Source organism: Paenibacillus nuruki (genome assembly GCF_001721045.1).
In the GTDB taxonomy this organism is placed as follows: Bacteria; Bacillota; Bacilli; order Paenibacillales; family Paenibacillaceae; genus Saccharibacillus; species Saccharibacillus nuruki.
Map to the genome: position 1 here is coordinate 1 of NZ_MDER01000066.1, position 56,652 is coordinate 56,652.

Annotated in this window: 53 protein-coding genes and 1 pseudogene; 43 read left to right on the forward strand and 11 right to left on the reverse strand. The window is 37.3% G+C overall.

All coding sequences use genetic code 11. The annotated features are described in order from the left end of the window. The 13 genes from PTI45_RS17110 to PTI45_RS17170 all read left to right on the forward strand — a co-directional run. Positions 1-331 (forward strand): hypothetical protein (locus PTI45_RS17110; protein WP_217492699.1); only part of this gene is annotated, 331 nt, incomplete at its 5' end. Positions 332-441: 110 nt separating this feature from the next. After that, positions 442-1,026 (forward strand): hypothetical protein, encoded by a 585-nt coding sequence (locus tag PTI45_RS17115; RefSeq protein ID WP_069328826.1) that lies wholly within the window; start codon positions 442-444, stop codon positions 1,024-1,026. A gap of 193 nt (positions 1,027-1,219) precedes the next feature. After that, positions 1,220-1,636 (forward strand): hypothetical protein, encoded by a 417-nt coding sequence (locus PTI45_RS17120; RefSeq protein WP_069328827.1) that lies wholly within the window; start codon positions 1,220-1,222, stop codon positions 1,634-1,636. Between the two features lie 197 nt (positions 1,637-1,833). Beyond that, a complete protein-coding gene (locus PTI45_RS17125; RefSeq protein WP_245703501.1) occupies positions 1,834-2,088 on the forward strand; it encodes a hypothetical protein in 255 nt (84 codons plus the stop codon). A gap of 321 nt (positions 2,089-2,409) precedes the next feature. Then, positions 2,410-3,057, forward strand: a complete 648-nt coding sequence (locus PTI45_RS17130; protein ID WP_069328829.1) for a hypothetical protein — start codon at positions 2,410-2,412, stop codon at positions 3,055-3,057. A 251-nt stretch (positions 3,058-3,308) separates the two neighbouring features. Continuing rightward, positions 3,309-3,674 carry a hypothetical protein gene (locus tag PTI45_RS17135; protein ID WP_069328830.1) on the forward strand — a complete coding sequence of 122 codons (366 nt, stop codon included), beginning with the start codon at positions 3,309-3,311 and terminating at the stop codon, positions 3,672-3,674. 331 nt (positions 3,675-4,005) lie between these two features. Beyond that, positions 4,006-4,920, forward strand: a complete 915-nt coding sequence (locus PTI45_RS17140; RefSeq protein ID WP_069328831.1) for a phosphotransferase — start codon at positions 4,006-4,008, stop codon at positions 4,918-4,920. A gap of 22 nt (positions 4,921-4,942) precedes the next feature. Further along, positions 4,943-5,275 (forward strand): aminoglycoside phosphotransferase/kinase family protein, encoded by a 333-nt coding sequence (locus PTI45_RS17145; protein ID WP_175425213.1) that lies wholly within the window; start codon positions 4,943-4,945, stop codon positions 5,273-5,275. 79 nt (positions 5,276-5,354) lie between these two features. Then, positions 5,355-6,293 carry a serine hydrolase domain-containing protein gene (locus PTI45_RS17150; protein WP_069328833.1) on the forward strand — a complete coding sequence of 313 codons (939 nt, stop codon included), beginning with the start codon at positions 5,355-5,357 and terminating at the stop codon, positions 6,291-6,293. 212 nt (positions 6,294-6,505) lie between these two features. Then, a complete protein-coding gene (locus PTI45_RS17155) occupies positions 6,506-7,273 on the forward strand; it encodes a nucleotidyltransferase domain-containing protein (RefSeq protein WP_069328834.1) in 768 nt (255 codons plus the stop codon). Positions 7,274-7,486: 213 nt separating this feature from the next. Further along, positions 7,487-7,846 (forward strand): hypothetical protein, encoded by a 360-nt coding sequence (locus tag PTI45_RS17160; protein WP_139129275.1) that lies wholly within the window; start codon positions 7,487-7,489, stop codon positions 7,844-7,846. A 75-nt stretch (positions 7,847-7,921) separates the two neighbouring features. Next, positions 7,922-8,329, forward strand: a complete 408-nt coding sequence (locus PTI45_RS17165; RefSeq protein ID WP_069328836.1) for a hypothetical protein — start codon at positions 7,922-7,924, stop codon at positions 8,327-8,329. 347 nt (positions 8,330-8,676) lie between these two features. Beyond that, the gene (locus PTI45_RS17170; RefSeq protein ID WP_069328837.1) at positions 8,677-10,569 is read left to right on the forward strand and encodes an RICIN domain-containing protein; all 1,893 of its coding nucleotides are present in this window, start codon (positions 8,677-8,679) and stop codon (positions 10,567-10,569) included. A 115-nt stretch (positions 10,570-10,684) separates the two neighbouring features. Here PTI45_RS17170 and PTI45_RS17175 read toward each other — a convergent pair whose 3' ends face one another. From PTI45_RS17175 to PTI45_RS17185, 3 genes are all read right to left on the reverse strand, one after another. After that, entirely contained in the window at positions 10,685-11,725 is a 1,041-nt protein-coding gene (locus PTI45_RS17175) for an NAD(P)-dependent alcohol dehydrogenase (protein ID WP_069328838.1), read from the reverse strand. Between the two features lie 250 nt (positions 11,726-11,975). Then, the gene (locus tag PTI45_RS17180; RefSeq protein WP_069328839.1) at positions 11,976-12,521 is read right to left on the reverse strand and encodes a TetR/AcrR family transcriptional regulator; all 546 of its coding nucleotides are present in this window, start codon (positions 12,519-12,521) and stop codon (positions 11,976-11,978) included. 40 nt (positions 12,522-12,561) lie between these two features. Next, a complete protein-coding gene (locus PTI45_RS17185; protein WP_069328840.1) occupies positions 12,562-13,479 on the reverse strand; it encodes an AraC family transcriptional regulator in 918 nt (305 codons plus the stop codon). A gap of 281 nt (positions 13,480-13,760) precedes the next feature. On the opposite strand from PTI45_RS17185, the gene PTI45_RS17190 reads away from it, so the two are divergent. The 5 genes from PTI45_RS17190 (at position 13,761) to PTI45_RS17210 (ending at position 18,311) form a co-directional block, all read left to right on the forward strand. Then, on the forward strand, positions 13,761-14,756 hold the full coding sequence (locus PTI45_RS17190; RefSeq protein WP_069328841.1) for an aldo/keto reductase: 996 nt from the start codon (positions 13,761-13,763) through the stop codon (positions 14,754-14,756). A gap of 153 nt (positions 14,757-14,909) precedes the next feature. Next, positions 14,910-16,034: an NAD(P)/FAD-dependent oxidoreductase gene (locus PTI45_RS17195; protein WP_069328842.1), complete on the forward strand. Its 1,125-nt coding sequence runs from the start codon at positions 14,910-14,912 to the stop codon at positions 16,032-16,034. Positions 16,035-16,269: 235 nt separating this feature from the next. Further along, on the forward strand, positions 16,270-16,461 hold the full coding sequence (locus PTI45_RS17200; protein ID WP_069328843.1) for a spore coat protein: 192 nt from the start codon (positions 16,270-16,272) through the stop codon (positions 16,459-16,461). 12 nt (positions 16,462-16,473) lie between these two features. Further along, the gene (locus PTI45_RS17205) at positions 16,474-16,785 is read left to right on the forward strand and encodes a spore coat protein (RefSeq protein ID WP_083243593.1); all 312 of its coding nucleotides are present in this window, start codon (positions 16,474-16,476) and stop codon (positions 16,783-16,785) included. 188 nt (positions 16,786-16,973) lie between these two features. Beyond that, complete coding sequence (locus PTI45_RS17210) at positions 16,974-18,311, forward strand: dihydrolipoyl dehydrogenase family protein (RefSeq protein WP_069328844.1); 1,338 nt, start codon at positions 16,974-16,976, stop codon at positions 18,309-18,311. A 101-nt stretch (positions 18,312-18,412) separates the two neighbouring features. On the opposite strand, the gene PTI45_RS17215 is transcribed toward PTI45_RS17210, so the two are convergent. Further along, complete coding sequence (locus PTI45_RS17215; RefSeq protein WP_069328845.1) at positions 18,413-19,279, reverse strand: MurR/RpiR family transcriptional regulator; 867 nt, start codon at positions 19,277-19,279, stop codon at positions 18,413-18,415. A 313-nt stretch (positions 19,280-19,592) separates the two neighbouring features. Between PTI45_RS17215 and PTI45_RS17220 the strand changes: the two genes are divergently transcribed. Then, on the forward strand, positions 19,593-20,579 hold the full coding sequence (locus tag PTI45_RS17220) for a Gfo/Idh/MocA family protein (protein WP_069328846.1): 987 nt from the start codon (positions 19,593-19,595) through the stop codon (positions 20,577-20,579). A 138-nt stretch (positions 20,580-20,717) separates the two neighbouring features. On the opposite strand, the gene PTI45_RS17225 is transcribed toward PTI45_RS17220, so the two are convergent. Next, a complete protein-coding gene (locus PTI45_RS17225; RefSeq protein WP_069328847.1) occupies positions 20,718-22,214 on the reverse strand; it encodes a glycoside hydrolase family 43 protein in 1,497 nt (498 codons plus the stop codon). A 124-nt stretch (positions 22,215-22,338) separates the two neighbouring features. After that, positions 22,339-23,166 carry an AraC family transcriptional regulator gene (locus PTI45_RS17230; RefSeq protein ID WP_069328848.1) on the reverse strand — a complete coding sequence of 276 codons (828 nt, stop codon included), beginning with the start codon at positions 23,164-23,166 and terminating at the stop codon, positions 22,339-22,341. A gap of 147 nt (positions 23,167-23,313) precedes the next feature. Between PTI45_RS17230 and PTI45_RS17235 the strand changes: the two genes are divergently transcribed. The 8 genes from PTI45_RS17235 (at position 23,314) to PTI45_RS17270 (ending at position 29,594) form a co-directional block, all read left to right on the forward strand. Beyond that, positions 23,314-24,084 carry a sugar phosphate isomerase/epimerase family protein gene (locus tag PTI45_RS17235; protein WP_069328849.1) on the forward strand — a complete coding sequence of 257 codons (771 nt, stop codon included), beginning with the start codon at positions 23,314-23,316 and terminating at the stop codon, positions 24,082-24,084. 60 nt (positions 24,085-24,144) lie between these two features. After that, on the forward strand, positions 24,145-25,164 hold the full coding sequence (locus PTI45_RS17240) for a Gfo/Idh/MocA family protein (protein ID WP_069328850.1): 1,020 nt from the start codon (positions 24,145-24,147) through the stop codon (positions 25,162-25,164). Between the two features lie 335 nt (positions 25,165-25,499). Then, positions 25,500-26,201 carry an SDR family oxidoreductase gene (locus PTI45_RS17245; RefSeq protein ID WP_069328851.1) on the forward strand — a complete coding sequence of 234 codons (702 nt, stop codon included), beginning with the start codon at positions 25,500-25,502 and terminating at the stop codon, positions 26,199-26,201. 32 nt (positions 26,202-26,233) lie between these two features. Beyond that, positions 26,234-26,491 (forward strand): muconolactone Delta-isomerase family protein, encoded by a 258-nt coding sequence (locus tag PTI45_RS17250; protein ID WP_069328852.1) that lies wholly within the window; start codon positions 26,234-26,236, stop codon positions 26,489-26,491. 104 nt (positions 26,492-26,595) lie between these two features. After that, a complete protein-coding gene (locus tag PTI45_RS17255; protein WP_069328853.1) occupies positions 26,596-27,174 on the forward strand; it encodes a TetR/AcrR family transcriptional regulator in 579 nt (192 codons plus the stop codon). Between the two features lie 326 nt (positions 27,175-27,500). Further along, positions 27,501-27,896: a cupin domain-containing protein gene (locus tag PTI45_RS17260; RefSeq protein WP_069328854.1), complete on the forward strand. Its 396-nt coding sequence runs from the start codon at positions 27,501-27,503 to the stop codon at positions 27,894-27,896. Positions 27,897-27,963: 67 nt separating this feature from the next. Then, positions 27,964-28,821, forward strand: a complete 858-nt coding sequence (locus tag PTI45_RS17265; RefSeq protein WP_069328855.1) for an aldo/keto reductase — start codon at positions 27,964-27,966, stop codon at positions 28,819-28,821. Positions 28,822-29,042: 221 nt separating this feature from the next. Continuing rightward, complete coding sequence (locus PTI45_RS17270) at positions 29,043-29,594, forward strand: TetR/AcrR family transcriptional regulator (protein WP_069328856.1); 552 nt, start codon at positions 29,043-29,045, stop codon at positions 29,592-29,594. Between the two features lie 104 nt (positions 29,595-29,698). On the opposite strand, the gene PTI45_RS17275 is transcribed toward PTI45_RS17270, so the two are convergent. Beyond that, positions 29,699-30,268: a TetR/AcrR family transcriptional regulator gene (locus PTI45_RS17275; protein WP_069328857.1), complete on the reverse strand. Its 570-nt coding sequence runs from the start codon at positions 30,266-30,268 to the stop codon at positions 29,699-29,701. Between the two features lie 162 nt (positions 30,269-30,430). Between PTI45_RS17275 and PTI45_RS17280 the strand changes: the two genes are divergently transcribed. The 6 genes from PTI45_RS17280 (at position 30,431) to PTI45_RS17305 (ending at position 38,688) form a co-directional block, all read left to right on the forward strand. Continuing rightward, the gene (locus PTI45_RS17280) at positions 30,431-30,871 is read left to right on the forward strand and encodes a nuclear transport factor 2 family protein (RefSeq protein ID WP_069328858.1); all 441 of its coding nucleotides are present in this window, start codon (positions 30,431-30,433) and stop codon (positions 30,869-30,871) included. A gap of 360 nt (positions 30,872-31,231) precedes the next feature. Continuing rightward, positions 31,232-32,761: a glycoside hydrolase family 43 protein gene (locus PTI45_RS17285; protein ID WP_069328859.1), complete on the forward strand. Its 1,530-nt coding sequence runs from the start codon at positions 31,232-31,234 to the stop codon at positions 32,759-32,761. A gap of 108 nt (positions 32,762-32,869) precedes the next feature. Next, positions 32,870-33,583, forward strand: a complete 714-nt coding sequence (bglS, locus tag PTI45_RS17290; protein WP_069328860.1) for a beta-glucanase — start codon at positions 32,870-32,872, stop codon at positions 33,581-33,583. 277 nt (positions 33,584-33,860) lie between these two features. Further along, the gene (gene gdhA / locus PTI45_RS17295; protein ID WP_069328861.1) at positions 33,861-35,234 is read left to right on the forward strand and encodes an NADP-specific glutamate dehydrogenase; all 1,374 of its coding nucleotides are present in this window, start codon (positions 33,861-33,863) and stop codon (positions 35,232-35,234) included. 509 nt (positions 35,235-35,743) lie between these two features. Continuing rightward, on the forward strand, positions 35,744-37,045 hold the full coding sequence (locus tag PTI45_RS17300; protein WP_069328862.1) for an NCS2 family permease: 1,302 nt from the start codon (positions 35,744-35,746) through the stop codon (positions 37,043-37,045). Positions 37,046-37,332: 287 nt separating this feature from the next. Then, positions 37,333-38,688, forward strand: coding sequence for a glucoamylase family protein (locus tag PTI45_RS17305; RefSeq protein ID WP_069328863.1), 1,356 nt, complete (start codon positions 37,333-37,335; stop codon positions 38,686-38,688). A gap of 70 nt (positions 38,689-38,758) precedes the next feature. On the opposite strand, the gene PTI45_RS17310 is transcribed toward PTI45_RS17305, so the two are convergent. Continuing rightward, positions 38,759-39,289, reverse strand: coding sequence for a TetR/AcrR family transcriptional regulator (locus PTI45_RS17310; protein WP_069328864.1), 531 nt, complete (start codon positions 39,287-39,289; stop codon positions 38,759-38,761). 196 nt (positions 39,290-39,485) lie between these two features. Here PTI45_RS17310 and PTI45_RS17315 point away from each other — a divergent pair, with 196 nt between their 5' ends. From PTI45_RS17315 to PTI45_RS17335, 4 genes are all read left to right on the forward strand, one after another. Then, a complete protein-coding gene (locus tag PTI45_RS17315) occupies positions 39,486-40,451 on the forward strand; it encodes a poly(ethylene terephthalate) hydrolase family protein (RefSeq protein ID WP_069328865.1) in 966 nt (321 codons plus the stop codon). A 250-nt stretch (positions 40,452-40,701) separates the two neighbouring features. Then, entirely contained in the window at positions 40,702-41,175 is a 474-nt protein-coding gene (locus tag PTI45_RS17320; RefSeq protein ID WP_069328866.1) for a hypothetical protein, read from the forward strand. Between the two features lie 191 nt (positions 41,176-41,366). Then, positions 41,367-46,139 (forward strand): S-layer homology domain-containing protein, encoded by a 4,773-nt coding sequence (locus PTI45_RS17325; protein WP_175425214.1) that lies wholly within the window; start codon positions 41,367-41,369, stop codon positions 46,137-46,139. A 678-nt stretch (positions 46,140-46,817) separates the two neighbouring features. Further along, the gene (locus PTI45_RS17335) at positions 46,818-47,429 is read left to right on the forward strand and encodes a CPBP family glutamic-type intramembrane protease (protein WP_069328878.1); all 612 of its coding nucleotides are present in this window, start codon (positions 46,818-46,820) and stop codon (positions 47,427-47,429) included. 140 nt (positions 47,430-47,569) lie between these two features. Here PTI45_RS17335 and PTI45_RS17340 read toward each other — a convergent pair whose 3' ends face one another. After that, complete coding sequence (locus PTI45_RS17340; RefSeq protein WP_069328869.1) at positions 47,570-48,229, reverse strand: helix-turn-helix transcriptional regulator; 660 nt, start codon at positions 48,227-48,229, stop codon at positions 47,570-47,572. A gap of 268 nt (positions 48,230-48,497) precedes the next feature. On the opposite strand from PTI45_RS17340, the gene PTI45_RS17345 reads away from it, so the two are divergent. Together PTI45_RS17345 and PTI45_RS17350 are read left to right on the forward strand one after the other, a co-directional pair. Then, on the forward strand, positions 48,498-49,814 hold the full coding sequence (locus PTI45_RS17345) for an MFS transporter (RefSeq protein WP_083243597.1): 1,317 nt from the start codon (positions 48,498-48,500) through the stop codon (positions 49,812-49,814). A 21-nt stretch (positions 49,815-49,835) separates the two neighbouring features. Next, on the forward strand, positions 49,836-51,083 hold the full coding sequence (locus tag PTI45_RS17350) for a macrolide family glycosyltransferase (protein ID WP_069328879.1): 1,248 nt from the start codon (positions 49,836-49,838) through the stop codon (positions 51,081-51,083). Between the two features lie 264 nt (positions 51,084-51,347). Here PTI45_RS17350 and PTI45_RS17355 read toward each other — a convergent pair. Next, positions 51,348-51,653 (reverse strand): annotated as a pseudogene (locus PTI45_RS17355) (GNAT family N-acetyltransferase); the annotation flags it as partial. A gap of 108 nt (positions 51,654-51,761) precedes the next feature. On the opposite strand from PTI45_RS17355, the gene PTI45_RS17360 reads away from it, so the two are divergent. Beyond that, positions 51,762-52,427: a GntR family transcriptional regulator gene (locus tag PTI45_RS17360; protein WP_069328872.1), complete on the forward strand. Its 666-nt coding sequence runs from the start codon at positions 51,762-51,764 to the stop codon at positions 52,425-52,427. Between the two features lie 17 nt (positions 52,428-52,444). After that, complete coding sequence (gene ilvD / locus PTI45_RS17365; protein WP_069328873.1) at positions 52,445-54,136, forward strand: dihydroxy-acid dehydratase; 1,692 nt, start codon at positions 52,445-52,447, stop codon at positions 54,134-54,136. A gap of 207 nt (positions 54,137-54,343) precedes the next feature. On the opposite strand, the gene PTI45_RS17370 is transcribed toward ilvD, so the two are convergent. Then, positions 54,344-54,628 (reverse strand): hypothetical protein, encoded by a 285-nt coding sequence (locus PTI45_RS17370; protein WP_069328874.1) that lies wholly within the window; start codon positions 54,626-54,628, stop codon positions 54,344-54,346. A 400-nt stretch (positions 54,629-55,028) separates the two neighbouring features. On the opposite strand from PTI45_RS17370, the gene PTI45_RS17375 reads away from it, so the two are divergent. Beyond that, positions 55,029-55,838, forward strand: coding sequence for a hypothetical protein (locus PTI45_RS17375; RefSeq protein WP_069328875.1), 810 nt, complete (start codon positions 55,029-55,031; stop codon positions 55,836-55,838). Between the two features lie 4 nt (positions 55,839-55,842). Further along, positions 55,843-56,565, forward strand: coding sequence for a hypothetical protein (locus tag PTI45_RS17380; protein ID WP_069328876.1), 723 nt, complete (start codon positions 55,843-55,845; stop codon positions 56,563-56,565). Positions 56,566-56,652: the final 87 nt, after the last annotated feature.

A 56,652-nucleotide genomic window follows, 5' to 3' on the forward strand; every position in this document is an offset into this window, starting at 1 on the left:
TGAATGGATAGCAAATCTAGTTTATGTGACAAATCCAATGTCTTCAGGGGATGATTACTTAAGAGATATTATGAAAGATTTCCAAGATAACAGTGATTTGATACAACTAAAATATTATTTTGAAGGAATTAATTGTTGCGAAGAATTAGAAAATCAAAAATTCATACCTCAAAAAAAGGTTGCTTTTAATATTATAAAAGATTATCAAATTTATAAAGAAGATAAAACAAATGATTTTGATTATATAGTATTTAGTCAATCACTAAGTTATACACCTAAAAGTGCAGATTTTATAGTAGACATTATACTTGATTATATTGATCTTCAATAATTTTATAATACTGATACATCATATAATATATGAACATAACTTGTGTCATAAATACAGGAACGTTATGTGAAATTTCCAAAAGATTTTATAAATAAAAAGGGTGAAGTATAGTGATCCGACTTCCTATTTTTTCAGTACATTCAGTATTATCTATATCTAACAGTACAATAAGAATACAAGGCAGAGCACTTGATACAATTAAGATTAAATCTAAAGTGTTCGATTTAAATTCTAATTTGAGTTGTATTGAAGAAATCAGTATAGGGAACAAGCAATCTTCCGAACTTAGCATTATGTCTGAAGGAATCGTCACTATAAAGATCGATAAAGATAGTTTTGATATAGGAGAATTTTTGTATGGAGAGCAAGCAAATGATTATATACAGACTATAAGCTTTGAACAAGCAACGGATATGGCAGAGAAGTTCATTCGTCAAGATTTAGTGGATTATGTTGAAGATCCTCACGTACTTTTTTTACATGAAGTTACACTAGAAGCAGAATACTGCTGGTTCTTTTTTTATAATCCAAAGATTATTATCCCAGAAGAGAAATGGTTATTAAAGATGCTTGGAGCTTATGCCATTTCAAAGAAGGGTGAAGTCAGTCATACTTATAACTACTTAGATGACTCTGTGAAGGCTAGAGATTATTTAAATGTAATGTCAGGATATTTCAATAAGAAAGGACTCTGATAGAACTTTGTAGGGAAAGCATTCTCGAAGAAAATAGAAGTATCATATAAAATAATATTCATGTTGCGGACATTCATTCTCAGTCGGGCAGTTTTAGACACTCAGTATACGCTGACTCGTAAATACAGGAATGGCAACTGAAGCTGCTAAAAGATAAAAATATAAGGAGAGATAACATATAAAACTACTAAGATTGCATGAATTAAAACAGAAAAATTACATTGAGCTTTTCCCAGGGAAATTATTTAAGGGCTATCTGAATGAAGAATCTATTTATATCGATGATGATTATTTTAGTTTGATCGCTCCAGCTATTCGTAATGGGTTTAAATGCTATACAGGCTTTGAACGGTTCGAAATTGAAAAAACTCAGTGGTATTCAATCCTAAACGAGTTGTCAAAACTAAGAGAAATAATTGGTTGTAAAGATAGACAACGGCTAAAAACGTATATTTCCACATTCTTTTTGCAGGAATCCATTTGTGAATGGCAATTGGAACAGTATAAAAAGATAGGTGTTTTAAAATTAATGAGATTTATTGAAGAACTTATCGACTGGATTGAAACCGAACTTGAAGAAAATGAGACTATTACTTTAATAGGGCTATAAAATCTGAAAGGTTCTCATCAAAACATCAGTATCAGATAACATAATATTCATCTGTGGACACTTGTCCTTGGCCAGACATATGTTAGGTCATGAATATAGGAACGTTATATTAAAAATCGGAAAATAAGAAAATCAATAAATTAAAGAAAGAGTTGTTAAATTCCATGGCATTTTGTATTGACTTCAAGTTACTTCGAATGAATGATAATAAAGCATTATATCTGTATGGGGATTGTTCCGAAAATTTTGAAGGTCTATTTGAATTAGATTTAGAAAAATTAATATCGGGTGAAACTTCATCTAATACTGATATGAGAGAAGTAGTGAAAGTAATTAAACCATGTATTAGTGATAGAGAATATCAGCATAAAGCAAATAGAGCATTTAGTAAAATTTACAAACACTATAAGGAAACAAAAGAATATTTATTAGAAGGTGGATATTATGCATAAAGTTTACCAATTAGCACAATGAATAAAATAACATTGTGGTAGCTACTCAAGATGCACGATTCGTTATATGACATAATATCCACGCTGTGTGTATTTAATGGATGGTCAAGAAATTACCTATGATAACAATGAAGTTAATGGTAGACAATGATCTACTGATGTATCTAATTAAAGAATTAGATACTGAGCTGTGAAGGTAATTCATTTGAAGCAAGGAATTACTTTGGTGAATGGAACTTCAAGCTGTAAAGTCAGAAAGAGACTCCTTTTTTATAATTAATTACAACGAATATACTGAATTTATTAAAGAGGGGTTACATAATGCAAAAGGTAGTAAAAGTAATATGGATTATAGCGGTTGTGATTGCAGGATTGGCTTTGATGTGGTTTATGTTTTTGTTAATTCGTGATAGAACAGATATTGGACCAGCAGGTCCTTTTATTCTTTATTTCATCTGGTGTCCAGTCCTAGTTTTTGTTGCTGTATCTATTGTTCTTTTGATCAAAAATAAGGTGCCCGTTCACATAATCTCTCAGAGTATTCTAATTATGTTTTTGGTCATATTTTCACTTGTTTTTTCTGCGACACTTCTTCGTGAGCCACATTACGAAAAATTAATGCAAGAAATCGAGGAAGAAAATCGTCAATATATGGAGCAAAGTAGGCAAGTTACAGCTGATGGAAAGTATGAATACTTTTTTTATTTAATTGGAAGACTAACCGACAATCCACGTTCACATATCGCTATTCGTAACTTAACTAACAATGTCGAAAAGAGTATTACAATCGATCTAAACTTTGAAGGAGTTAGAGCGGTGGAAAACCTTCCTCCAAACATAAGACTGATTGAAATTTATCCAACAGATGATGAGCATATTTATAAGTTAACCACAACGTCCCAATTAAAAGATGAAATAGAAACTTTCAAAGTGAATATGGAAACAGCGATAGTAAAAAAAATTGACTGATCTAGGTCTATCTCTGAAAACAGAGATATTGAGCCTTGTTAAAAAAGTATAAGTAATTATTAAAGCTTTGGATATTTAGCCGACACTCAGCAGACAAATCCTGCGGGGCTAAGTAGCTGAGCTACCCGACCCTTGCGGATCTTAAGCCTTTCGGATTAGTGAATACAACAACGTTATCAGAAATCAGCGTAAAATTTAATAATAAACATATCAATCATCTTCAAATATAAATCTAGAGAGGAGTGCTTTAAATGGAAAATGTCACTGATGTAGAGAAATTAGAATCTATAAAGTCCTTTCAATCTACAATCAATAAATTAGAAAATGCCAATGCTCAGATGACTAAGAAAGGAGCAAATATCACATTAACAACGAAAAGACTTGAAGCTTTATACGTTGGCTTGGCCATACTAGACTTCGTTTGGAATAAAAGACCACATGGGCATAAACAAGAAGAAATAATAGCAGCTCGCAATGTTCTCGCTGGATTACTTCCATCGATTAAATCCAGTTATGATAAGGCAAGAGAAGGTAGTCCTCAAAAGACACTTCTACAAAGAAGAATAAGATCATTGGAATTAGCTATTCAAGCAACTGATGATCAATCAGATAGTTAAAACTTAATTTAAGTGTATCAAAGTAGTCACTGACATTTGATTACGATAAATTCACGCATCTGTTCATTAGCCAGCCCCTCGGCCAGTAGATAATTTTACTAGAAAGCAGATTCAGCGAACAATCCTGTAATGGCTAAGTCTGACGGCCCAACCGTTGCACTGTCTTAAGCCTGCCGGGTTCGTGAATACAGGAACGTTAGACAAAATCAGCGCAAAAACTAGAAAGAACAAAAGACAATCCTTTTAGCTACTAAATTAATGGTTAGTTATAAATAACTTCCAGAGAATGTAAACGTCTAAATAAAGTAAGGAATGAGGAGGCAGGAATTTTATGGGAGGAACGAATGTGTGGGATGCGGAGTGGGAGGTTAACGAAGAGCAGGCACGGATGCTGATCGGCAGACAATTTCCCCAGCTGTCATCGAAACAAGTGAAACGATTGGGTTGGGGCTGGGACAATACGGTTTTTCTTATCAGTGACGAGTACGTGTTTCGGTTTCCAAGAAGAAAGATTGCAGTTGGCTCGATTCGTATGGAAGGGGAGCTGCTGCCGAAGCTGGAGGCATATATGACCATCCCCTATCCGAAACCATTGTTTTATGGCGAAACAAGTGACGAATACCCGGTACCGTTTCTCGGCTATACCTACGTGCTAGGAGATTTCCCCATCGGTTTGACGGAAGAACGCCGGGCTTTATCGGCAGAGACGCTGGCGAAATTTTTGCGGAGATTGCATGAGTTTCCGGTGCAGACAGCGCTGAAGTGTGGAGTTCAGCAAGATCATCGAAACTTGACGGACATCGCATCGCGCAAAGTGAAATTGGAAGGCTTTCTATCGAAGGTGATCGAACACTTCTCGTCAGAGGAGTCTTGTGTGATCGAAGCCTATATTAACAGGCTGCAAACCGACCATGTCAAGGCGGGGAATGTACTGCTACATGGCGATCTTCATTTCAAAAATATGCTTGTGAATGAGAACGGCATCGTTTCCGGCATCATCGATTGGGGCGATCTGAACGTAGGCCATCCGGCTTGCGATTTGAGCGTTGCTTACAGCTTTTTACCACCTTACGCTCGTGGCATGTTTTTCGAAACATATGGAGGAGCGGACGAGGAAACGAAGCTGCTGGCGCGTCTGATCGCGGTATATATCCCCGTATTGATCTTGATGCAAGCGGTCAATGACGGGAATGAAGTGATTGCAGCAGAGGCGAAATCCAACATCATGCGAGCACTGTCGGATTAAGCTCATTATTTTGTTGCAGCTATTGGACTATGGTGAATTAACACATTATGATTTTGATATTTGCGGTTATGGATGGAGATCTTATAATATCGCAGAGTTTAGATTGGCGAGAGAAATTCACAGTGGTCATAATAAAGATGAAGTTGAAAGACTTTGGAAAGCATTTCTAAATGGATACAGGAATGTAAGAGATCTAAGTAGAAATGATGTAGAAGCCGTCTCTCTATTCGTGGTAATTAGACAACTATGGCTCTTTAGCTTATGTTTTACTGAAGCAGAGCTCATAGAGGAAGCTGACTTTGATAATAGCTTTATTGACAGTAAGATGGAATATTTCAGGACAGTAAGTTTTTAATCTTTTGCATCGTTCTTTTCGTGGATATAAAACACAAATCTTCAAATGATCTTCATAAATAATGAATAGGAGCAAGCCTATGATCATTGAATCTCTGAATCAGTCTCAAATCAACGATGAAAAAATGAAATCATTTATTAGCTATTTAAAAAAGGAAAAAATAGAAAGTTGTTTGATAAGTTTGGGTTCAGATATTGTACTTCAATATTTTAGAAACAATAAATCGAAAGATAAGCTTCACAAAATTAACTCGTGTACGAAAAGTATTACTTCATGCTTAATTGGAATTGCTGTCGAACAGGGATTCATTTCAGACCTTCATACGCCGATTGTTCATTATTTCCCATCGCTTCAACAGGATAAAGACATCCGCAAACAAAGTATTACCATTGAGCACTTATTGAGCATGAGTGCAGGATTTGATTGGCCAGAATTGGGGGAATGGAATGGCTGGCCAGCCATGATACATAGTTCGAACTGGGTTGATTATATATTAGAACGCCCATTAAATGCTGAACCTGGTGAACGGATGAACTATAATTCTGGCTGTAGCCATCTATTATTAGCAATACTTCAAAAGGTATCAGGAATGAGTGCAAAAGATTTTGCAATAAAGTATCTATTCTCTAGTTTGAAGATGAAAGATTTCATATGGCATGTAGACCCTCAGGGAGTGAATATTGGTGGTTTTGGGATACATATGTCTATACAAGATATGCAAAAATTCGGCTACTTTTACTTAAACAAGGGACGTTGTGGGAAACGACAACTACTTAGTGAAGAATGGATAGCGACTTCAACCCAACCAAAGTATTTAACATATGATGATATCGGTTATTACGGTCATCACTGGTGGGTGGCTAATGAATCGCTAGAGCATCCTTTTTATTTCGCTATGGGTATGGGCGGGCAGTATATCTGTGTGGATCATTCTCAAAATATAGTCGTTGCATTAACAAGTTATACATACGGTGATACCCTAAAACCATTAAAAGCGATTACAGAACTTTTGCGATAACACAAACAAGTTAGCACATCTACTGATAAAAAGTTCATACATTGTCATATGCGCTCTTTGGTCGCCAAAGGAGATATTGGAAGTATGAATTCGGACTTATACGTCCAATCAGCTAAGTCTAATGACACGTTTATTGGAGTGAATTAACCTACCTGAATATCTGGAAAGCACGTATTTTAGTCAGCAGAAGTTTTAGTCTAGGAGGAGTCTATATGATATTAGAAAAAGTCATAAATAAAATTGAAATACAAAGTGAATATAAGGATTTTGTTGATAGGTATATAGATAATGTACTTACCGAGTTTAAAGATAAGATTCATAGCATTTATATGTGCGGCTCGATCCCAAAAGGAACAGCTACACCGTTTAAATCAGATGCAGATTTTACGATTGTCTGTGTAGATCCCAAAGATATAGATTACGAAAGATTGTCAAAGATTAAAGACAGACTTTTGGAAGAATATCCAATCCTCACCAAGATTGATACAATTATTTGCTCGATGGACGATGTATTAAGTAAACCGAATGAGTGGGGGTTTTGGGTGAAGATCATTTGTGTTTGCGTACATGGTCAAGACATTGGTAAACAAGTACCGCCGATCACCATTTCTCCTGAGTTCATTGTAGATTTAAATAAAGAGACCAAAGATGAAGTAGATCGTATACATCATTCGCTTTCTAATGCTAGTGATCCCAAAATGAAGATGAGATATATCAAAGGTTATTCTAAACGATTAATTCGTGCATTATACTCTTTGGTTTTGGAAAATACAGGTGTATGGGAAGATGATATGGTTAAGATGAAAAATGCTATATTAGACTATTGTGAGATTGACCCTGCTTTAGTTGATTATCTGTATGCTTGTTACTTGGATAGCAATGTAGGTCTTGAAGAGTTTTTAGGAAGGGCAGATGAAGTATATTGTTATTTTGAGAATACTCTAAATGCAATGGCTGCTTCTAGAAATTCTTTATACTAAAATCCTATTGAAGCTCTGAGTCACTCTAAGAATCGATTGATTGCATCCAGTTAAGATCTTGTCAAGATATCTATTCATTAAGTTTTAAACAGTCTCACAGCTATAAGTATCGACTCTGAGGTGACATAATGTCGGGTCGTGAATACAGAAAAGTTACCATGCAAATCGAATATTTAAGGGGCATTCTCAATAATGATCAGGAATATAGAAAGTATGAAACCTATCATCAATAATTTCTCAATCCATACAATTGAGTGGCTTTCAGACTTATATTTTCAAGTTATTCAAAACAAATATTTTGAAAATACTTCTATACTTGATATAACGTTCTTAATCAAAGAAAATGGAAAAACTTATGAATTACTTATAAGATTTTTTAACGTAGAGGCTTTGCGTTTTCAATCTGGAGGAACATTAACTCAAATAAGTGGATTTAATATTAAAGATTTAACAGAAAACGGCTATTACCCAATGAAATATGAAGTCGAAGATTACGAGAATGGAATCATCCATTTTTATTGTGATGATATTGAATTCTTAAGTCTTACTGAGAGTGAGTACATTGCTATTTAGAAGATATAGGATATTAGAAAAAGTAGCTAATAAAAGTATATTCTCCAGATAACAGAATAAAAAAAGGATAAAAAAATGAAAATCACTTTAATTAATCAAAGCGATTTAACATTGATTTACCTTTACTTCTACTCACGAGAACAATGTATTCATTTGAATACTGGTGGAGAAGCAGATAAGGTATGTAAATTGCTTTTTAATCAAGAGAATGAATGGATAGGCTTAAGTATAGAAAGTAATTATTTAATTAGGGACATGTTCGAGCCTAATCCGCAAGCATCTATTAATTATATTAATGGTGAATGGATTATTTATTTCACTGAAATATTTGGAATGGAACTTAGAGAAGAAGAACATAGCTGTATAACAGACCTATACAATGACTCATACACTGGAATAGAATTGATATTAATAGAGGGGACGATTCCAAAGCGTAAATTTATAGAGCCATTAATTTACAAGAACCAACAGAAAGAGAAATGAATATTTTCAAAGAAGAGGCAATATTTAATAACATGACATTAACTAAAAAATAAGGAATCAAATGGATCGTTCTGATTCGATAGACGAAAAAGAATGTCAGGCGTTTTTTTAGCTTCCAAATCGTCTGGGCATCTCTCTCCAAGAGACAACAGTTTTGACTTTCCAAAGCATGTCATCGAATATGGGAAAGTTCCATTTCAATTGTAAAATAATTGAAATAGCCCTCGATTCTGTGTATGATAGAAAAAGAGATCGTTCTTCACAAATGGATTTCTTCTTCAAAATTAATTTGTAAGCGCATACATAAAGGAGATTTTAATACCACCATCCGAAGGAGGACATATTGAATGGCGCAAACAAAGTACAAAAAACGGTTAGCAATACTCAACCACAGTATGCTGATCCTGGCATTACTAATCACAACGTATGGAGTGGTTCCGATGAAAAATGCGTCTGCGGCAAGTTATAATGCAACGGTTAATCCAAATGTACAGTATCAGACATGGGAAGGTTGGGGAACATCCCTTGCATGGTGGGCGAATCGTGTAGGTGGTGCTTCTGAATCGGTACGTAATGATTATGCGGACAAATTATTTGGCAGTAACGGTCTACAAATGAATATTGTTCGTTACAATATCGGTGGTGGAGAGAATCCAGCTTATCCGAATCATATGGAACTACGTGCACGTATTCCGGGCTTCAAAGATTCAGCAACGTCTGCTTATGATTGGACAAGAGACAGCAATCAGCGCTCGATCTTACAAGCAGCCAAATCTCGAATCCCTGCTAGCGAGTTTATTGCCGAAGCGTTCTCCAATTCACCACCGTGGTGGATGACCAAGAGTGGAAGTGTAACGGGTAATCAGAATGCTGCTGAAAATCTGAAAGACGATATGTATGATGATTTTGCCGATTATCTTACAACAGTGACCAAGCAGTTCAGTGATCAATGGGGCGTTAATTTCCGTACATTATCTGCGTTCAATGAACCTAGTTCAGATTACTGGTATTTCGGCAATCGTCAAGAAGGTAATGTGATGTTTGCGCCTAATCAACAAGTGATGATCGGTCAGTTATCTAATGCGATAGCAGCTAAAGGTCTACCGATTGGCATTAGTGCTCCTGAAGAAACAAGTATCGATCTAACGCGCAAAAGTATTGATAGCTATTCAGCGGCTACCAAGTCCAAATTAGTGCAATACAATACTCATACGTATCAAGGTAGTGACCGCACAGGGCTGAATACTTCTGCTAATGGCAAACGGTTGTGGAATTCCGAGCATGGTGACGGTGATAACACAGGTATGACGTTGTCTCGTACGATTTTATCGGATCTCAAATATATGAAAAATAGTGCATGGGTCTACTGGCAAGCGGTGGAGACACCGGGCGGTTGGGGTATGATCGAAACGGACCTGAATACTGCGAGTGCCAATCTAGGCACATATACCGTTACAAAGAAATATCATATGATGGCGCAATGGAGTAAATTTATTCGTCCGGGATACAAAATAATTGATATTGTCGATAATAACTCTGTGGCGGCTTACGATACAGTAGGAAAAAAGTTAGTCATTGTCACTGTGAATAGCACAACATCACCGAATACAGTCAATTACGATCTATCTCAATTCACTACATTGACTGGCAATGTGACCGGTTATCGGACAAGTAGTTCTGAGAATATGGCGGCAATTAGTGGACTATCTCTAGCCAATAAGAAATTCACTAATACTCAACCTGCTAATTCAGTCAGTACGTTTGTGATTACAGGTATCTCTGGAGCAACAGGTGGAGGCACAACGATAGATGGTAATGCGTATTACAAAATCGTCAACCAGAATAGTAACAAATTGCTTGATGTGAGTGAAGCGTCTACAACAGATGGAGCAAATGTGCTTCAATGGATGGACATTGGAGGAACGAATCAACAATGGAAATTTGTAGCAACCACTAATGGATATTACAAATTAATCAATCGTAAAACAGGCAAAGCGTTAGAAGTATCTGCTCAATCAGTAGCCGATGGTGGTGATGTGGTTCAGTGGACAGACAACGGTGGCACGAATCAACAGTGGAAACCTGTCTTTACAGACAATACGATGAAATTAATCAATCGCAATAGTAATAAGGTCGCTGAGATCAGCAGCGGATCAACCAGTAATGGCGGCGATGTGATTCAGTGGACAGATAACGGTGGTACGAATCAGAAGTGGATTTTGCTCAAAGCAACAGATTGATATCCATATCCTAACGATAAAATGAAAACATCAAAAAGAAGCCCTTCGATAGTGAAAGGCTTCTTTTTGATATACATGTATATATGAACGATTGGATCAAATATACAGTGATCTTTTACAAAGTAGCAATATCAATAACAAAGCGATAACGTACATCACTGTTTACAACACGCTCGTAAGCTTCGCCTACATAATCTGCACCGATCACTTCGATCATTGGAGCGATATTATGTTCAGCTGCAAAGTTAAGCATTTCTTGTGTTTCTGGAATACCGCCTACAAGTGAACCTGCAAGGCTACGACGACCCATAATAAGTGAGAATACGCTATATTGATCTGGATCAGCAGGAGCACCTACGTTTACTAGCGTTCCGTCTACACGTAGCATAGAAAGATAAGCATTCACATCAAGGTTAGCAGACACTGTGTTTAAGATCAGATCAAATTTGTTCGCAAGTGTTGTAAATGTCTCTGCATCACCTGTTGCATAATAATGATCTGCTCCAAAACCGATAGCTTCGTCTTTTTTAGTCATAGAACGACTCAATACAGTTACTTCTGCGCCTAATGCATGAGCAAATTGAATAGCCAAGTGACCTAGACCACCAACACCCACGATTGCTACTTTTTTACCTGGACCAATATTCCAATGTTTCAAAGGGGAATAGGTAGTGATTCCAGCACATAGAAGTGGACTAGCTACATCTAAGCCTAGCGCTTCTGGAATACTGACAACAAAGCGATCTGTAACAACGATTTTTTGGCTGTATCCACCATAAGTCGGGTTACCATCATAGTCTCTAGAGTTATACGTTTGAACAACACCTTTAGTACAATATTGCTCGTCACCTTGTAGACAATATTCACATTCGCCACAAGAATCTACAAAACAACCTACACCTACACGGTCGCCTACAGCAAATTTAGTGACGTCTGTTCCGACTGCTTCAACCACACCAGCGATTTCATGACCTGGAACCATTGGGAAAATCCCGCCGCCCCATTCGTCATAAGCGCTATGGATATCTGAGTGACAGATTCCACTAAATTTGATATCAATTAAAATATCATTCGGACGTAATTCTCTCCGTTCAATCGTTGTTTTCTCAAATGGTGCTTTTGGACTTGCAGCACTGAGTACGTGTGTTTTGCACATAAGTTTCTCTGCTCCTTCTCCTTAAGCAATATCAATTTCGTTTGAAATGCTAAAGTGTTCGATTTTTTAGTATATCAAAGGTATAACACATTTTACCGATCAGCCAAACATGTACCCTTTAATACACGTCTGTATATTATCACTAAAACTAGATTGCTTACAATCGATAAAAAAGTGATATTTGTCTATTAATGAACAATAAATGCATATATGTTCAATAATTCATATGTTTTGGTGCGTTTAGAACGTATTATAAATTGCGATCGAGCAACAAGCCTACTTGATCAGCCATCACTTCGCTAGAATAAGGCATATTGTTGATGATCCACCACTCTGTCATACCGACATACGAAGTCACGATAAATTGCAAAAGGATATCTTCACTAACACTCGCATTTTTCTCACCGGATTGTTTAACTTCATTTTCAAATTCTTCACTTAGAAATTCAACAAATTGCGTCCGGAAATAGGTAGCGCCTTTACTAGCTAACATCGTTGAGAAAAAAAGATAGTTTTGTTCCAAATACTCAAACCACGGTAAAATCGCGTCTCTAAAATCAAGATCAGCTACAGATCGGCAAATATCTCTCAATTTCTGAATATGTTCTGCTATTAATTTATTAAGCAGGTCAAATTTATCGGAGTAATGAAGATAGATCGTTCCCCGACTGATATTGGCGCGATCCGAGATATCTTGTAATGTAATTTCATCAAAACTTTTTTCAGTCATCAATTCAATCACTGCTGTTTTCATCGCTTCTTGTGATTTGAGAATACGTCGATCGGTTTTGGGCATGAAGGGAATCACCGTACTTTCTGAATGTAGTTCAGTATCACTACGAGTTAAATGTAAATTCGTACTTTTCTTTGAGACGTTTGATATCTGTACGTGGTGGTGAACCGAACATACGCGCATATTCACGACTGAATTGAGAAGCACTTTCATAACCAATGCGGAAAGCTACATCTGCGGCATCTGCGGATTCAGCTAACAATAAGCGCCGTGCTTCTTGTAATCGCAATTGCTTTTGAAATTGAAGAGGAGTCATAGCAGTTACTTCTTTAAAATTGCGATGGAACGAAGAAACACTCATACTGGCTACTTCGGCAAGTTCCTCAATCGATAATGCCTGATCATAATGATCCATAATATACTGAATTGTATCTTGGATACGGTACGTACTACTTCCTTCCATAGCCATCTGAGCCAGTGTCACTCCATATTCGCCTTGCAACAGGCGATACAATATTTCTTTGATACATAAGGGTGCCAAAAAAGGAATATCTGCCGGATGATCCAACAGACGGGCTAAGCGAAGAATCGAATCCAGCAAGCCTGAATTAATTTGCCCGACAAAGAGTGCGCGTCCAGCGTTATCATTCACGTTAGGCTTGATCGAAGAATCATTGAGAACATCCAAAATCTGCTTTTGAGTAAATTCAAGCTTAAAACTAACGTAAGGTTCTTCGGTAGAAGCTTTGATCACTTGACCGACAACCGGTAAATTTATAGACCCGACTAAATAATCATTCGGATTGTATAAAAATCGTTCTTTAGCTAGATAGATTTCTTTGGAACCTTGAGCGATAAAACACAATGCAGGTCGAGCAACCTTATAGGCAGGTTCTGTTGTCGATAAATAACGGATAAAAAACAACGAAGAAATCGCTGTTTCTTGAACACCTTCAGCAGTTGAATGACGTTTGATTAAGCGAGCCAATTCCTCTTTTTTATTTTGCATTTCTTGAGACATACCCGAATCCTCCTTTGTAAATATGTATATCTGTCGATTACGCCAAATTCGTATAAAATGTACATCATATCTATCGTTTTACTTTTACTACGTATTGGATATAAGAGAATTAGGCAATCATTTAAGATAAATGGGATAACGATGCTTACAAGATATATTGCATAATATAAACAAGCAGTTGTGCACCGTATCCTGCTTAATGTGTCTACTATTATAGACAGCTGTTCATTAACGAAGCAAGATTTTTTGCATCATACCATACGAAAGTGAGGAGAATCATCATGGAATATATCAAATTAGGAAATACAGGACTAGATGTATCACGCATTTGTTTAGGGTGTATGGGGTTTGGAGATCCTAAGCGTTGGGTTCATTCATGGGTACTTAACGACGAGCAAAGTCGTCCTATCATTAAGCAAGCATTAGAACTAGGCATTAACTTTTTTGATACAGCGAATGTGTATTCTCTTGGCGCTAGTGAAGAAATTGTAGGACGTGCACTCAAAGAATACGCTAATCGCGATGAGATTGTACTGGCGACTAAAGTGCATGGCAAAATGCATGAAGGACCTAATGGTGGAGGGCTATCTCGTAAAGCCATTATGAGTGAAATTGATAAAAGTCTTCAACGTCTAGGTACAGATTATGTAGATTTGTATCAAATTCATCGTTGGGATTATGAGACACCGATCGAAGAAACGATGGAAGCGTTACATGATGTCGTTAAAGCAGGTAAAGCTAGATATATTGGAGCTTCTGCGATGTATGCATGGCAGTTTTTGAAAGCGATCCAGACGGCTAAAGCCAATCACTGGACTTCTTTTGTATCGATGCAGAATCATTTGAATTTGTTATATCGTGAAGAAGAACGAGAGATGTTGCCTCTTTGCTTAGAAGAAGGAATTGGGGTGATTCCATACAGCCCACTGGCATCCGGGCGATTAACTCGTGATCCTAATGAAACAACTGAACGTTCAGAAACAGATAAGATTCAAAAATCCAAATATGATGCTACAGCGGATGCCGATCGTGTGATTATTGACCAAGTGGCTGAGATTGCACAAAAACGGGGCGTACCCCGTTCCCATATCGCTCTGGCGTGGTTATTACAAAAGCAACCGGTAAGTGCTCCAATCGTCGGAGCAACCAAATCATCTCATTTGGAAGATGCTGTAGCCGCTCTGTCTGTCACATTAACACCAGAAGAAGTGACTTCTCTAGAAAAAGGATATATCCCGCATCCTGTTGTCGGTTTACTTCCGTATCCATCCAAATAAATCATAGCGATCAGAAGCGACTATTATTGATTCTAACAAAGAGCAGTAGGTCTATGACTACTGCTCTTTGCTGTACATATCGTAAGAATAGAAGAGAATTATTTGCATTTTCGTTATAATAAAGACATTCGCGTACAAGAAAGGAATGCAGTCATGAAGAAAGTAATCGTCATCGGAGCAGGAATTCTAGGAGCTTCAACAGCGTATCAGTTAACCAAAATGGGAGCAGAAGTACTTATTATAGATCGGAAAGATAACGGGCAAGCTACCGATGCGGCGGCAGGAATTATCTGTCCATGGTTATCTCAGCGCCGTAATCAAGCATGGTATCGCCTTGCCAAAGCAGGAGCACAATTTTATCCAGAGCTGATTCGAGAACTGGAAAATGCAGGTGAGACGGATACCGGGTATGCTCAAGTCGGAGCGCTGAGTATCCATGAAGATATCGATAAAATTATCAAAATGCAAGAACGAGCACAGGTACGTAAAGAACATGCCCCTGAGATCGGAGATATTACTCTGCTGAACGATCAGGAGACTCAGGCAAGGTTCCCTTTGCTCAAAAAAGGCTATCATGCTGTTCATATTAGCGGAGCCGCTCGTGTAGACGGTCGTGCATTACGAGATGCGTTAATCCGATCAGCACAGAAGCAAGGGGCAAAGTGGATTCAAGGAGATGCTACACTACTTTATCAAGATCATCATGTCACTGGAGTTACAGTGAACGGAGAAAGCTGGCAAGCCGATCAAGTGGTTGTATGTGCAGGCGCGTGGGCAACTTCATTATTTCAACCTTTAGGGATAGAGCTACAGGTAAGTTACCAGAAAGCTCAGATTATTCATTTACAAGTAGAACAGCAATCGACTGATATCGGAAAATGGCCTGTCATTATGCCACCTACAGATCAGTATCTGCTTGCATTTGACGAGCAAAAAATAGTGGTTGGAGCCACACATGAAAATGATATCGAAGGCTATGATACTAGAGTTACAGCAGGCGGTATGCAAGAAGTATTGAATAAAGGATTAGAACTCGCACCTGATCTTGCAGATAGTACACTACAAGAAGTACGTGTAGGATTTAGACCTTTTACCCCTGGATTTCTACCCGTTATCGGAGTGATTCCAGAATGGACAGGATTATTAACTGCTAACGGGCTTGGAGCATCAGGCTTAACGATGGGGCCTTTTATCGGCTATCAACTGGCTAAGTTAGCGCTTGATCTCGATGTAGATATTGATATCAATGATTATGATATAGCTACAGCTTTAAATTAATAGGTAGGTTAATACAGTCAAAAGAATATAGAAATCCACTTTTACGATGCTCAACGGGTGGGTATATAAATAAAAAGAAGTGATCGTTGCCTAACTGCTAACGATCCTTTTTTGTATACAGTGTTAAATATTTTATTACTTAATTTTACTAAAAGTGATATTTTTGTAATTGATCGGGTATATATAAAAGGGAAAGCGATTTAAAAATTGAAAAATCATAAGGAGTGTTAAAGGAATGACAAAGCAATTAGCAACTCACGAAAAACTTGAAGTTCATGAACTTTTAACTTTCAAAACTTCTTGTGTTACCAAAGCTGTAGCGATGCGTGAATTGGTGAAAGATGACCAACTCAAACAGATTATTGATGAAGATATTCAGAATTCTACAAAAGCTATCGAAGACCTAAAATCTATTTTACAAAAATAAAGGGGTGTAATTATGGCTACAAGTAATATGACAAAAGAAATGTTGGTTAATGCAACAGCGCCGCTAGATGATCTAGCGATTGCTACTGATCTACTGATGTCTGCCAAAGCTGGAGTTCGTAATTATGCTGTAGCAATTACAGAAACAGCAACGCCAAGTGTACGCAAAACATTAAAAGCTCAATTGCAAAAAGCGATCGATTTGCATGAGAAAATTGCAACCTATATGATCGAAAATGAAATGTATCATGCTTATGATGTAGAAGAGCAAGTAGAGCATGATCTTAAGAAAGCAGATATGGCTTTAGAATTAGTCAACAAATAATCGAATAATCCAAAGGCAAATCATTGTAGATCAATTGATCTCTCTGATTTGCCTTTTTTATTTTTCTGTCTCAATACATTTAACCCCAATTAATCGTGTGCGATTGATTGGGGTTGCTTTTGGTTAAGGTATAGATAACCAATCATATTCAAATATATCAATAACATTCGAAAATGGAGGAATATATAATGAGTAACTTTGATGTTTTATTTATCGGTAGTGGTCAAGGCGCATGGAATGCGGCAATGCCATTAAGTATGTCAGGTCAAAAAGTAGCTATTATTGAGCGTGACAAAATTGCAGGCGTATGTACGAACTACGGTTGTAACCCAAAAATTATTTTGGATGGCCCTATCAAAGTGATGGAAGATGCTCAAGCATACAAAGGAATCGGTATGACAAGCGAAATGAAAATCAACTGGTCTGAATTAATGGCTCATAAAAATAAAGTGTTAGATGCATTACCTGTGATGTTAGAAGAAAATTTTAAAAAAGCAGGCATTGAAGTAATCAAAGGCGAAGCATCGTTTGTAAATGAAAAAACAGTTGCTGTTAATGGTCAAGAATACACAGCAGACAAAATTGTTATCGCAAGCGGTCAACGTCCAACACCACTAGATATTCCGGGCAAAGAGTACTTAAAAACAAGTAATGAATTTTTATACTTAGAAGATCTTCCAGATCATATTGTATTTGTAGGTGCTGGTTATGTATCTATGGAGCTGGCTTCTATCGCTGTCAAAGTAGGAGCGACTGTACATGTGATTCAATCATCCGATCATATTCTGAATGAATTCCATCAACCTTATGCTCAGAAATTGCTTACAAAGATGCAACAAGACGGAATTCAATTCCATTTCAATGAAAAATTAAGCAAAGTGGAACAACAAGAAGAGCAATTACAGATCACTACAGAAAAAGGTCTAACCTTAACGACCCAATTGGTTATTAATGCTACAGGACGAGTACCGAATGTAGAAAATCTAAATCTTGAAGCAGCTGGTGTGGAGTATAACAGCAAAGGTATTATCGTTGATGAATATCTACAGACGACACAAAAAGGTATTTACGCAAGCGGAGATATTCTTGATAAAAAACAACCACGTCTTACACCAACAGCTGTATTTGAAGCGAAATATCTAGCAGCTTCTTTCTTAGGTGCTCAGACTCAAGCTATTGAATATCCACCGATCGCTACGATTGCTTTTACAGTGCCACGGATTGCACAAATTGGGGTGACGATTGAAGAAGCAGAAGCGACAGGACTTACTATTAAGCCAATTGATCTAGGCAAACAATGGGACTTTGCAGGTCGTAATGAAACAGAAGCTCATTTGAATCTGGTATATAATCAAGAGCAAAAACTTGTTGGTGCGACAGCATACAGTCAGGAAGCACTTGAGATTATTAACAGCTTAACTCCTATTATCACATTAGGATTAACTTCTAAAGAGGTAGACAAACTGATCTATGCCTTCCCTTCTTTTGAAACGATGATTCCAAGATACTTGCAAGAAACGAAATAATGTATAACACAAACACCCCTACTTTGAGAGCAGAGTAGGGGTGTTTTGTGTATGCACTATATTAGTATATTCAGATGAAAGATGGTTTTTCTAGTGATCCTTTAGATATCATCGATCATATGACTACAATTGAATTTGTGTAATGATTCTTCGGTGTTCTTCATATGATGTTTATAATCGATTTTGTACATACAACCATAGATCACATTGAGTACATATTCGAGTGCAATCTGTGAGGAAAAGGTGCCGATCTTCGCTAGCTTGACTTCATCGTCAGGAAGCTCAATACAGATCGTACTGGATCTAGCTAATTCGCCTTGATGATTCGCTGTAATCGTGACCCAAGGAATCTGTTCCTGTTGTAAGTAGCGAGACACTTTGATATAGCTAGGTGAATTGCCATGATAAGTTAAAAATAGTGCACAATCTCGAGGAGTCACATTCAGTGTATGATGCGCCCATTCAGACAGTTCAGTTGCAATCACAACGTACTTATTGATTTTAAATAGTTTATTTTGAAAACTTTTGGCACGAATCTGTGAATCGCCTAGAGCATAAATAAAGATGCGTTCTGCTTGATCTAGTAAATGTGCTGTCTGTGAAAGTAACTCATCCTCGATTAAAGCCAGATTTTTATCAATCGTATTCTTCATTAGATCAGCGATTTCTTTCGCGATCTGTAGTGAAGATTCGCCCAGATTAAAAGGATAATTCACATTCACTTCAGACTCTTGCCCTTGCTGTTGTTGAAATTCACGTGCTAGACAGATCGTGAATTCTTTGAAACCAGATAATCCCACCTTCTGTGTCAAGCGATGGATTGCCGAGTGAGAAGTATATGTAGCTTTGGCTAATTGCTGAATATTCAAATGAAGCATCTGTTCTTGATGAGTCAAAATATACGCAGCAATACTTTGTTCATTGGGTGTAAAATGATCCATCTCCGCTAATTGTGAAAGTAATCTCAAAAACTCAACTCCAGTTCTTACAAAATACTTATATTGTATAGCATTTTAGGATATGAATTGAACATTTTGTTCAGAAATTGACGGTGATGTAGGCTAATAAATGGTCAAATATTCCGTTATGTGTCTGTTTTAATTATCTTGTGGATTCTTCTTTTATAATAAAGAAACACGCATATGAATAATCAGCCGATCATGGGCAATACGCAATAATCTATCTGTGCAATCTACACCGATAATAGCACAGATAGGAGGAACGATCATCAATCAACCAAAAGCATAAACATATTAGAACAAGAATAGAGAGGGGTATATGATGAAGTTAGGGATTGTAGGATCAGGAATGATTGTTGAAGATGTACTTAGCTTTATTGAAGATATTCCAGCGATTCGTCTACAAGCGATCTGTGCAAGAGCAGGTCATGAAGAGAAATTAGCACAGTGGCAAGTTCAGTATCAGATCGCTCATGTGTATATAGAGTATGATCAATTGCTTGCAGATCAGCAGGTCGATACCATTTATATTGGACTGCCTAATCATCTGCATTATTCTTATGCGAAGCAAGCATTAGAACAAGGCAAACATGTGATTTGTGAGAAACCTTTTACATCGAATCTACAAGAGTTGCTAGAACTTAAAGACATTGCTTTGCGTCAACATTTGGTACTGGTTGAAGCGATCTCTAATCAATATCTCAAAAATACGATAGCGATCAAAGAGCAATTAAAGACACTAGGCGATATCAAAATCGTACAGTGTAATTATTCTCAATTCTCGTCACGTTACTCCAGGTTCAAAGCAGGGGAGATGTTACCCGCGTTCAATCCTGCTATGTCAGGCGGAGCGTTAATGGATATCAATTTGTATAATATCCATCTAGTGGTTGGTTTATTTGGAGTTCCCAATGCAGTACATTACCATGCCAATATAGAGCGTGGTATCGACACCTCAGGTATATTGCTACTGGATTATGATCATTTCAAATGTGTATGTATAGGTTCCAAAGATACGAATGCACCTAATCAAACGCATATTCAAGGTGATCAAGGTTATATTACGATTGAAGGTTCGACTAATATGATGGATCATTTCGATTATGTCTCCCATTCAAAGCCTGCTGTACGAGTAGATGTCAAAGACCATCCTCATCGTATGTATGATGAATTTGTCGAGTTCGAACGGATCATTCAACAACAAGATTTGCTCAAAGTGTCTGAAATGCTGGATCATAGTGAGAAAGTAATGAATGTAATTGAACAAGCCAAATCTTCTGCTGGACTTGTATTTGGCGCAGATGTATAAGCCTCTCAAGCCATAATGATGTATTCCTAATATCACTAACAAGTTAAAAAGAGTACCGATCCTTGAATTTCAAGATTGGTACTCTTTGGCTTTGTCTAAATGTATTCAATTGGAGATGATTTGCTTATAGAGGCGTTCCTAATCAATATATTCACATTTGAAATTTGAAAATACAGCGGGATGACCTGCTTGTTGATGAGTAGCATACAATCCAATCAGCACACCTGTAAATCCTCCGGCAACTTCTGAAGACAGATACTTGGTCTGAGCTGTTCCTAGTAGAATTTCTTCACCTTCGATAACAGCAAAAAAGTGATAACAGGTCGGTTCAGCTTTGATAAGTAGTGAAGCACTATTACTTGTTAATACAACTGTTTGCTGTACCGATTTGATATCTTGCGTATTGAGACGTTCAATCACTTCATAGTGATCCTGTTGCTTGCGTATCGCTAACTCATAATGATGATGTTCATCCATATACAACGTTATGCCTGCTTCTCCATCGGTAATCTCCACATCACAAGTGATCACTGCACGGAAATCTTTTTGACGTAGACCGATAAAGGTTGGAGAGAGGGGTTGATCCAGTGTAATATCAGTTCCTGTTAGCATCAGACTATGATCAGTGAATTGATAGTTTTCAGTCTGCGGGAAGCGAAGGTAACACCAATCTAGATTCCAATTCGTATTTTCAAACGTGAATATCCGCTGCTCATGTTGAATAATATCATTTGATATCCGATCGGTCTCAAAGCTAGATCGTGTTGTCCCATTATGCCCGGCGGTAAACCAACCTTCTTCATCAAATGTCACCGGCGTAAGAAAGACTTCACGTCCTAGATGATGATACGTCAGCCATTGACCGATCTGACGAAATCCCAGATGATACAGCCACCAATTCCCATTATTATCTTCGATCAGATCTCCATGACCCACAGCCTGTAATTCATAACCCCCTAGATTGCGATTGGTTAAGACGGGATTATGTGCATAAGCTTCAAATGGACCTGACACATACGTTGATCGTGCATAGGTCGCCATATGACCATATTCTGTACCACCTTCAGCTACGAGCAGATAATACCAATGGTTGATTTTGTACATATGTGGACTTTCAATATAGCGACCGCCTGAACCTTGCCAGATCATACGACTAGGTGTTAACTTTTCACCTGTAGTGATATTAATCTGACACTGGACTACACCATGAATACCATTTTCATCTTGTCCATTACTCATAAAATACGTCTGATCTTCTTCAAAATACAAATCAGGATCAATACCGCCTTGATCCACTTCAATAGGCTCAGACCATTCCCCATAAATATCATCTGTCCAGACAAAAAAGTTCTGACGTGTGCTGTCATTGGTCGTTACCATATAGAATCGACTCTTATAATGACGTAGAGTAGGAGCGAACACACCCCCTGAACTTTTCACTTCACCTAGATCCACTTGAGTCGTACGAGTTAGACAGTGACTGATCTGCTTCCAATTGATTAGATCTTGGCTTTCAAAAATCGGTACACCGGGAAAATACTGAAACGTACTGGTCGCTAAATAATACGTATCGCCTACTTTACAGACACTTGGATCAGGGTAAAAGCCTTTGATAATCGGATTGTTATATTTCATAATAGAGCACCTATGTAGAATGGATCACCAACATAACCATCGTACAGTTTCCTTTCCAGAGTAATATGACAGACTGATCATAGCATGATTACGCTTTCAAAAAAAGAAGATAAGGCATACTGCCTTATCCGTTCATTTGTTCTACCTTGTAGAGTTCTATTATAGGATTAGACGCTCTGTATTCTACAGGAGACATACCGAATTGATTACGGAACACACGGTGAAAATAAGAATAACTTGCAAAGCCACATGTCTCTGCAATATGTTCAAGTGTCATTTCGCTATATTGAATTTGCTCAATTGCAGCTTTGAGACGAATTTCAATCGCATATTGAATCATCGTTTTCCCATAATGTTCTTTAAATAATTTGACAGCCCTTGAAAGGCTAAGCCCTGCATATCTGGCGGCTTCTTCTAATTTGAAAGTCACTGTAGCATGTTCTTCGATAAACCGCTTTAGCAAAAGGGTTGCTGAGCCTTTACGATTCATTTGTACTGTATCGCTAATCGCACGATCAATATACAGACACAAGCTACGTAATAGTACATCTTCTAATTCAGTATCTTCTTCAGGAAGACCGCGCCGCTTTTCCAATAAAAGATTGTGCCATAATCCGATCAATTTACTTTCGGTTCCAATAGAGTATACAGTAGAGCGTGGTTGGCGTTGCCACCATTCATCGATCCATGTGCCTTGACAGAACAAGTAATAATCACCGCTAGATAATCCATCTTTTTTAGCCGGTTCTTGTACAACCAGATGATAATCATCTCCCGGTTTGAGTAACAGCAAATCACCACTTTTTAATACATAACGATTTCCACAGGTGAAAGCTTCACAACTGCCCTCTGTCTGTAAGCGGAAAATGTAATGTTGTAAGCCACTTTTTATATGATGATTGAATGCTTTGTAATGATATGAATGATCACAGATCAAAAGAGATGTGTCCAAAATAATCCCCCTAGCTAAAAGTTGAGCAAATAGTTCATGTTTTTACGATATTGTGTATGTTCATTTTAGCGTGTCTTGTTCTAAAATAATAGATGAAAGATAACTCTTACACATAGAATAAAAATAATCCAAAGAGGTGCTTTTGACATGACAACATTAAATATTGGTCTGCAATTATTTACACTCCGTGATGAGACAGCTAAAGATTTCCCGGGAACGTTACGTAAAGTTGCTGAGCTTGGCTATCAAGGTGTAGAATTTGCAGGTTATGGCGATATTCCGGCTGAAGAAATGAAGGCGCTTTTAGACGAACTTGGACTCAAAGGATTCAGTAGCCATGTTCCTTTACAATCGATGCGCGATAATTTGCAAAAAGAAATCGATTATTTAAAAGTAATCGGTGCTCAGTATATGATCTGTCCTTATATTATGCCAGAAGATCGTCCGCAAAGCAGTGAGGAATGGGGCGCATTATTTACAGAGTTACAACAATTTGGTGCAGAAGCAAGCAAACAAGGATTAACGTTTGGTTATCACAACCATGATTTTGAATTCCACGGTGCATTCAAAGACACGAACGCCTTTGATGGTATGTTTGCTGAGACGACTCCAGAAGCTGTACAAGTAGAAATGGATGTATGTTGGGTACAGTTTGCAGGACAAGATCCGTTAGAATATATTCAAAAATATGCAGGACGCTTGCCACTTCTTCATCTTAAAGACTTTGACAAAGATGAGCAGGGTCAAATGAAAACATTAGAATTGGGACAAGGAATTGTAAACTTGCCACAAGTGATTGAACAAGCAGGTAAAGCAGGCGTACAATGGCTGATCGTAGAACAAGATGTGTGTCAGAATCCACCTCTTGAAAGCGTGTCCAACAGCTATAACTGGCTTAAACAAAATTACTTAAATTAATCGAATATCTGTCATTACACATACATCCAATCGATATCCAATAAAAGGAGACTATTATTTATGAATAAGATCAAAGTAGCTGTATTCGGTTGCGGAGCTATCGCTCAGCGCAGACATATTCCAGAATATGCAGAAAATCAACATGTCGAATTGGTCGCTTTTGCCGATCCTAACCTTGAACGTGCACAAGAAATGGTTGAACTATACGGCGGTAAAGCGTATGCAAGCTATGAAGAAATTTTGGCTAACGAAGATATCGATGCAGTCAGTGTATGTACACCGAACTATTTGCATGCTCCAATGACGATTGCAGCGGCTAATGCCGGTAAACACGTATTGGTTGAAAAGCCGATGGCTTGTTCGATTGAAGAAGCAGAGCAAATGATCGAAGCTGCTCACAAAAATAATGTATATTTGATGGTTGGACATAACCAGCGCTTAATGCCTCCTCACGTGAAAGCGAAAGAAATTTTGGATTCTGGCAAATTAGGTAAAGTCCTAACGTTCCGTACCTCTTTCGGACATCCAGGTCCTGAAGCATGGAGTGTAGACGGAGCAGATAGCTGGTTTTTCCGTAAAGAAGAAGCTATTATGGGCGCAATGGGCGATCTAGGCGTACACAAATCCGATTTTATCCGTTACTTGTTAAATGATGAAGTAGCTGATGTTGCTAGCTTTATTGGCACATTGCACAAAGAAGGTACAGAAGTTGATGACAACGCAACTTGCTTGTTACGTATGAAGAGCGGAGCAATCGGAACACTGGTAGCAAGTTGGACACAGTACAAAGGTGGAGACAACAGTACAATCTTGTGGTGTGAAAATGGTGTGATGAAGATCGGTACTGTGGAAGGTAACGAAGTCATTGTAGAATTAACAGATGGAACAGTAGAAACGTACCAAGTAGGTATGATGTCTACCAATGAGAAACAAGTTCCAAGTGGTGTTATTGATGCATTTGTAGAGTCTATTACTACGAATACACCTCCTACAATTTCTGGCGAAGAAGGTTTGCGTGCCGTTAAAGTGATTTTGGGTGCTTTTGAATCACAGAAAACAGGACGTGTCGTACAATTGTAATCTTTTAGCAAATAGTGCAGAAAGACCGTGACTTCTCTATAGAAGCTCGGTCTTTTTTTATACTTAACTACTTAGAACTACATTCTTAGTTATTCATTTGTTTATATGGAATAGAAATACAAGCGTGACTACAATAAAACTTCTATATTTAGGGGCATAGAAAAAGAACTTCAAAATAATAGTTGACTGATCGTTCTCAAATAAACTATACTTTATTCATCGGGAACGATCATTCTCGAAAGAGTTTACTTTTTAGATTATTCATAAAGTATTCGTAAGAAATTATTTTTTTGACCAATTGAGAACGATCATTCTATATGAGGAGTAGTGAAAAAATGGATATTTCAAAACAAGTTGTTATTGTTAGTGGTGCTAATCGAGGTTTGGGTAAACAGTTGGCTCTTGAGCTTTTGGCAAGAGGAGCTAAAGTATATGCAGGAGCAAGAAATCCAGAATCTGTCGATCTACCAGGAGCTATTCCGTTACAATTGGATATCACCAATCCTCAATCTGTAATGACAGCCACTGAAATCGCAAGTGATGCAACAGTACTTATCAATAATGCAGGGTCATCAACAGGAGCTTCTTTATTAACAGGCAGTTTAGAGTATATTCATATCGAATTTAATACTCATGCGTTCGGAGCCCTTTCGATGATTCGTGCATTTGCACCTGTTATTGAAAAAAATGGCGGAGGTTCAATCCTAAATATCTTATCTGTATTGTCTTGGGTTAGTACAGGTCAAGAAGGTGCATATGCTGCTGCCAAAGCTGCTGAATGGGGATTAACGAATGTGTTACGTCTTGAATTAGCGCCTAAAAATATTAAAGTCGCTGGATTACACGTAGGCTTTATGGATACCGATATGACTACTCATGTGGATGCACCGAAATCGTCTCCACAAGACATCGCTAAAATCGCAATTGATGGAATCGAAGCTGATCTTTACGAGATTATTGCTGATTCTATCAGTCAACAAGTGCAACAAGGGCTTGCTGGAGGAGTTCCTGCTCTATATCCACAACTATTTCAATAAAAGTAGAGCACATCTATAAGGAGAGATGAAACATGCGTTTTTTAGTTCATGTTCGAATTCGACCAGATGCACCACAACATGAAATAGAAGCATTACAACCCGCAGAGCAAGCAAGATTTGCAGAATTAGTAGAGCTTGGGTTTATCAAAAATTTTTATCTTTCGCATACTAGAGATGAACATTGGTCTATTTGCACAGCAGATCATGAGGATACTTTAAGAGAAGCTTTGCAAACATTGCCGTTTTATCAATATATGATCTTAGAATATAATGAATTGGTTGACGAATAAAAAAGTGATTGTAGTCTTTAAATAGGATTAATATATTCAACGCTCGCCGCTTTCTTTACTTAACGTTCTCAATATGTTACATTTTTCGTATTGGGGGGAGTTTTGTGTCAAGAAGCAAAGAATTTGACGTTAATGAAGTATTAGATAAAGCTATGATTTTGTTTTGGGAACAAGGTTATGAGAAAACATCGATGAGTGATCTAGTCACACATATGGGTATTCATCGTAGAAGTTTATATGATACATTTGGTGATAAGCACTCACTATTTCTGCAAGCAATCACTCGTTATATGGGCAAAGTGCAAGCGAATCTCACAAGTGAAATCAAGCCGTCCCAAACGGCAACAGAAGCATTATATGCTATTTTTCAATTTATGGTTACAGATCAAGAGGATTTGCCATCCGGTTGCTTGTTAGTCAATTCAGTAACAGAACTGGCTGCCCGCGATGCAGAGGTAAATGCTAAGTCGATCGAATCATTTAAAGGAACAGAAGATATGCTTGAACAGATTATTCTGTGGGGTCAACAGGATGGCGAATTCACTACCAAACAGAGCGCTAAAGAACTAGCCGAATATCTGCATACCGTGTCGATCGGTATACGCGTGATGGGAAGATCTTCTGTAGACAAAGCCAAGTTATTGCATATCGTAGATGTATCTATAGACTTATTAAAAAGTTAACATTATATATTAACAAATTATTTATACATTTAAAGTCGCTCATGTAGCGGCTTTTTTTTGTGTTATACGGGCATAATATTCACCTCTAAAGGCATTAAGAGAATTAGGCAATCATTTAAGATAATCGGGATATTAGGATAAGGCTCTTATGAGTCATAATAGTCATATGGGGAAAGATACTATATATCGGGTATCCACGTAGTCTCAATGCGCTACGATGTGTAGAAGAAGCCTCTCAGAAATCAGAATAACGAGATCGATGATTCGTTTGCAGTATTTGATTGTAACTACTATATAGAACCATAAATAGAAAGTAGGGATTGATGATGGAAAATGAACAATTACAAAACAGTACTATTTTTCCTTTAGGTGAAAAAGTAAAAGCCAACTTTGTAGGCGATGCTTATTTGCAAATGGTCTTTACAGATGCGACTCCTTTAAATACAGCGATTGGTAATGTAACCTTCGCTCCGGGTGCTCGTAATAACTGGCATTCTCATCATGTGGGTCAAGTATTATTAGTCACTGGTGGTAAAGGGTGGTATCAAGCCGAAGGACAGCCTGCTCAAGCGCTTCAGACAGGTGATGTTGTGAATATTCCAGCTCATGTAAAACACTGGCATGGAGCAACTAAAGACAGCTGGTTTGTTCATTTAGCGATGACTCCAGGAGAAACCGATTGGCTAGAGCCGGTAGAAGATGAGTGGTTCAACCGTTTATAATACAACAATCTTATAAATCGCTACTATATAAAATAGAATTTCAAAATCATAGATGAGGTGAATCGATATGGAATACGTAACATTAAATAATGGAGTTAAAATGCCGATTTTGGGATATGGTGTGTATCAAATTCCCGACCAAGCAGAATGTGAACAATGCGTACTGGATGCTATCAGCGTAGGGTATCGTTCAATTGATACTGCTCAAGCTTATAGAAATGAAGAAGCGGTTGGTCATGCAATACAGAAGAGTGGAGTGCCTAGAGAAGAATTATTTATCACCACTAAAGTCTGGATTTCCAATGCAGGTTATGAAAAAGCGAAAGCTTCTATAGACGAATCTCTTCGCAAGCTTCAATTGGATTATCTGGATCTACTGTTAATCCATCAACCGTTTAACGACTATTATGGTACTTACCGTGCTATGGAAGAGTACTATAAAGCAGGCAAAATCAAAGCGATCGGAGTCAGCAACTTCTATCCTGACCGCTATATTGATCTGGTGAAATTTGCTGAAGTAGTACCTGCGGTAAATCAAGTCGAGACCCATGTCTTTAACCAACAAGTCAAAGCGAATGAAATTATGAAAAAATACAATACACAGATTGAATCGTGGGGTCCTTTTGCAGAAGGTAAAAATGATCTATTCACCAATCCTACTTTACAAGAAATTGGGGAGCAATATGGTAAATCGACTGCTCAAGTGGCCTTACGCTTTTTGATTCAACAAGGGATAGTGGTCATTCCCAAAACGGTTAACAAAGAGCGAATGGAACAAAACTTTAACGTGTTTGATTTTGAATTAAGCGCGCAAGATATGGAAAAATTAATCGCTTTAGATACAGAGAAAAGTTCATTCTTCTCTCACTCTGATCCAGCAACGGTTGAAATGTTAACCGATTATGCTAAAAAAGGATTGGAATAAGATCAATACTAACAGCATTCGCAGTTATATCATCGGATGACGTACAGAAGCTAGTAGAGTTGCTTTTAAAAAGCACTTTACTAGCTTTTTATGTATACCTATTAGAAAGAGTATTATAAAATGGACTACAATTGATGTTTTTACGACAACTGTCTATAATTTATAATCAATGTGTTGCATGTGTATTGTGAATGATATAGAGAAGGATGTGTTGAGTTCTGATTGTTAAAGTAGATCGAAGAGTACTGCGCACCCAAGAAGCGATTAAGAAAGCACTTTTGGAACTGATGTCAGAAAAGAAATTCGATAGTATTACGATTCAAGATATTGCAGACCGAGCCAATATCAATCGTGCTACAGTGTATCTTCATTATCTGGATAAATTTGATCTGTTGGATAAAATGATTGAGGAGCATATTGTGAATATGTCTACGATCTGCGAGACAGAAGCTGATCTCGACTGGTTCGAATCTACAGTACATTGTATCGAATACTTAGAAGAAAATTATTTATTCTTTTCGACTATGTTAGCGAGTGAAGGAGCTTCTTTTTTCCGTAATCAATTTGTAGAACATAATATTAAAGAGTTCAAAAAAGATATCGATATCACTACAGGAAAAAATAAAGGGCAGAATGAAGAAATTCTCGCCGAGTTCGTAGCTAATGCTTATGTTGGCGTAGTGGAATGGTGGATCAAAAATGAGATGCCTTACTCACCTAGAGAAATGGCAGAAAAAGTAGGCGATCTATTGGAAAGAGTTGTAGAATCTTAAATCTAGGGCTCTAGAATAATAACTCATCACATCAAAAAGAACGACTCCATATAGGTAGTCGTTCTTTTTTATCGTAGAGACGTAACGGAGTAACAAAGTTGAAGCTAATGAATGACTTGATTACGCTTTAATAGTCCGCACAATTGATCAGATATCTCATCAGGTGACTGAGGCATCTGATTGACAATCCACCATTCGATCGTGCCTACAAAAGCAGAAGCCATAAAATGAGTAATAAATTCTTTATTATAGTGTTTATTATCATCTTCCATATTAATATGCATTCTAATATTCTCGATCACAATATCCAGTAAGCGCTGACGGAAAGTAGGAACCCCTTTATTCGCAAACATAGAAGCATAGAATGTATAGTGTTCTTCAAAATAATGAACAATCGGGAGCAACGAAGATTGTAATAGATCGATCGTGTCTCCATTAGCATCAATGGTTGTACTTACCATACTCATTTTATTCAAGTAGACCTCAATACACCGATCCAGTAAATCATATTTATCTGTGTAATGAAAATAGATCGTCCCTCGATTTACATTAGCTCGCTCAGCAATTTCATTGATTGTAATCTCTTCGAAATTCTTTTCCGCAATCAAAGAAAGAAACGATTGAAAGATAGCATCCTTTGTTTTGACGATTCTTCGATCTACTTTTGTACTCATGTCTATTCCTCCATTCCAAGATATCTAACAGATCGATGGCTTCTGTTGAATATCCTACAAAAAGCGCTAGATTAACGATTGAACGTACTCCAATACTTCTTATAATAAGCAATAGGACGTACATCTGTAAAACAAATATACCATTTAAAGGAGGGTGACATCATGTCACTAGAACGTTTAGAAGCCGTATCCGAATTAAGAAGCTTGGTCGATGATTATGCCATTTTAACTGATGAGAAGAAGATTTCAGAGCAAATGAATTTATTTACACCTGATGCGAAATTTACTATTTATATAGGTGGTCAATTGATTTCAACCATCACTGGAACAGAATCATTAGAAAAAGAATTTATGACCCATGTGAATGAGATCAAGTGTTATTTTACTATCAATGGACAGCATAAAGTAACCGTGAACGGAGATACTGCCGAAGGAATCGTATTTTCGCAAATGAAAGTCATTCGAGAAGAACAGGGAGTCGATATTCTATCCGATTATAGTATTCGATATGATGACGTGTATGTACGTCAAAACGGAGCATGGTTAATACAAGAACGCGCAGAATACATGATTATGATTGAATCTAGACCATTACAATCTTAAACTAAAATCCTAAACAAAAGAGCTGATGAATAACTTCCTCGGCTCTTTTTTACGTTGTTTTCTTATTCGTTTTAGATAGCGTTATTTTTATATGTCAGAATGTTGTTATATTGCAGAGGTCATGTTATGATTATGCCGAATAAAACATTATCTTCAATTTAATACATATTTAACCTTTTCAACCTTACCCATGCGCTGATCTTCTTGGATGCGCTTTTTATATGTATGCAAATGTAAGCGTTATCAAAGTGTATTTTAATGTCTATTTTCTCGCAGGTACAAGTCTGAGTATATTCTTTGCTATACACAAAGTAACGAATATCTCAGCTTTATACCATATAAAATAACGGAGGTATTCAGATGATCAGAAAATGTTTCGGTTTGTTCCTTGCTTTCGCTTTAGTATTCAGTGTCTTTTCTACATTACCTGTAGATGCTGCAAATCGACCATTAGCCAAGCTTCCTGGTAATTCCAATCCTTTAATGGATCACAAATTAGGAGCTGACCCTTATTCATTGGTCTATAACGGAAGAGTCTATGTTTATATGTCCAGTGATACCTACGTGTATAACAGTGATGGCTCGATTAAAGAAAATGATTTTAGTTCACTTGATCGTATTCAAGTCAGCTCTTCTGCAGACATGGTCAATTGGACTGATCATGGAACAATACCTGTTGCTGGAGTAAATAACAAAAATGGTGGCAAAGGTATAGCGAAATGGGCTGGCAATTCATGGGCTCCAGCAGTAGCTACCAAAAAAATAAATGGTAAAGATAAATTCTTTTTATATTTCGCTAATGGTGGATCAGGAATTGGTGTTTTGACCGCAGACTCACCGATTGGACCATGGACAGACCCACTTGGCAAAGCGCTATTAACCCAAAGTACACCGGGCATGGCGGGAGTAACATGGCTTTTCGATCCTGCTGTTCTTTTAAATGATGATGGTACAGGATACTTGTATAGCGGAGGAGGTATCCCTAATGAATCTAATCCAGCTTCTATCGCTAATCCGAAAACAGCTAGAGTGATCAAATTAGGAGCCGATATGATCAGTGTCAATGGTAGTGCGACTACAATCGATGCTCCCTATATGTTTGAAGATTCAGGAATTCATAAGTACAACGGAAAATACTATTATTCCTACTGTATTAATTTTGCCGGTACCCATCCTGCACAATATCCAGCAGGTGAGATCGGTTATATGGTAAGTGATAATCCGATGGGACCTTTTACGTACAAAGGTCATTTCCTGAAAAATCCGTATAACTTCTTCGGCGTAGGTGGGAACAACCATCATGCTGTCTTTAATTTTAAAAATGAATGGTACGTGGTATATCATGCGCAAACCGTAAGCAAAGCTCAAATTGGCACAGGAAAAGGATATCGTTCTCCACATATCAATAAATTAGTACACAATGCAGATGGCAGTATTGCTGAAGTACAAGCGAATATGGCTGGAGTCGCTCAACTATCGAATATCAATCCTTATACCCGGGTGGAAGCAGAGACGATTGGATGGCAAGCAGGTATTGCTACAGAGCCTACACAAGCAAGCGGTGGCCCGATTAGCAATCTCAATGTGACCAATATTAATAATGGAGATTGGGTCGCTGTTGGCAGAGCAGACTTCGGTTCTAATGGAGCCAAAACATTCAAAGCGAATGTAGCGACGACGGGTGGAGGCAATATTGAAGTGCGGCTGGATAGTGACACAGGTCCTCTGGTAGGGACTTTGAAAGTAACTTCCACTGGAGGTATGCAGAACTGGAAAGAGATGCAGACAACGATTAATAATGTGACTGGTATTCATAATGTATACCTCGTATTTACAGGCTCAGGAAATGCGAATCTATTCAATCTGGATTACTGGCAGTTCGCTTCCTAATAGATCCGACTGATGTTTTACGATTGGGTCTCTGGTAGACGATCTTCGATGTTGCTAGAGACCCTATTTAGAATATGGATTTTATCTTATATTAAGATGGAGGTATTTATGAAAAAGAAATCTTGGGTAACGTTGGCAGCTACAGGGGTTATTTCACTATTTGTCTCGGTAAGTGCATTTGCAGGAACAGTCTTCTGGGAACCACTGACTTATTTTAATGCAAGCACATGGCAAAAAGCAGATGGATACTCTAATGGAGATATGTTCAATTGTACATGGCGTGGCAATAATGCTAATTTTACAAGCGATGGTAAGCTTAGACTGGGATTGACAAGTTCAGCAGCCAACAAGTTCGATTGTGCAGAATACCGTTCGACTAACAAATACAAATACGGTAAGTATGAAGTGAGTATGAAGCCTGCCAAAAACACAGGTATTATATCTTCTTTCTTTACGTACACAGGACCTACAGATGGAACACCATGGGATGAGATTGATATTGAGTTTCTAGGTAAAGATACGACTAAAGTACAATTCAATTATTATACCAATGGTGTAGGGAATCATGAAAAAGTCATTAATTTGGGATTTGATGCTTCACAAGGCTTCCATACGTATGCTTTCGACTGGCAGCCTAATTCAATCAAATGGTATGTCGATGGCGTACTCAAGCATACCGCAACCACCAATATTCCAACCAATGCAGGTAAAATTATGATGAATATCTGGAATGGTAAAGGAGTAGACGACTGGTTAGGGTCTTATAATGGAGCCAATCCATTGTATGCAGAATATGATTGGGTGAAATACACCAGTAATTAATGATGATAGAAGAGGCGGCCTTATAGGGCTGTCTCTTCTTTTTTTGGAACAAATTAAACGGTTTTATATAGCTTTTATCATTACATGTTGTTTATAACGGATACCTAGCTTTACGAAAAAAAATCCGCATTACATAAACATGTGGATGCTGTAGATTATAAAAATAGTTTATGCATGTACAAACAAATGATTGCGTATATAGGTGTTACTATCTATAATAATTTAAAGCTTACTTGAATCTTACATGATAATAAATATCAATAAGGGGTGCATACTTATGAGTCAATTGATAACCGAAGTCCAACCAGATGTTGAAATCTACATACAATCTATTTACCAAACCGTCGTCCAACGCAATCCTCATGAGGTCGAGTTTCATCAAGCTGTCAGCGAGTTTCTGGAAAGTATGGCACCTGTGATTAAAAAGCACCCTGAATATCAGAAATATGCTATTTTAGAGCGAATTGTAGAACCCGAACGTCTTATTTCATTTCGTGTTCCGTGGGTAGACGATCAAGGAAAAGTACAGGTGAATCGTGGGTTTCGTGTGCAATTCAATAGTACACTTGGACCTTATAAAGGAGGTCTACGTTTTCACAAAAGTGTAAATGCTAGTATTATTAAATTTCTTGGATTTGAACAGACTTTTAAAAATGCCTTAACTGGTCAGCCCATTGGTGGCGGTAAAGGTGGTTCTGATTTCGATCCGAAAGGGAAATCAGATCTTGAGATTATGCGTTTCTGTCAAAGCTTTATGACAGAGCTATATAAATATATGGGTTCAGATGTCGATGTGCCTGCTGGAGATATCGGTGTGGGTGGACGAGAGATTGGCTTTCTTTTCGGGCAATACAAAAGAATCCGTAGCGGTAATGAACCTGGTGTATTAACAGGAAAAGGGATTGGTTACGGTGGTAGTCTAGGTCGGACAGAAGCAACGGGTTACGGATGTATCTACTTTTTACAAGAAATGCTTGCTTCACAAGGTTTAGAATTAGCGGGTCGTCAGACCGTTGTGTCAGGTAGTGGGAATGTTTCGATTTTTGCTATACAAAAAGCTCAAGAACTAGGCGCACATGTTGTCGCTTGTAGTGATTCTAGTGGTTATATTTTTGATCCAAATGGCATTCAGTTGGAGACGGTGAAGCAGATTAAGCTTGTAGAGGCAGGAAGAATTAGCGATTATACACTTCATCATCCAGAAGCATCTTATTATGAAGGAAGTACAAACATTTGGAATGTGGATTGTGAAATTGCACTTCCATGCGCCACACAAAATGAACTGAATGAAGTAGCAGCACGTCAGCTCATCGATAACGGTGTAATTGCAATCGCTGAAGGGGCGAATATGCCAACAACTTTGGAGGCGGTTCATATTCTTTTAGCGAATAATATTCTATTTGCTCCAGGCAAAGCAGCCAATGCAGGTGGAGTAGCTGTATCTGCTCTTGAAATGGCTCAAAATAGTATGCGCTTATCATGGAGCTTCGATGAAGTAGATGGACGTCTCAAAAAGATTATGCAACATATTTATCAAGATAGCATTGAAGCAGCCGAAGACTATGGATTCGAAGGGAATCTGGTTGCAGGATCCAATATTGCAGGTTTCAAAAAAGTCGCTGAAGCAATGATTGCTCAAGGTATTGTTTAAATAAAAGAAAATTTATATGATAAATAATTTCAATCTCCCAAAAACATTGTGTAAACTATACAAGTAATTAAAAACAAGCAAAAAAGAGACAGTCTTTAAAGATTGTCTCTTTTTTGCTTGCAACTAAACAGAATATATTACCGGTTAATATAGGCGCTACATACCAATCCATAGATTAATAATGGTAGAGATGTATTTATAATTGATGACGCTATAATATAATGTAATAAAGAAGTGAAAAAACGAATAAAAAACATAAAAATAAATAGATAGTTCGTAAATAGCGATCTAAAAAACAATATTTCATTGACAACACCTATGAAATTCATTAAAATTCGAAAGGGACATCAGCTTCAAAACGAATCATAAATATAATTGCCTTGAGTTTATTCATAAATATATATGTTAATCCTTATCACTATTATAGGAGTACCTACCACATATTCCTATAAGAAAATCAGGATTTTTTAGCTTTTATGAATAGATACGGCGTGGAGGATGGCTTGACCATGGATAACTGGTTCAAACTCAAAGAAAGAGGCACGACCGTTTCAACCGAAATTATTGCAGGATTAACTACATTTTTTACAATGGTCTATATTGTTATTGTCAATCCGGGAATACTCAGTAGTACCGGAATGGATTTTAATGGAGTATTTATTGCTACTATTTTAGCAAGTATCGTAGCGACTCTAATTATGGGATTATGGTCTAACTATCCAATTGTGCTCGCACCGGGTATGGGTCTAAATGCATTTTTTGCTTATAGTGTTGTAGGCGGATATGGTGTCACCTGGCAGGTTGCTCTGGGTGCCGTATTTATCGCAGGTATATTGTTTATTATTCTATCTGTGACTTCATTCCGTTATATGTTGCTTGATGCGATTCCAGCCAGTTTGAAGCATGCTATTACAGCAGGGATTGGACTTTTTATTACAACAGTAGGTCTACAGAACTCGGGTATCATCATTGCTTCCGAATCCAATCTAATTACGATTGGTAATCTCACAGAGCCAATGACATATCTAACAATTATCGGGTTATTAATTACGGTGGTTCTGATGGCGTATAATGTAAAAGGTTATCTGTTTATAGGTATGGTCGTTACAGCTATTCTGGCTTGGATCTTAGGATTGTTCCAATTGCCTGCATCTATTATGGCTATGCCACATGGATTAGCAACGACTGCTTTCCAATTGGATCTAGCAGGTGTGTTCTCAAATGGTCTATATACGATCATCTTTACCTTCTTATTAATTACCTTATTTGATACGACAGGAACAATGCTTGGTGTTGCAGAGCAAGCAGGGCTTCTTAATAAAGATGGCAAGTTTCCACGTTCCCGCGGTGCGCTTTTAGCAGATGCAGTAGGAACGACAACAGGTTCTTTGCTAGGAACAAGTCCAACTTCTGCTTATATTGAATCAAGTACAGGTGTTGCAGCAGGTGGTCGAACAGGGCTTACAGCGATCACAGTAAGTATATTGCTTGCCCTTACGTTATTCTTTGCACCTATCGTAAGTGTGATCTCCGGTATTCCAGCTATTACTTCACCAGCATTGATTATTGTTGGTTACTTTATGATCAGTGTGATTAGCAAGATCGACTGGAAAGACCTTGAAGTTGCTTTCCCTGCTTTCTTGATTATTATCTTAATGCCATTAACACATAGTATTGCAACAGGGATTGGCTTTGGTTTTATTTTCTATCCATTGCTCAAATTGCTTCGTGGTAAAGGAAAAGAAGTTCATCCTGTTTTCTATGTTTTTGCAGTATTATTCTTGATCCAACTTGTATTTTTAGATCACTAGAATATGAATAACTACAAAGAAGAGGACGGTCTATTATAGATCGTTCTTTTTTTGTATTACCAAATACTTTAGTACAGCACATAAAGTCATGTTGAATCGGTAAGACCAAAAGCCAATGTAGCTATCTATTATAGAGTAAAAAAGAAACGTTTCGCTTCTATAGCTCAAAAGGAATTATTCATTTCCCCTTTTATTAAGCGTTATCAATTAACGGTTTACGGTAGTTAAAGGCTCATGGTATTATAAATGCGAAACGTTTCAATTTGAATTTGAAAGGAGAAAAGTCAATGAACAAAGTAAAAAAATGGAGTCTATTTTTAACTTTTTGTCTGTTAACCAGTTTAACTTTCACTCCTATGGTTGCAACTGCACAGCAAACAAGCAAAAAGGCTGCTTTCCATTCTGAATTGAAAGCGGTTGCAAATAAAACATACGAGTACTTTAAAGACTATACGGATCCTAATACTGGTTTAACTTATGATGAAGTCAGAACAACAGAAAAGGGTACAGAAGAAGCCAAACGCACTTCACCTACAAATATTGCAATGTATATGATGAGTACTGTTTCTGCCGAGCAGTTAGGTATGATTAGTAAAAAAGAAGCAGTAACTCGTTTGCAAACGACGCTTAATTCTCTGGAAAAAATGGATAAATGGAATGGTTTATTTTACAACTGGTATAACACAAATGATGGATCTTTGAAAAAAGATTGGGGAGAATTTATTTCGCAAGTCGATAATGGCTGGATGTCAGCAGGTCTAATTGTTGTAGGTCAGGCTTATCAGGAACTTCATGCTCAGACGAGCCAACTGGTGAATGCGATGAATTATACAACACTATACGATCCCAAAGTTGGTCAATTCCGCGGTGGGTATGATGTAGCTAAAGGCGAGCTGACAGAACATCATTATGGTTCTTTTTATACTGAACCGCGTGTAGGAAGTTATATTGCGATCGGTAAAGGCGATGTTCCCAAAGAACATTGGTGGAAAATGTACCGTACCATGCCAGCAGAATTCGATTGGCAGTCTCAAGTTCCTCAAGGTAAAACCGTCAAATATGATGGAGTAAAAGTTTTTGAAGGAAGCTACGTCTATAAAAAACAAAAATTTGTACCTAGCTGGGGTGGTAGCATGTTCGAGGCGCTAATGCCAGGTATGGTCATTAAAGAAAAAGAATTGGGTACTCGTGCACTTGGACTCAATAATAAACGCTATGTACAATTACAAATTCAATATGCTAAAGACAAAGGGTATGCTGCATGGGGGTTCTCGCCTGCTGCAACACCGACAGGGTATAGTGAATTTGCAGCGACTCCGCTAGGTATTTCCGGTTACAAAGATGGAGCAACGGTCACTGCTCATGCAACGTTCCTTGCACTAGAATATGCTCCTGAAGCAGCTCAAAAGAATATCAAAGCACTCCAAAAATTGAAGATGGCTGGGAAGTATGGCTTTTACGATTCGGTGAATGTGAAGACCGGTGAACTTGCCAAAGCTTATCTTGCTCTCGATCAAGGAATGATTATGATATCTATCGCTAACTATCTAGAAGATGGCGTTATTCGTGATTATTTCCACAGTGATCCAATCGGTAAGAAACCAGAAAATTTGCTGAAGAAAGAGGTCTTTTCGATTCAGTAAATCAGTAAAAAAGGTAAGTAAGAATTAAGCAGTAAAAAGAACAGCTATCCATGCTGTTCTTTTTTTATGTTCATTTTTCATCCTGCGGATTTTTCATTCCTGATGAAAGTGTATCTATGATATGTTTTTGGATTTGCTCAGGTGTCTCATCAAAATCATACTTTATCCATTGATAGACAACGCCAAAATAACCGTAAGAAAAAAAGGACATAAGGTAAGAAAGGCTTTTATCGTAGATTTCTTCAGCAGGTATCAATTGTTCAAAGAGATGCATAATGAGGGTAACCAGTCCATTGTTATTTAATAAAGTAAACAGTCGCTTATTCTCATAGATATAGTTCAACATGGCAAAACCCTTATCTTTTTTTACGTCTTCTTCGTGTTGTTCGGCATAATATTCCCATTCGTAATTAAGTTTGAACATCAAAAGTTCATCTTTACTCTTTTGATGATTAAGATGTCTATAAAAAGTTGTTCTTCCCACTCCAGCTACTTTACAAATCGTATTTACGTTGATTGTATCATAGTCTTGTGATGCCATCAGTTTGATAAGAGCATCTGCTAGACATAATTTTAGAAATATCGTTTGATTCTTTTTCATAAAGGTACATATTCTCCTTTTTGTTCCGCATAGCGTGTTTACGATCATTTTCATGCTATTACGTATTCTCAAATCAAGAAAACAATGATAATAATGATAAAGTAATAAACAGATGTACCGAAATGGAACAGTTGTTTCATTACTTTATCTAATATAAAACATTTCTTGATCCACGGAAAGGAAAGTAAAGATTAATATGAAAAAGAGTGTAAAGGTAGTAGGAATAACGTTGTTAAGTCTATTCATTGTAGTTATTATTGCAGTCGCTTTTTTACTGATTAAGAATCATATAGATTCTAAAAAGCCGATGATAGAAGATACGTATTATAAGAATTTTCAATCTAAGGCTATATTAGAAAAAAAATATGCCGGATTGGGAAGTTACGAAGTATCGCAAGTTAAGCTGAAATCAGAGGACAATCTGATCAAAGAGTACAGCATCTGGTATCCGAGAGAACTCGAAAATAAACAGCAAATGTATCCATTGATTGTAGTAACAAATGCTAGCAATACAGCCGCTTCTGTGTATGAACCTTTTTTCGAACGACTTGCTTCATGGGGATTTATTGTAGTAGGTAATGAAGATAAGCAAGCAGGATCAGGCTTAACGACTTCAAAAACATTAGACGATGTATTGGCACTAAATAAAAATGCTGAAAGTGTATTATACGGAAAGATCCAGCAAGACCATATCGGTGCTCTTGGATATTCTCAAGGTGGGGCAGGAGCATTAAGAGCTGTTACAGAGTACAAAAACAGCTCTAAATATAAAACGATATTTACTGGAAGTGCTGCCTATCCGCTTCTTGCCAAAAATATGGGTTGGAGATATGACATTTCCAAAGTTAACATTCCTTATTTTATGTCAGCAGGAACAGGTAAATCTGACGACTCTGGTGAAGATTCAAAAACCAGTTTTGGAGGTGTTGCACCACTTTCATCTCTTATAGAGAACTACAATAAAATTTCAAATAACGTATTTAAAATTCGTGCAAGAGTCAGCGGAGCAGAGCACTGGGATATGAACAGAGCCGATGGATATATGACAGCTTGGATGTTATATCAGCTACAAGATGATCCAGAAGCAGGATCAGTATTCTTGGGAAAAAACGCTGAAATATTAAGAAATTCTAACTGGCAAGATATTCAAAAAAGCAAATAGGAATAGTATAGAAAAGTTATACTGCAATTTAAAGAAGATAGAAAATATAATGATTAATCAAAGAGGTAGAATTTGCTATAAGAGCAGGTTACTCCTCTTTTTCTTCTTCATTTACATACAAAACACTATATTTAGTTATTTTTATGTTAAATATGTGCTGAATTTACGATCTGCATAGTAATGCAAATATATGATAGTATAATTACAGGTATACAAATACATAAATATGGGGTCAACCCAGGTGAATATAATGAGTTTAGAACATGAGTTTTTTCTTGTGAACAACAATTTTGATATGGATATAAATTATATTTATGAATGGTATAGCTCTAATAGGTATACATGGAAGCAAAAAGTAAGCGTATCTGATCATTTGATTTTATACCTAATGGATTTTTTGAATTGGATACCTACTTATAACCCTGCAACAAAACAAAACACAAGCGGGTTAACTTATTATGGCTTAACTGTTATTTCTGCAACAGAGACTGGAAAGTTAAAGCAAATTTTAGAAAAATGGCTTTGCTTTATAGAAGAAGCTCCAGATAGATTTAGTTTGAGAGGTCAGACAGTTTGGAGAGAAACTGAAGACGAAGAAGGCTATTGGGAAAGTACAAGAACTCAAATACATCGAGAGGCTTTACAACATGAATTACATTTATTAGTAAATTTAACCATTCAAGCATCAGGTGGTAATAAATCTATTCTTCATTTTGGCATTTAAATAGAATTGTAATCATATTTATGGAATTGCTAATGATTGAGAATACTTTTTATTATAATTCCCTTTGCTTTTTTTCTAAAATGCAGGTATGATAAACTCAATTAAATGAAGTTACGAGGAAGCACCTCGCTTGTAGATACTTTGTATCTATGGCGAGGTGCTTTTTTTGTTTTCATAAAGGAGCATATATGGTGAAAAAATTAAAAAAAACTATGGATAAACAATCTATACAAACAATTTGCAGTGAATTACCTCGCTTGGTAGCTCATCGTAAACTACTGCAAACTTCTTTAAGCATTCTTATTTTAACCTCTGTATTCGGTCCGATTCCCAGTGTTCATGCTGCAAGTGTGACAGCTGATATTACATCTGCAAAGGCTAATACTAACTCGGTTTCATTGAACTTTTCTGTAATTATGCCAGATAGTGAAGTGTTGTATAAAACCAATTTCGAATCTAATACATTTTCTACCTATTACGGTAGTGGTAGTAACCAAGGTAATCAATCTTATGTTCCTACAGATAAAGGCACCTCCTTACAAATTACTGACACTATTACTAACCATAAAGGTAATGCGTATGGATATCCTAGTACATCTAGCGATACAAGCTTGGCTCGAACTTCTATTGCGAGTCTTCAGCAAGGAGCACGACTTCAAGCTCAGTACGATATGCGTTCTTTGTCTGGATCAACGAATCAAAGTGCAGTCCAATTTAGTGATATTCGTGGTAAAAAAGGGCTTCAATTGACAGACAACAGTGGAAGGATGGTCCGCTTTAAAAATACTACATCTATTGTTCCAGTCAAACCAGCAAATACGCCTCAAATTATTCCTGTATATGTAGATGGAGGAACTCCTGATTGGCCTGACGAACAATTTTTAACTATACTTAGTTCAGCCAATACCGATTGGCACTGGGCAGTTGCTTATTACAAATATCAAGCCGCAACTCAGTCGCTGGTTCTTGACTCTTCTAATTCTTCTTTCTGGTATACAACGATTGGAGCATCGGGTATGACTAACAATGGAGAGTATACATTTCAACCGGGAGATTCCCTGATTACGTTCCCATATGGAGATTTTGGTACCGGTATGTCTGATATAGGGTATCATCCAGATTGGGCAACTTACAGCCGTAGTCTTGATATTCCGGCAGATACGACACAGTTTGACTTAGGTAAATATGGAGCCAATCTTAGCTTCACCTCATCTACTAACGGTGTTATGCAAGTGGATGAGTTCAAAATCGGTTATGCTCAAAAAGCAATAATCTACCGAAATGGTCAACAGATTTATGCAGGTTATGATTCAAATTATAATGATAATAGTGCTGTAGATACGGAGAAACCTAATCAAGTAGATAGCCTGAACTATACATTCGTTCCTTCAAATAAAAATGTCGTTGTAACATGGGAAGCTCCAATAGATAATGGATCAGACTATACATACAGCATTCAAGGTCAATTACGAGATGGTTCGTTAGGTTCAATTCAAGATCCTACTCAAGTTAAAGTCACTTCGGGTATAGCAGGATACATTGTAACTCAGGATAATAATCCTAATGGAACCATTACATCTGGATCTATGACAACTTCTGCGACTCATATAGCAATCACTCCTGATGTTACTACTCCATTTATTCATGTAGCAGCAATCGATAAGAATGGTAATATCGGCCCAACACAGACGGTCACTTTAAATGATAATAGCCAACCCGAATTGAATTTATCGCTTGCTTCCAATCAATTAAATCGTCATGGGAATACGATCTATGTATCTGCTACTGATCCAGACACATGGATTACTAAGACCATGCTTCCGAATGGTAATCATGTAGAGACAGGAGTTACTTCGTATAATGTAACAGAGAATGGTGATTATACATTTACTACGTATGATTGGATAGGGAATCCGTCTTCCAAAACAATCACAGTTGCAAATATAGACAAAGAAGGTCCGGTAATTTCATTTACACCAGATGGATCTGAGTGGCAAGCTAAGCAGGTTGATGTACATATTCTAACTGCTGATCGATCATTACAATCTGTTCGTTATCTGGTCAATCAACAGAGTACTCGTCCAGACATTAACGAGCAGTGGATAGAAGGTATCGAGAACTTTTCTCTTACATTACCAGCCGAAAAGCAGGGCATCTGGTATGTTCATGTCCTTGCAATAGATTCAGCAGGCAATGAGTCTTATGGACGCTCAAAAGAAATCAAAATTAAAGCTCTGCCAGAAAAACTGGCTCATGATGATATTCAGTTAAGCTCTTCATCATCAGGCAGTATTCAAGGGATATTACCATCTAGAGTAGATGAATCGTATGAAGTGATCAATCAACAAACAGGAAATATATTAAATATACCTGCTGGTAGCAACTCATTTACAGATACTAATTTAACACCGGGCACTTCATATACTTACATCATCACACCTATTAATGTTTCGGGTAGAGGGGAATCTGTAAGCTATAGTTATACTACTATTCCTGCTGCTGCAAGAGTGGAAGGTGCCTATCCATTATCCGAAACTTCTATGCGTGTACAGCTAGAATCTATTCCATCTGCTACCCATTACTTATATGAACTTGCTGATAAAAATGGAACGGTTATTTCCAAAGGAATAATGAATACAAGTCGTGTATTCGAACAACTTGCTCCTAATAATAACTATACCTTGAGTATTCATGCAGTGAATGAATCGGGTCAAAGTCTGGAAAGTCGCTACACCTTTTTGACTTTACCTTCGCTTGCTGGTTTACATGTATTAGGGGTTGGAACTCATTTTGCACAGCTATCCTGGGACAATGTAACCGGAGATGTTTATTATGATGTAGAACGTGATGATAAGCATATTGTTACCGTTACTGAAGAAACGTATACAACCGTTACAGATAGCACCTATAACGAATACCATGTAGCTTATCTAGATTCAAATGTTCTATTTACTGATCATAATCTCATTTCAGGCACATCCTACAATTACTCTATTGCTGTCACTAATACATCCGGACAGAGTGATTTTAGAAATATCTCGTTGTGGACATTACCTGTTGCAACAGAGTTGATCAAGAAAAACATAGCTATAGACTCTGCTACTTATGTCTGGAGAGATGTACGAGGTGCCAAAGGCTATGATATCTATCTAGATGGTATCAAAATAGCAACAACAGATCAGGCAAGTTATGCGTTTACTGGACTGAATTCAGGTAGTGCGCATGTTGTTTCTGTTGTTCCTTTTAACGATTTTGGCACAGGAGAGGCCGCGAATGCGACGTTTATTACACTGCCTGAATCGATTAATGAGGATTTGAATGTTGAGAATATTGCTTATACCTCAGCACAAATAAAGTTTAGACCTGTAAAAGGAGCTTCTACCTATATTGCTACTATCAATGGAAAAGAATATACAAGTTCAACTTCAGTTATTGATTTAAAATATCTAAAAGCTGGTGAGATCTATTCAATACAGGTATATGCTGTTAATGAAAGTGGAAAGTCTGCTGTAAAATCTCTTCAATTTCAGACAATACCGCTCGCTCCTGAATCGGGAAAAGTATATGCAAATACTAATGATCATCTTCAATTAGCATTTTCACCTTCTGAGGGTGCTCTATACTACCATATCTATGATACGTATGGACATTTGATCCAAACCACCACTGACTTAAGTGCAAGCTTACCTAGTCCAGGTGCTGGGGTTGTATCGTCTTTTGGGATTGCAGCTGTAGGTAAAAATGGCGAGAGCCCTGAGCGTTTATGGATAGAATATCAGGGAGCACCTATTCCATCTCAAGCCAATCAAGCGAATGTGCTGAATATTCTAGATCTACAGTCTGATTATGCCACTATAGGTTGGGAACATTTTAAAGGAGCGGTTTCGTATCATGTGTATGATGGTGATAAGTTGCTCTACACCGTTCAAGACAATCAGATGCGCCTAGATCATCTAACAAGTAGTACAAAATATAATAACTTTGGCATTCGTGCCGTTAACACAACAGGAGTAATGGGAGACTTGTATAAGTTATCTTTCGAAACACATCCTTTTTCAGGATTTCAATTAGATACAGCAGATATCACTACATCTTCAGCCACTATACACGCACGAAATGGAAGCGATCTAGACACATTTATTTTTGCAGACGGTAAACATGAGATGCAGCGATCATCATCACCAATGATTGAACTCAAGAATTTGTCAGATGCACATCGATACACCATAAATGTATGGACAGAAAATTCGGCAGGCATTCCATCGGAAGTACAACGTATAACTTTTAAAACGAAAGAAAAAGCAGTAGGTAATGTGCCTTCTACTGTTTTGAATCCAGCCGTGACTATAGATCATCAGCATCTGGATAAAATAGTAGAGAATGATGCATCAGTATCTGTGCGTCCATCTGCTAGCGATAATAATCTAGTTAATAGGTTTATTGACGTGAAGTCTCGGTACTCGGAAAGTGCCATTAATGATTTAGCTGATCGTGGTATTGTAAAAGGTGACGAATTAGGTAATTTTAATCCTAGAGCAGGCATTACTAGAGCAGAATTTGTAAGTATATTGCTTCGTTCTAGCAATGAACAGCCTGACGTTTCAGCTGACTCTTTGTCAGTATCCAATCTATTTAATGATATCGACGGAAAATGGTATTCAGATGATGTAATGAAAGCAGCTCAGTTGAATTATATTGAAGGCTATCCGGATGGAACGTTTAAGCCAGATCGAGTAATCACTAGAGCAGAAGCAGCTAAAATTTTGCAAAGCTTTATGAAGTATCAGGGAGATGCTGTATATCCATTTACCGATGAAAAGAATATTCCTTTATGGGCAAAAGTAGCGATTAATAAACTAGGAGGAGAACTTTTTATCGGTTATGAGAATGGTCAATTTAAACCTAATCGGAAGATTACAAAAGAAGAAACAGCTGTGGTGGTTTATAGATTATTGCATAAGTAATAACATGAATAAATAGTAGGTGTTGCACATTATAGGTAGCACCTGCTTTTCTTCACACATTGAGTATCAAGGCTTTTAAAGTCTTGGTGCTTTTTTTATTTATTTACAAAATGATCTGCAATCCGAAAGAAGCAGACTGGTGGATGATAGATCATACAATAGAGTGTAGGAAAATCCCAACAGGATTCTGGGTAGGTTTATGCCATCTAAATCTAAACATTCCTAACGAATATGTTTTTGGCAAAGCTGGATTACTATTAACTATTGCGAATAAATAAGAAATTACAATAATAGATTTGAGAATAATATTTATATTTTAGAATTTTATTCCATATTGACTATTTTATTGATGATAAATATACTCTTTATAAACCATCTTGTTAATCTGTTGTTATTTGCTTTAACTCTATTTTTCCAAATAAAATAAAGTCGCATTCTAAATACGAATTCACCTAAGGGGAAAATAACTATGTTGCATATTACCGAATCGTATATTATTAAAACCTATCATACAGATACAAATCGATACATACTGAATGATTTTAAAGTTTGGATAATAGAGATATCTTCTTACTTAGCTGTTTTAGTATGGTCTCAGCTCCAATCCAAGCTATTATGGAGCCAATTTTCAAAGTCTGGTCGTGATTCTCTATGACTTCAAGTAACGATAGGGTAAATATGAATAGTATTAGAGAGTTGCCTATTTCCAATATTCGTGTTCTTATAGGTGCTCTATTTCTTATTGCGGGTTTTAGTAGCTTAATGTTTATTTCATGGGCGTGGTGGGGACTGTTTTTGGGTGGAATTCTAGCGTGGATCACTGTTTTCGGAAAAGATAGCAAAAAAGCATTTGTAGCTCCTCGTGCATTATGGTTGATCCCGATAGGTGCAGTAAGTTATTTGATTTTGGGAATGCTTACTGGATTATTGTCTGTACAACTTGGTTTTGAATGGAGTGCTAATCCAGCATCAGGTCATTTGGGTCAACTGGCTTTGATGATTCCATTTATGCTGCTGGGGGAAGAATTGCTGGGAATAGGGATATTAGAAGCTGCGAGAAATAAAGGGCTCTCATTAGTTAGCAGTACGTTATGGAGTGCGTTGATTTTTGCATTTCTTCATATTCCGTCTTATTGGGATGGCTCTTTCTTTTCAACATTAGTACACGTTATTTTGTTACAGGGTGTAGCACGAATTATTTTTAACTTTGTGTATATAAAAACTGGAAAAAGTATTTGGGGATCATGGTTAACCCATATGCTCGTTGATTTTTTTGCCTTATCATTTTAAGGGGGAAAGTTAATGAAGCTTACCCAAGGAAAATGGATATACAAAGACCAAATGTATTTTTTCCTGATACATCAGCAATAAGAAAAAGGAACACACTGGTTATACTAAAAGAGCAATCTCTAATGAGGTTGCTCTTTTAGTTATGGTTTATTTTGTCTAACCGTGTATATGCAATTTCTTCCTCCTGCTAAAATGTATTCCCCTCGTTCAATATGAACATTATTTCCTAGAACCGTTTGAAATAAATGTAACTCATTCTTGCATAATCCAGTACATACAGCAGCAGCTTCACAAATCGGACAATGCTTCTCAATGAATAAAAAACTACCATCATCCTGTGTCTTAACCTCAGCCATATAACCTTCGATGGTTCTTATCTCGGCTAATTTTTCCAGTTTCTCCCGAATATCTGATGTATCACCAAGATGCTGAAGATATTGTTCTTGCATATTTTTATTTCGAACATCCAGCAGTTTATCCAGCCCTTCATTGCCAAAAGCTTCTTTGATCGAATGAATAAGGCTGACGGATAAATCTGAATAGCCACTTGGGAAAAAACGGTTAGCGGCGGGAGTTAATACCCATAGCTTGGCGGGTCGGCCCATCGGACGGGATTCTTCCACATTCATAACCAATCCTTCTTCTTTGAGCGCATTCAGATGTTGACGAATCGCCATTCCTGACAATGAAAATTGAGAGGAGAGTGCTACAACATCCATTCCTCCTTGCTCCTTTAACAGATCAATGATCCCTCTTCGAGTACGGGTGGAGACATCCTTTTTGATTTGATTCTTGCTCATGGTACATCTCCTTTTGAATCAAGTTATTCTACATGACTCACTACATTTTAAAGAAAAATGTTGACAAAGTCAAAGCTGAGATGTAGTTTAGACTTTGTAAAGAAAAATGTTTACTAAGTATCCGGGTACAATGTATACATATCCATTTTTTTCTAGTTAAAAATCATTTGTTCACTTTACCAAATTATCTGTTATGGAGGTGTAGGAAATCAATAACAATCCGATTGGCATTTTTGATAAGCAACATAGGGCATTGACGATTGGTATTATGCTAGTTCTAACAACGGTAGCTTTCGAGGGACTGGCTATTACGACAATTGCAGCGAAAATGGCACAAAGCTTACAAGGTATTCATTTATACGGTTGGATTTTCAGTGCATTTTTGTTATCTCAGCTTGTTGGGACTCTGGTTATGGGGCAGCAGGTTGATAAGCGTGGCGTTTTTACATCTATGCTTGTATCATTTAGCATTTTTGTGCTAGGGACTGTAGTTTCGGCTGTTTCTTTTGATATGCACATGCTTATTGCAGGAAGGGCCTTTCAAGGTTTTGGGGCAGGAGCTCTGATTACCTGTGTATATACCTGTGTAACACTGCATTATTCGGATTCTCTTCGTACTCAAATTTTAGCGGCATTTTCTATGGCATTTGTCTTGCCTTCTTTAATTGGGCCTTATCTGGCAGGTCTTATTGCCTCATACATGTCATGGCGATTTGTTTTCTGGATAGTTTTGCCCTTGATTGGCTTAGCATTGAGTCTCACATTCCGTTCTTTCCGTGATCTACAGCTTCGGCAAGTGCTGACAGACTCAGTCCAAAAATCTGATTCGAAGACTCTTTATGCGATCCTACTTGCTATTGGAACAGGCTTATTACTCACAGGACTTGGTATGATCACGGATTGGATAGGAATAGTGCTTACTTTAGGTGGATTATTCATCATGATCCCACAAATGCGAAAACTTCTTCCTAAAGGTACTTTTACAGTGAAAAAAGGATTGCCTGCTACATTGGTTTCCAGAGGATTGTATGTAGCTTGTTATTTTACAACAGAGAGTTTTGTGATCTTGGCATTAACCGAAGTAAAGGGACTATCAGCAGATCTTGCTGGCCTTATTGTAGCAGCAGGTTCTTTGAGTTGGTCCGCCGCCGCATGGTTGCAAGCCAAGCTTGATGTACGAGATCAAGGTCGTGGTCGCAAAGCTAGAGTGATGGGAGGTATCGGGATTATGATCGCAGGAACTGTAATTGTGATCTTAGCCCTTATGTTGTCAGATGGTGGAATTATACTTATTCTGCTTTCGCAAATGATTACCGGATTCGGTGTTGGACTGGCTAACCCTACAACTGCGGTCATTGCTTTACAGCATGCGGCTCCTAGAAAAGAAGGAGAAATGTCTGCAAATCTGCAATTCGTAGATTCCTTCTATATAGGAGTAAGCATCGGAGTTGGAGGTGCTCTAATCGCTTTGTCAGAAACATTACATTGGGGCATATCGACAGGCGTAATGATAGTGCTAATCCTCCAATTACTTTGGGTCTTATTGAGTTTTTTAGCATCTTTACGAATAACAGAAAAAAATTAGAGTGATGGGGAGGTGGACACCATAGCACATGTATTAGTTGTCATTACTCCGGCTGAAGGTCATGTGAATCCGTCGTTAGGATTGGTTACTCAATTGGTTGATAATGGTGAGCAAGTTGTCTATGTGTGTACAGAGGAGTATCGTTCCCGAATTGAACAGACTGGAGCTCTGTTGATTACATACCCATTCCCACAAGATGCCTTTTCGCATGATCCAGTGTTAAAACCACAGGAGTACAAGCATCCTTATCAGTTCACTTATATGATGGTAGCGGGTATCATTCAGAGGATTATACCCGAAGTGCTTCGAGTGATCGAAAATCAAAAATTCGATTATCTGATTTTTGATTCACTGATGGGCTGGGGAGGAACTATTCTTGCTGAAAAGCTAGGAATACCTGCGGTGTGTTCGATTGCTTCCTTTGCTTTGATCAATCCATTGGGAGCCGAAGAAGGCGTGAAAGAACTGGACACAGATACGAAGGAACTGTATGAGGCTACAATGAAGATAACGCATGCGTTAGCGCAAGAATTTCAAGTAAGCGTTCCTTGTATAGATGAGATTCCAGCACATGCAGGGGAGTTAAAACTTGTGTATACAAGTCGTTATTTTCAGCCATATGCAGAAAAAATGGATAATCGCTTTATTTTCAGCGGGCCTTCGATCATACCTCGTCAAGATGGTCAGACGTTCTCGTTTGAGCTCCTTCGCGAACGTTACCCGCAAACGGTGTATATTGCTATGGGGACTATTTTAAATAAAAACTTGGAGTTTTATCAGCTTTGCTTTGAAGCTTTTGGGGATATACCAGTAAATGTGGTGCTGTCTTCAGGAAGATACACAGATATGGAGCCATTAGCTGATCAAATTCCTTCTAATTTTATCGTCATGCCGTACATTGCACAGTTGGATATGCTACAGCATACGGATGTTTTTATCACTCATGCCGGAATGAATAGTGCGAGTGAGGCGCTTTATTACAACGTTCCGTTAGTCATGATTCCACTAACGTCGGATCAGCCGCTTGTAGCCAATCGAGTAGAGGAATTGGGTGCAGGTATTACTTTAAATAAACATAAGCTGAGTGCAGCTGATATGAGAGAGGCCTTATTAGAAGTTCTAAGCAATCCATCTTATAAACAGCAGGCTTGCATCATCGGTGAATCTTTACGTCAGGCGGGCGGTTATAAGCGAGCCGCTGAAATGATTATGAGTCATATGGCTTCATTTCATAACAAGATCTCGAATACGAAGTTGACTAATAAATAAGTTGTTCGTGCATAAGGAACTTTCATTCGAAGTAAGATGTATTAGTAATCGAAAGTAGGTTTTGATCGAGTTGAATGGCTAGAACTTTGAGAGTTGTTCTTATGAAGAACAACTCTTTTATATTGCTATATAATTATGTTTATTTAGCATATTACTTAACTGAGGAATGTGAGAGGAACCGACCAGAAGAACGTCAAATAGAGAGCTTCCAAGCTATGATAGGATGGTCAATGTAATGCTAAGAGTTAGAATGAATATACTATTATCTTCTGCAATTTCTTCCAGTGATGTAACGATTAATTTACCGAGACCATATTGGCGATAAGGTTTTAGGATACATATTCGATCTAATTTACCTATACCATCTTGAATAATAATTCTGCCTGTTCCGGCAGGCAGTTCATTAAAATAGCCCAAGATGTGCTCACACTGTCCATCTAAACTATCATGATCATCAAACTCAACTTCAATGGGTATATTTTGTTCTTTCACAAACACTTCTTCTCTTATTTGAAAAGCGATGTTGGGCCCCTCAATGGAGTCTATTTTTTTGATTTCATTTCTTATCATCCTTCCAGAAATTCATTTTGTAATTAAAAAAAATTAAATAACAATTGCTTCTCACACTTGTATGCGATATATTGCATATAATAACAATTGTAAAAAGGATGAAAACGCATGCCAATTCCTCAAGATTTTGCCTTACCTGTCCGTATGTCTGCAAAGGAGAGAGCATTTTCTCAGATTCAGCGTTGGATTATTGATGGAACCCTGCAACCCGGTGAAAAGCTGATTGATGCGGAAATGGCTGAATCGCTTGGAGTTAGCCGGACACCGGTTCGTGAGGCATTTCAATTACTTGAAGTTCAAGGTCTCGTGTCGATGCATCCAGGCAAAGAAACAAAAGTAACGACTATTGAGAAAAATGATATTTTTAAGATGTATTCAACGATGGCGGCTCTTCAAGCTTTAGCTGCTGAAATTGCCGCTCCAATTATTATTCCAGAACAGATCGAGAAATTAAGATCCATCAATTCGGAATTTGCAAGTTCTATTAAAAGTGGACAAGTGTATCAAGCGATGGAGGTCGATGAGCAATTTCATAATTATATTGTGGAGCTCTCAGAGAATTCTTACGTGGCTACATTTAATACATCTCTTCAAATTCACATTAGACGTTTCAAATATGTGTTTTTAAAACAACCGATTACAGCTACACTGGCTTCAGTCGAAGAACATGAGTTGATCATTAAAGCTTTTGAAAGTAAAAATAGTGACGATGCTCATATACTAATGAAACAAAATATTATTCGTCCGATGCAGGAACTGTACGATATATTTTGAAATGAGGAGTAAACAATATGGAAAATAAAAAAGATCTTCGTATTCGAAGCAAGGTAATCAGTGAAGGAGCTAACCGCGTACCGAACAGAGCGATGCTACGTGCTGTTGGTTTTCAAGATGAGGATTTTAAAAAGCCAATGATCGGTATAGCGAGTACGTGGAGTGAAGTAACACCATGTAATATGCATATTAATGATTTGGCAGTACAAGCGAAACAAGGCGCACGTAATAACGGCGGTGCTCCATTGATTTTCAATACGATTACCGTGTCTGATGGGATCTCGATGGGTCATGGCGGGATGTTGTTCTCACTACCAAGCCGGGAAGCTATTGCTGATTCGATTGAAATTGTGACCGGAGCTGAGCGTTTTGACGGCGTGGTTGCGATCGGTGGTTGTGATAAGAATACGCCTGCATGTCTGATGGCTATTGGACGGATGAACATTCCTTCCGTGTATGTATATGGAGGAACTATTCAACCCGGTAAACTCGATGGTAAAGATGTAGATATCGTTTCGGCTTTTGAAGCAGTAGGACAATATCAAGATGGTAAAATAACAGAGGAACAGCTGCATAAAGTTGAATGTAGCGTATGCCCGGGTCCAGGGGCTTGTGGCGGCATGTATACCGCTAATACGATGGCAGCAGCGGCAGAAGCACTGGGCATGTGTTTACCTGGTTCTTCTTCGACATCAGCTATTTCAGCAGATAAAGCTTTGGAATGTGAAGCAGCCGGTAAACAGGTCATCTCACTTCTTGAACAGGAAATCTATCCAAGAGACATTATGACCAAGAAAGCATTTGAGAATGCGATCACCGTTGTTATGGCTCTAGGGGGTTCAACCAATGCGTTTCTCCATCTGCTAGCTATTGCACACTCGGTAGAAGTAGATCTAACCTTGGATGATTTCGAGCGCATTCGCTTGCGTGTTCCTCATTTGGCGGATCTGAAGCCAAGTGGTCAATATGTAATGCAGGATTTGAATGATATTGGCGGCGTTGCAGGAGTAATGAAGCTATTACTTGCTGGAGGATTACTTCATGGAGATTGCCTGACAGTAACAGGTAAAACGTTAGCAGAGAATTTAGCGGAATCTGCTCCACTTCAGAATGATCAAGAGATTATACGACCGCTTAATAATCCACTCAAGCCCAATGGACCACTGGTTGTACTTCGAGGAAACCTCGCTCCTGAAGGTGCTGTTGCCAAAATGTCAGGCATGAAGATTCAGAAGTTCTCCGGTCCGACCAAGGTTTACGACAGCGAAGATGAAGCGACAGTAGCAATTATGAATGATGAAATTAAAGAAGGAGACGTCGTGGTTATACGCTATTGTGGTCCGAAGGGTGGACCTGGTATGCCTGAGATGCTTTCCGTTACAGCACTCATCGTAGGAAAAGGACTTGGTGGGAAAGTCGCCCTCATCACAGATGGTCGATTCTCGGGTGGTTCACATGGATTTGTAGTCGGCCATGTATCACCTGAAGCACAAGTAGGCGGACCAATCGGTTTGCTGCAAAATGGGGACATTATTACGATCGATAGTGATATCCAGGAGATGAAAGTTGAGGTATCAGAAGAGGAGTTAGCCACTCGAGCGCAAGCGTGGATACAACCGCCGCTGAAAGTAAAATCCGGTGTACTTGCCAAATATGCCAAATTAGTTTCTTCTGCTTCTAAAGGGGCAGTAACTGATTTGATGGAATAGAATATAAAACAAAAGCAGCCGATCATGATAATCGGCTGCTTTTGTTTATTTCCGATTCTTCCAGTGCTACTTGTAGGATGATTACTTGAGAATCCTTATCTTCTTGTACGAGATAGCGAAAGATGATGCCAGTAACAATTTTTTGTCATTGAAGTCGAGTGTGAAAAATTCGGAGAATATGATGAAATCGTGCATAAGCCATTCTATCTAAAGTAAGGAAAGCAACGATGTATAGCGAGGGTTTCTAAGCCCAATCGCTATAAGAGCTTCTTGTAATTCATAGTCAAAATCATTCGAATCAATGCGTCCTAACTCAGGAGGATGTAATAAAATATCAATTAAAATATCGAACGAATCGTCTCCAAAAGTATCATAGATATCCGTTTGCATTTTAAGAAAATCCTCATAGGAATCCATTTTTTGGAATGGCCCAATTCCATCGCATAAATGTTTGATACCCTTTACAATTGTATCTCTGTCGTTTCTTATCATATATAAATCTCCTTTTAACGTACTATTCTTTCATTACATCTACTTATATTTATTATATTTATAAACGTTTAGTAATGAATAGCAGGGAAGGGAGATGAAGAAATTAATGTTCCTCTCTAGAAAGAAGCTATTAACATGAGAGATCAAGCGTTTCCAAATACAGCCCTCAAGTGTAGTATGGATTATAAGCAAACAACTTACGTCTAATGCCATCTAGGAGCAAAATCTTCAGATAATACAATTCCTTTAGGAACAAGTGTGAGATCATTTTCTTCTAGTCTATTGAAGTACACTAAGCTGAAAGTTTACACTATATATGGTGATTATAAGAATCTACTAACACAATGGATCTTCGATGATTCATTATAGTTAGCTATTCATTATATAAGGAGAGATTTAATTGAAATCTAAAAAAGAAATGATAAAAAGAAAAGCGCTCATTTTCATTGCATTTACTATAGGGCTATATATCATTTTGAATATTATTTTTGTAGGTTACCCTTCTATTATTGTAAGGGGTGTGTTTACAGAATTCACTAAGCATGATTTCATAGCAAAAAAAGAAATGTTAGGATATCTTTCTGAGAAATACAATGAGTCTTTTGAAGTTGTAGATTTAGATAGTGCATTTTTAGAGACTGATTATATTGGTAGCGTCGCTCCGTCTTCTAACAAATCTGAAATTTTTACTGTTATAGGAACACCTATTAAGAATGCAAATCTTCATTACAAATATATAGATAATTACATGAAAATTAAATGGAAAAAAGAAGTATGTACAGATATTGATCCTCTTTTAAATAAATATTTGTCTAGCAAATCTTATGGAGAAATAGAATTACCTAATCTAACTGATTATAGTCTTTACGATAATACGACCTTACCATTCAAAACATTCCAAAAGATGCAACCTAATATTGCGGAAATAAATATTGTACTTGTTTATACATTAAACAAGAGGAAAGAAAAAGAATATATTTCAGAAGTTAATCAGTTCATTATTCAATTAAAAAAAAGCGAAATAAAAAATATTTCATTAGAGTTGTATTTAATAGATGCTCAACATTTTAAAAGTACGAAGGAAGTTAAATCTCTCATTAAAAAGTCTGGAGTGTATCCATTTTTGTCTGAGTATTCATTCGGGATTATTAAGCAAGCTCAATTTGATATACATCAAAACTATAATCTTAATCAAATACTTGGAGGTTAGTATATTGTCATCAAAGAAAAAAAAGTGGTTTATTATTAGTTTACTTGTGCTTATTTTTATAGCATATAGAACGGCTTATCCGTTTATAAGAGAATATCAAGAGGCTAACGTCACTAAAGAAACTCAGCAATATCTTTTCAATAAATATCAAGAAAAATTTGTCGTAACTGATATTAGAAAAGAACCTCTTATGCAGAAATACTATTTAGTCGCAGCTCGTGCAGAAGACCCTGATATTAATTTTAATGTTATCAGAAGTATTGATAAACCTTTTGTTTATCAAGATGACTATATAGCAGAAAAGTGGTACTGGCAATCAAGTATGATATTAAAACCAATTCTAGATAGAAATATTAAACAAACAGGTTATTCTTTTATAATAAATCAACGTTTTCAGACAGAAGAATATAAAGAGATTAATGAAGATTTTATAAAAGCTCAAGTTCTTCACCCAGAACTTTCTCAAGTCTCACTTTATATTTTATATATTATAAATAAAGGAGAGGAATCAAAATATAAGTCTACAATTGATAACTTAGTAAGTGATATTAAAAAAAGAAACATCAAAAGTTTATTATTAAAAGTTGAGTTCTATGATTTATCTAAATATGAAAACAAAGATGATTTTGAGAAACACTTAAAAAAAATTAAAAATCCAACATTATTTTCTATGCATAAGGAAAAAACATTGCTTAAAAAATATAACATTAAAATAGATAATACTTAAATTATGAGGAGGAAACAAAATAGCAACAGATTTAGAATACTTAGAACTGGCTGAGAATCCATAGGAAACTGATAAAACTCAACTTTT

What these genes read in the sequence shown, in the direction of transcription:
- PTI45_RS17245 (WP_069328851.1), top strand. Translation starts at nt 25,500, where the DNA reads ATGGATATTTCAAAACAAGTTGTTATTGTTAGTGGTGCTAATCGAGGT.
- PTI45_RS17135 (WP_069328830.1), top strand. Translation starts at nt 3,309, where the DNA reads ATGGAAAATGTCACTGATGTAGAGAAATTAGAATCTATAAAGTCCTTT.
- PTI45_RS17240 (WP_069328850.1), top strand. Translation starts at nt 24,145, where the DNA reads ATGAATAAGATCAAAGTAGCTGTATTCGGTTGCGGAGCTATCGCTCAG.
- PTI45_RS17165 (WP_069328836.1), top strand. Translation starts at nt 7,922, where the DNA reads ATGAAAATCACTTTAATTAATCAAAGCGATTTAACATTGATTTACCTT.
- PTI45_RS17360 (WP_069328872.1), top strand. Translation starts at nt 51,762, where the DNA reads ATGCCAATTCCTCAAGATTTTGCCTTACCTGTCCGTATGTCTGCAAAG.
- PTI45_RS17220 (WP_069328846.1), top strand. Translation starts at nt 19,593, where the DNA reads ATGAAGTTAGGGATTGTAGGATCAGGAATGATTGTTGAAGATGTACTT.
- PTI45_RS17320 (WP_069328866.1), top strand. Translation starts at nt 40,702, where the DNA reads ATGAGTTTAGAACATGAGTTTTTTCTTGTGAACAACAATTTTGATATG.
- PTI45_RS17305 (WP_069328863.1), top strand. Translation starts at nt 37,333, where the DNA reads ATGAACAAAGTAAAAAAATGGAGTCTATTTTTAACTTTTTGTCTGTTA.
- PTI45_RS17160 (WP_139129275.1), top strand. Translation starts at nt 7,487, where the DNA reads ATGAAACCTATCATCAATAATTTCTCAATCCATACAATTGAGTGGCTT.
- PTI45_RS17190 (WP_069328841.1), top strand. Translation starts at nt 13,761, where the DNA reads ATGGAATATATCAAATTAGGAAATACAGGACTAGATGTATCACGCATT.
- PTI45_RS17155 (WP_069328834.1), top strand. Translation starts at nt 6,506, where the DNA reads ATGATATTAGAAAAAGTCATAAATAAAATTGAAATACAAAGTGAATAT.
- PTI45_RS17205 (WP_083243593.1), top strand. Translation starts at nt 16,474, where the DNA reads ATGGCTACAAGTAATATGACAAAAGAAATGTTGGTTAATGCAACAGCG.
- PTI45_RS17315 (WP_069328865.1), top strand. Translation starts at nt 39,486, where the DNA reads ATGAAAAAGAGTGTAAAGGTAGTAGGAATAACGTTGTTAAGTCTATTC.
- PTI45_RS17140 (WP_069328831.1), top strand. Translation starts at nt 4,006, where the DNA reads ATGGGAGGAACGAATGTGTGGGATGCGGAGTGGGAGGTTAACGAAGAG.
- PTI45_RS17150 (WP_069328833.1), top strand. Translation starts at nt 5,355, where the DNA reads ATGATCATTGAATCTCTGAATCAGTCTCAAATCAACGATGAAAAAATG.
- PTI45_RS17225 (WP_069328847.1), bottom strand. Translation starts at nt 22,214, where the DNA reads ATGAAATATAACAATCCGATTATCAAAGGCTTTTACCCTGATCCAAGT.
- bglS (WP_069328860.1), top strand. Translation starts at nt 32,870, where the DNA reads ATGAAAAAGAAATCTTGGGTAACGTTGGCAGCTACAGGGGTTATTTCA.
- ilvD (WP_069328873.1), top strand. Translation starts at nt 52,445, where the DNA reads ATGGAAAATAAAAAAGATCTTCGTATTCGAAGCAAGGTAATCAGTGAA.
- PTI45_RS17200 (WP_069328843.1), top strand. Translation starts at nt 16,270, where the DNA reads ATGACAAAGCAATTAGCAACTCACGAAAAACTTGAAGTTCATGAACTT.
- PTI45_RS17250 (WP_069328852.1), top strand. Translation starts at nt 26,234, where the DNA reads ATGCGTTTTTTAGTTCATGTTCGAATTCGACCAGATGCACCACAACAT.
- PTI45_RS17185 (WP_069328840.1), bottom strand. Translation starts at nt 13,479, where the DNA reads ATGTCTCAAGAAATGCAAAATAAAAAAGAGGAATTGGCTCGCTTAATC.
- PTI45_RS17180 (WP_069328839.1), bottom strand. Translation starts at nt 12,521, where the DNA reads ATGCCCAAAACCGATCGACGTATTCTCAAATCACAAGAAGCGATGAAA.
- PTI45_RS17260 (WP_069328854.1), top strand. Translation starts at nt 27,501, where the DNA reads ATGGAAAATGAACAATTACAAAACAGTACTATTTTTCCTTTAGGTGAA.
- PTI45_RS17340 (WP_069328869.1), bottom strand. Translation starts at nt 48,229, where the DNA reads ATGAGCAAGAATCAAATCAAAAAGGATGTCTCCACCCGTACTCGAAGA.
- PTI45_RS17335 (WP_069328878.1), top strand. Translation starts at nt 46,818, where the DNA reads ATGAATAGTATTAGAGAGTTGCCTATTTCCAATATTCGTGTTCTTATA.
- PTI45_RS17370 (WP_069328874.1), bottom strand. Translation starts at nt 54,628, where the DNA reads ATGATAAGAAACGACAGAGATACAATTGTAAAGGGTATCAAACATTTA.
- PTI45_RS17280 (WP_069328858.1), top strand. Translation starts at nt 30,431, where the DNA reads ATGTCACTAGAACGTTTAGAAGCCGTATCCGAATTAAGAAGCTTGGTC.
- PTI45_RS17235 (WP_069328849.1), top strand. Translation starts at nt 23,314, where the DNA reads ATGACAACATTAAATATTGGTCTGCAATTATTTACACTCCGTGATGAG.
- PTI45_RS17310 (WP_069328864.1), bottom strand. Translation starts at nt 39,289, where the DNA reads ATGAAAAAGAATCAAACGATATTTCTAAAATTATGTCTAGCAGATGCT.
- PTI45_RS17130 (WP_069328829.1), top strand. Translation starts at nt 2,410, where the DNA reads ATGCAAAAGGTAGTAAAAGTAATATGGATTATAGCGGTTGTGATTGCA.
- PTI45_RS17265 (WP_069328855.1), top strand. Translation starts at nt 27,964, where the DNA reads ATGGAATACGTAACATTAAATAATGGAGTTAAAATGCCGATTTTGGGA.
- PTI45_RS17210 (WP_069328844.1), top strand. Translation starts at nt 16,974, where the DNA reads ATGAGTAACTTTGATGTTTTATTTATCGGTAGTGGTCAAGGCGCATGG.
- PTI45_RS17345 (WP_083243597.1), top strand. Translation starts at nt 48,498, where the DNA reads ATGCTAGTTCTAACAACGGTAGCTTTCGAGGGACTGGCTATTACGACA.
- PTI45_RS17170 (WP_069328837.1), top strand. Translation starts at nt 8,677, where the DNA reads ATGGCGCAAACAAAGTACAAAAAACGGTTAGCAATACTCAACCACAGT.
- PTI45_RS17300 (WP_069328862.1), top strand. Translation starts at nt 35,744, where the DNA reads ATGGATAACTGGTTCAAACTCAAAGAAAGAGGCACGACCGTTTCAACC.
- PTI45_RS17125 (WP_245703501.1), top strand. Translation starts at nt 1,834, where the DNA reads ATGAATGATAATAAAGCATTATATCTGTATGGGGATTGTTCCGAAAAT.
- PTI45_RS17285 (WP_069328859.1), top strand. Translation starts at nt 31,232, where the DNA reads ATGATCAGAAAATGTTTCGGTTTGTTCCTTGCTTTCGCTTTAGTATTC.
- PTI45_RS17175 (WP_069328838.1), bottom strand. Translation starts at nt 11,725, where the DNA reads ATGTGCAAAACACACGTACTCAGTGCTGCAAGTCCAAAAGCACCATTT.
- PTI45_RS17275 (WP_069328857.1), bottom strand. Translation starts at nt 30,268, where the DNA reads ATGAGTACAAAAGTAGATCGAAGAATCGTCAAAACAAAGGATGCTATC.
- PTI45_RS17195 (WP_069328842.1), top strand. Translation starts at nt 14,910, where the DNA reads ATGAAGAAAGTAATCGTCATCGGAGCAGGAATTCTAGGAGCTTCAACA.
- gdhA (WP_069328861.1), top strand. Translation starts at nt 33,861, where the DNA reads ATGAGTCAATTGATAACCGAAGTCCAACCAGATGTTGAAATCTACATA.